Annotated in this window: 50 protein-coding genes and 1 pseudogene (2 of these 51 only partly in view); 27 read left to right on the forward strand and 24 right to left on the reverse strand. The window is 71.8% G+C overall.

Annotated elements, in window-relative coordinates:
• Window positions 1–645 carry the 3' portion of a beta-ketoacyl-[acyl-carrier-protein] synthase family protein gene (locus H293_RS0113360; protein WP_028807818.1) on the forward strand. The gene continues 540 nt to the left of window position 1, outside the view, so the window shows 645 of its 1185 coding nt (coding positions 541–1185); the start codon falls outside the window, past its left edge; its stop codon occupies window positions 643–645.
• Window positions 646–808: 163 nt separating this feature from the next.
• Here the strand turns inward: H293_RS0113360 and H293_RS0113365 are convergent, their stop codons facing one another.
• Window positions 809–2971 (reverse strand): ATP-binding SpoIIE family protein phosphatase, encoded by a 2163-nt coding sequence (locus tag H293_RS0113365; protein WP_028807819.1) that lies wholly within the window; start codon window positions 2969–2971, stop codon window positions 809–811.
• 577 nt (window positions 2972–3548) lie between these two features.
• Here H293_RS0113365 and H293_RS0113370 point away from each other — a divergent pair.
• Window positions 3549–3893, forward strand: coding sequence for a hypothetical protein (locus H293_RS0113370; protein WP_028807820.1), 345 nt, complete (start codon window positions 3549–3551; stop codon window positions 3891–3893).
• A 399-nt stretch (window positions 3894–4292) separates the two neighbouring features.
• Here H293_RS0113370 and H293_RS0113380 read toward each other — a convergent pair whose 3' ends face one another.
• Window positions 4293–4721: a secondary thiamine-phosphate synthase enzyme YjbQ gene (locus H293_RS0113380; protein WP_020118397.1), complete on the reverse strand. Its 429-nt coding sequence runs from the start codon at window positions 4719–4721 to the stop codon at window positions 4293–4295.
• Between the two features lie 122 nt (window positions 4722–4843).
• Between H293_RS0113380 and H293_RS61635 the strand changes: the two genes are divergently transcribed.
• The 5 genes from H293_RS61635 (at window position 4844) to H293_RS0113400 (ending at window position 8876) form a co-directional block, all read left to right on the forward strand.
• The gene (locus H293_RS61635) at window positions 4844–4927 is read left to right on the forward strand and encodes a putative leader peptide (RefSeq protein WP_352340592.1); all 84 of its coding nucleotides are present in this window, start codon (window positions 4844–4846) and stop codon (window positions 4925–4927) included.
• Between the two features lie 118 nt (window positions 4928–5045).
• A complete protein-coding gene (locus H293_RS0113385) occupies window positions 5046–5945 on the forward strand; it encodes an ABC transporter permease (RefSeq protein ID WP_020118398.1) in 900 nt (299 codons plus the stop codon).
• Window positions 5918–6697: an ABC transporter ATP-binding protein gene (locus H293_RS0113390; RefSeq protein WP_020118399.1), complete on the forward strand. Its 780-nt coding sequence runs from the start codon at window positions 5918–5920 to the stop codon at window positions 6695–6697. Before H293_RS0113385 ends, H293_RS0113390 begins: the two co-directional genes overlap by 28 nt.
• A gap of 46 nt (window positions 6698–6743) precedes the next feature.
• A complete protein-coding gene (locus H293_RS0113395) occupies window positions 6744–7760 on the forward strand; it encodes an ABC transporter substrate-binding protein (protein WP_020118400.1) in 1017 nt (338 codons plus the stop codon).
• 39 nt (window positions 7761–7799) lie between these two features.
• Entirely contained in the window at window positions 7800–8876 is a 1077-nt protein-coding gene (locus H293_RS0113400) for an NAD(P)-binding domain-containing protein (RefSeq protein ID WP_020118401.1), read from the forward strand.
• Window positions 8877–8885: 9 nt separating this feature from the next.
• Here the strand turns inward: H293_RS0113400 and mltG are convergent, their stop codons facing one another.
• Both mltG and H293_RS0113410 read right to left on the reverse strand, forming a co-directional pair.
• Window positions 8886–9734 (reverse strand): endolytic transglycosylase MltG, encoded by an 849-nt coding sequence (gene mltG / locus H293_RS0113405; protein ID WP_020118402.1) that lies wholly within the window; start codon window positions 9732–9734, stop codon window positions 8886–8888.
• Between the two features lie 75 nt (window positions 9735–9809).
• Window positions 9810–11648, reverse strand: a complete 1839-nt coding sequence (locus H293_RS0113410) for an ABC transporter ATP-binding protein (protein WP_020118403.1) — start codon at window positions 11646–11648, stop codon at window positions 9810–9812.
• Window positions 11649–11742: 94 nt separating this feature from the next.
• On the opposite strand from H293_RS0113410, the gene H293_RS0113415 reads away from it, so the two are divergent.
• Entirely contained in the window at window positions 11743–12180 is a 438-nt protein-coding gene (locus H293_RS0113415) for a MarR family winged helix-turn-helix transcriptional regulator (RefSeq protein ID WP_020118404.1), read from the forward strand.
• 58 nt (window positions 12181–12238) lie between these two features.
• Here H293_RS0113415 and H293_RS0113420 read toward each other — a convergent pair whose 3' ends face one another.
• The 3 genes from H293_RS0113420 to H293_RS0113430 all read right to left on the reverse strand — a co-directional run bounded on the left by H293_RS0113420 (window position 12239) and on the right by H293_RS0113430 (window position 16225).
• Window positions 12239–13597, reverse strand: coding sequence for a C4-dicarboxylate transporter DctA (locus tag H293_RS0113420; RefSeq protein ID WP_020118405.1), 1359 nt, complete (start codon window positions 13595–13597; stop codon window positions 12239–12241).
• 169 nt (window positions 13598–13766) lie between these two features.
• Window positions 13767–15431: a peptide-N4-asparagine amidase gene (locus H293_RS0113425; RefSeq protein WP_063746916.1), complete on the reverse strand. Its 1665-nt coding sequence runs from the start codon at window positions 15429–15431 to the stop codon at window positions 13767–13769.
• 56 nt (window positions 15432–15487) lie between these two features.
• Complete coding sequence (locus tag H293_RS0113430) at window positions 15488–16225, reverse strand: L,D-transpeptidase family protein (RefSeq protein WP_051138090.1); 738 nt, start codon at window positions 16223–16225, stop codon at window positions 15488–15490.
• A gap of 182 nt (window positions 16226–16407) precedes the next feature.
• Between H293_RS0113430 and H293_RS0113435 the strand changes: the two genes are divergently transcribed.
• The 4 genes from H293_RS0113435 to H293_RS0113450 all read left to right on the forward strand — a co-directional run bounded on the left by H293_RS0113435 (window position 16408) and on the right by H293_RS0113450 (window position 21205).
• Window positions 16408–18258: an ABC transporter transmembrane domain-containing protein gene (locus tag H293_RS0113435; RefSeq protein WP_020118408.1), complete on the forward strand. Its 1851-nt coding sequence runs from the start codon at window positions 16408–16410 to the stop codon at window positions 18256–18258.
• The gene (locus H293_RS0113440) at window positions 18255–20036 is read left to right on the forward strand and encodes an ABC transporter ATP-binding protein (protein ID WP_020118409.1); all 1782 of its coding nucleotides are present in this window, start codon (window positions 18255–18257) and stop codon (window positions 20034–20036) included. The genes H293_RS0113435 and H293_RS0113440 overlap by 4 nt, the downstream gene beginning before the upstream one ends.
• Before the next feature lie 332 nt (window positions 20037–20368).
• Complete coding sequence (locus H293_RS0113445) at window positions 20369–20839, forward strand: DUF5709 domain-containing protein (protein WP_020118410.1); 471 nt, start codon at window positions 20369–20371, stop codon at window positions 20837–20839.
• 105 nt (window positions 20840–20944) lie between these two features.
• Complete coding sequence (locus H293_RS0113450) at window positions 20945–21205, forward strand: type B 50S ribosomal protein L31 (protein ID WP_020118411.1); 261 nt, start codon at window positions 20945–20947, stop codon at window positions 21203–21205.
• Between the two features lie 23 nt (window positions 21206–21228).
• Here H293_RS0113450 and H293_RS0113455 read toward each other — a convergent pair whose 3' ends face one another.
• Entirely contained in the window at window positions 21229–22023 is a 795-nt protein-coding gene (locus tag H293_RS0113455) for a metal-dependent hydrolase (RefSeq protein ID WP_028807821.1), read from the reverse strand.
• 145 nt (window positions 22024–22168) lie between these two features.
• Here H293_RS0113455 and H293_RS0113460 point away from each other — a divergent pair, with 145 nt between their 5' ends.
• Together H293_RS0113460 and H293_RS0113465 are read left to right on the forward strand one after the other, a co-directional pair.
• Window positions 22169–24682 carry a DEAD/DEAH box helicase gene (locus H293_RS0113460; RefSeq protein WP_020118413.1) on the forward strand — a complete coding sequence of 838 codons (2514 nt, stop codon included), beginning with the start codon at window positions 22169–22171 and terminating at the stop codon, window positions 24680–24682.
• Between the two features lie 91 nt (window positions 24683–24773).
• Window positions 24774–25640, forward strand: coding sequence for an acyl-CoA thioesterase (locus H293_RS0113465; protein ID WP_020118414.1), 867 nt, complete (start codon window positions 24774–24776; stop codon window positions 25638–25640).
• Window position 25641: 1 nt separating this feature from the next.
• Here the strand turns inward: H293_RS0113465 and H293_RS0113470 are convergent, their stop codons facing one another.
• Window positions 25642–26523, reverse strand: coding sequence for a DUF6397 family protein (locus H293_RS0113470; protein ID WP_020118415.1), 882 nt, complete (start codon window positions 26521–26523; stop codon window positions 25642–25644).
• Window positions 26524–26646: 123 nt separating this feature from the next.
• A complete protein-coding gene (locus H293_RS0113475; protein ID WP_020118416.1) occupies window positions 26647–27060 on the reverse strand; it encodes a roadblock/LC7 domain-containing protein in 414 nt (137 codons plus the stop codon).
• 93 nt (window positions 27061–27153) lie between these two features.
• On the opposite strand from H293_RS0113475, the gene H293_RS0113480 reads away from it, so the two are divergent.
• Window positions 27154–27582, forward strand: coding sequence for a PPOX class F420-dependent oxidoreductase (locus H293_RS0113480; protein ID WP_020118417.1), 429 nt, complete (start codon window positions 27154–27156; stop codon window positions 27580–27582).
• Between the two features lie 30 nt (window positions 27583–27612).
• Here the strand turns inward: H293_RS0113480 and H293_RS0113485 are convergent, their stop codons facing one another.
• The 5 genes from H293_RS0113485 to H293_RS0113505 all read right to left on the reverse strand — a co-directional run bounded on the left by H293_RS0113485 (window position 27613) and on the right by H293_RS0113505 (window position 32646).
• Complete coding sequence (locus tag H293_RS0113485) at window positions 27613–28218, reverse strand: GTP-binding protein (RefSeq protein ID WP_020118418.1); 606 nt, start codon at window positions 28216–28218, stop codon at window positions 27613–27615.
• 132 nt (window positions 28219–28350) lie between these two features.
• On the reverse strand, window positions 28351–28767 hold the full coding sequence (locus tag H293_RS0113490; protein WP_020118419.1) for a DUF742 domain-containing protein: 417 nt from the start codon (window positions 28765–28767) through the stop codon (window positions 28351–28353).
• A gap of 22 nt (window positions 28768–28789) precedes the next feature.
• On the reverse strand, window positions 28790–29263 hold the full coding sequence (locus tag H293_RS0113495) for a roadblock/LC7 domain-containing protein (protein ID WP_020118420.1): 474 nt from the start codon (window positions 29261–29263) through the stop codon (window positions 28790–28792).
• Window positions 29260–31809, reverse strand: coding sequence for a sensor histidine kinase (locus H293_RS0113500; protein WP_028807822.1), 2550 nt, complete (start codon window positions 31807–31809; stop codon window positions 29260–29262). The genes H293_RS0113495 and H293_RS0113500 overlap by 4 nt, the downstream gene beginning before the upstream one ends.
• Before the next feature lie 63 nt (window positions 31810–31872).
• The gene (locus H293_RS0113505; protein WP_020118422.1) at window positions 31873–32646 is read right to left on the reverse strand and encodes an MHYT domain-containing protein; all 774 of its coding nucleotides are present in this window, start codon (window positions 32644–32646) and stop codon (window positions 31873–31875) included.
• Window positions 32647–32798: 152 nt separating this feature from the next.
• Between H293_RS0113505 and H293_RS0113510 the strand changes: the two genes are divergently transcribed.
• Window positions 32799–33398 (forward strand): class I SAM-dependent methyltransferase, encoded by a 600-nt coding sequence (locus tag H293_RS0113510; RefSeq protein ID WP_028807823.1) that lies wholly within the window; start codon window positions 32799–32801, stop codon window positions 33396–33398.
• Between the two features lie 6 nt (window positions 33399–33404).
• On the opposite strand, the gene H293_RS0113515 is transcribed toward H293_RS0113510, so the two are convergent.
• Window positions 33405–34160 carry an alpha/beta fold hydrolase gene (locus H293_RS0113515; protein ID WP_020118424.1) on the reverse strand — a complete coding sequence of 252 codons (756 nt, stop codon included), beginning with the start codon at window positions 34158–34160 and terminating at the stop codon, window positions 33405–33407.
• A 106-nt stretch (window positions 34161–34266) separates the two neighbouring features.
• Here H293_RS0113515 and H293_RS0113520 point away from each other — a divergent pair, with 106 nt between their 5' ends.
• A complete protein-coding gene (locus H293_RS0113520; protein ID WP_020118425.1) occupies window positions 34267–34800 on the forward strand; it encodes a PadR family transcriptional regulator in 534 nt (177 codons plus the stop codon).
• 54 nt (window positions 34801–34854) lie between these two features.
• Here H293_RS0113520 and H293_RS0113525 read toward each other — a convergent pair whose 3' ends face one another.
• The gene (locus H293_RS0113525; RefSeq protein WP_020118426.1) at window positions 34855–36216 is read right to left on the reverse strand and encodes an FAD-dependent oxidoreductase; all 1362 of its coding nucleotides are present in this window, start codon (window positions 36214–36216) and stop codon (window positions 34855–34857) included.
• A gap of 330 nt (window positions 36217–36546) precedes the next feature.
• On the opposite strand from H293_RS0113525, the gene H293_RS0113530 reads away from it, so the two are divergent.
• Together H293_RS0113530 and H293_RS0113535 are read left to right on the forward strand one after the other, a co-directional pair.
• The gene (locus tag H293_RS0113530; RefSeq protein WP_020118427.1) at window positions 36547–36843 is read left to right on the forward strand and encodes a hypothetical protein; all 297 of its coding nucleotides are present in this window, start codon (window positions 36547–36549) and stop codon (window positions 36841–36843) included.
• Between the two features lie 135 nt (window positions 36844–36978).
• Window positions 36979–38007: a hypothetical protein gene (locus tag H293_RS0113535; protein WP_020118428.1), complete on the forward strand. Its 1029-nt coding sequence runs from the start codon at window positions 36979–36981 to the stop codon at window positions 38005–38007.
• A 54-nt stretch (window positions 38008–38061) separates the two neighbouring features.
• Here H293_RS0113535 and H293_RS0113540 read toward each other — a convergent pair whose 3' ends face one another.
• Complete coding sequence (locus H293_RS0113540) at window positions 38062–38244, reverse strand: hypothetical protein (RefSeq protein ID WP_020118429.1); 183 nt, start codon at window positions 38242–38244, stop codon at window positions 38062–38064.
• A gap of 129 nt (window positions 38245–38373) precedes the next feature.
• Entirely contained in the window at window positions 38374–39432 is a 1059-nt protein-coding gene (locus H293_RS0113545; protein ID WP_020118430.1) for an acyl-CoA desaturase, read from the reverse strand.
• 240 nt (window positions 39433–39672) lie between these two features.
• On the opposite strand from H293_RS0113545, the gene H293_RS0113550 reads away from it, so the two are divergent.
• Both H293_RS0113550 and H293_RS0113555 read left to right on the forward strand, forming a co-directional pair.
• Window positions 39673–42504: a DEAD/DEAH box helicase gene (locus H293_RS0113550; RefSeq protein ID WP_020118431.1), complete on the forward strand. Its 2832-nt coding sequence runs from the start codon at window positions 39673–39675 to the stop codon at window positions 42502–42504.
• Window positions 42501–43814 carry an SWF or SNF family helicase gene (locus H293_RS0113555; RefSeq protein ID WP_020118432.1) on the forward strand — a complete coding sequence of 438 codons (1314 nt, stop codon included), beginning with the start codon at window positions 42501–42503 and terminating at the stop codon, window positions 43812–43814. Before H293_RS0113550 ends, H293_RS0113555 begins: the two co-directional genes overlap by 4 nt.
• Here the strand turns inward: H293_RS0113555 and H293_RS61640 are convergent.
• Together H293_RS61640 and H293_RS0113565 are read right to left on the reverse strand one after the other, a co-directional pair.
• Window positions 43794–44927, reverse strand: a pseudogene (locus H293_RS61640) (cytochrome P450 family protein). The gene H293_RS0113555 and the pseudogene H293_RS61640 sit on opposite strands and share 21 nt — an antisense overlap.
• 52 nt (window positions 44928–44979) lie before the next feature.
• Window positions 44980–45825, reverse strand: a complete 846-nt coding sequence (locus tag H293_RS0113565; protein WP_020118434.1) for a patatin-like phospholipase family protein — start codon at window positions 45823–45825, stop codon at window positions 44980–44982.
• A 101-nt stretch (window positions 45826–45926) separates the two neighbouring features.
• Between H293_RS0113565 and H293_RS0113570 the strand changes: the two genes are divergently transcribed.
• The gene (locus H293_RS0113570) at window positions 45927–46607 is read left to right on the forward strand and encodes a TetR/AcrR family transcriptional regulator (protein ID WP_020118435.1); all 681 of its coding nucleotides are present in this window, start codon (window positions 45927–45929) and stop codon (window positions 46605–46607) included.
• Window positions 46608–46668: 61 nt separating this feature from the next.
• Here the strand turns inward: H293_RS0113570 and H293_RS60080 are convergent, their stop codons facing one another.
• Together H293_RS60080 and xylA are read right to left on the reverse strand one after the other, a co-directional pair.
• Complete coding sequence (locus H293_RS60080; protein ID WP_259294465.1) at window positions 46669–47127, reverse strand: hypothetical protein; 459 nt, start codon at window positions 47125–47127, stop codon at window positions 46669–46671.
• Between the two features lie 180 nt (window positions 47128–47307).
• A complete protein-coding gene (gene xylA / locus H293_RS0113580) occupies window positions 47308–48474 on the reverse strand; it encodes a xylose isomerase (RefSeq protein ID WP_020118437.1) in 1167 nt (388 codons plus the stop codon).
• A 146-nt stretch (window positions 48475–48620) separates the two neighbouring features.
• On the opposite strand from xylA, the gene xylB reads away from it, so the two are divergent.
• The 5 genes from xylB to adh all read left to right on the forward strand — a co-directional run bounded on the left by xylB (window position 48621) and on the right by adh (window position 55150).
• Window positions 48621–50066 (forward strand): xylulokinase, encoded by a 1446-nt coding sequence (gene xylB / locus H293_RS0113585; RefSeq protein WP_020118438.1) that lies wholly within the window; start codon window positions 48621–48623, stop codon window positions 50064–50066.
• 7 nt (window positions 50067–50073) lie between these two features.
• Entirely contained in the window at window positions 50074–51282 is a 1209-nt protein-coding gene (locus H293_RS0113590) for an ROK family transcriptional regulator (RefSeq protein WP_020118439.1), read from the forward strand.
• Between the two features lie 309 nt (window positions 51283–51591).
• Window positions 51592–52191, forward strand: a complete 600-nt coding sequence (locus tag H293_RS0113595) for an N-acetylmuramoyl-L-alanine amidase (protein WP_028807825.1) — start codon at window positions 51592–51594, stop codon at window positions 52189–52191.
• Window positions 52192–52289: 98 nt separating this feature from the next.
• Window positions 52290–53570, forward strand: a complete 1281-nt coding sequence (locus tag H293_RS0113600) for a GAF domain-containing protein (protein WP_020118441.1) — start codon at window positions 52290–52292, stop codon at window positions 53568–53570.
• A gap of 56 nt (window positions 53571–53626) precedes the next feature.
• Window positions 53627–55150 (forward strand): aldehyde dehydrogenase, encoded by a 1524-nt coding sequence (gene adh / locus H293_RS0113605; RefSeq protein ID WP_020118442.1) that lies wholly within the window; start codon window positions 53627–53629, stop codon window positions 55148–55150.
• Between the two features lie 226 nt (window positions 55151–55376).
• Here the strand turns inward: adh and H293_RS0113610 are convergent, their stop codons facing one another.
• Window positions 55377–56176, reverse strand: partial view of a GNAT family N-acetyltransferase gene (locus tag H293_RS0113610; protein ID WP_020118443.1) — the 3' portion only. 136 nt of this gene lie beyond the right edge of the window; 800 of the gene's 936 nt are visible here — the last part of the coding sequence; its start codon lies beyond the right edge, outside the window; it ends in the stop codon at window positions 55377–55379.

A 56176-nucleotide genomic window follows, 5' to 3' on the forward strand; every position in this document is an offset into this window, starting at 1 on the left:
ATAGCCGGGACCCGCTCCCTGGCGCTGGCGGCGGACCTCGTGGCCGCGGACCCCGACCGGGTGGTCCTGGTCGTGATAGCGGAGGCACTGAGCACGACCTACCAGCCCGCGGACGACACTCTGGAATCCCTGATCGTCCGGTTGCTGTTCGCGGACACCGCGGTCGCCGCGGTGGTCACGGGCCGCCCGAGGCCCGAGTCGACGCTACGGCTGGACACCGCCTGGCACCACACTCTGCCCGGCACCCAGGACCTGCACCGCCTGGAGACACGGGAGGACGGCACACACTTCGTGATGGACCGGCGCGGGCCGCGCGCCGTGCAGGAGACGGTCACCGCGATGTGGGAGTGGTTGCGCCTCCGATACCAGGACGCCCCCGGCTCCTGGCACCCCGACGTTCTGCTCGCCCACCCCGGCGGGACGCGTGTGCTGGAGTACATGGAGCAGACCATGCCCGACGGGTGGCCGTCGGGGCTCCTGCGCTACAGCCGGGACAGCTACACCAGCGGCAACCGCGGAGGCGCCGCCGTGTTCGACATCATGCGCAGGGCATACGACGCCGGGCAGAAGGCGGGCAGCCGTGCCGTCCTGTACGCGGCTGCCCCTGGCCTCACCGCCACCGCCCTGGAAGGGGAGTGGCTGTAGTGCGGACTCGCGCCCCTCGTAACGCCGGTGCCGCCGCCCGACGAACAGCTCCCGCGCCGCCCGGCCAGTGCGCCGTCACCACCCGGCCGAAGCCACGCCACCACCCGGCCGGAGCCTCGCCACCAGCCCGCTGACGCCTCATCACCGCCGAGCCGACACCCCGTCACCGCTCGACCGAAGCCCACACCACCTTCCCGGTGTCCGTCCACCGCACCCCCCACCGGGTGGTGAGCCCATGCACTACGTGCAGGCCACGGCCGGCGTCGTCGAGGAGCCCGCCCGGGCCCAGTCGCGGCCTGCCGTTGCCGGTGTCGCCCACCTCGCACAGCAGCCCGTGACCGGTCCTGATCAGCCGTACCGTGATGGGTCCGCCGGCGAAACGGACCGCGTTGGCGACCAGTTCGTCGACCACCAGCAGCACGCTGTCCCTGGTGTGCTCTCTGGTGCCCCACTGCCCCAGCAGCTCGGAGACCAGTGTGCGGGCCCGGGCGGCCGCGTCGCCGCGGGCGGGCAGACGCCACGTCGCGGTGTCCCCCTTGCGGTAGCCGATCATGCGGGCGATCAGCAGAGTCACGTCGTCGCGCCGACGCGCCGGCGCCACCGCCGAGACCACGCGCCGCGCGGCCGGCTCCAGGGCGTCCCACGGGTGCACCGAGGACACGGCCTCCGTCAGCCTGTCGATGCCTTCGTCGATCGACAGGGCCGGATCCTCCACCAGGCCGTCGGTGTAGAGGGCGAGCAGCGAGCCCGGGGGCGCACAGAACGCGTGCACGTCGTACGGCTCCCGCAGCGCGAACTCGGCGCCCAGCCCGGGGTGGGGGCGTATCGCCACCGGGCCGGCGGGGCCGTCCGGGGGTACCAGGACCGGGGGAAGGTGGCCGGCGCTGGCCACCGCCACGTGGTGGCTGACCGGGTCGTACACGGCGATGCAGCAGGTCGACCCGAGGGCGCTGTAACCGGCCGCCAGTCCGGACTCCGCGTCGTCCAGCAGCGACACGGTCTCGTCCAGGTGCTCCAGCACCTCGTCGGGCGCAAGCCCCGCTGACAGCAGCGCGCGGGCCTCCATGCTCAGCTGTCCCATGGTCGCCGCGGCGCCCAGCCCGTGCCCGACGACGTCTCCGACCACCAGCGCGGTACGGCCGTCCGGCAGCGGAAAGCTGTTCACCCAGTCGCCGCCGACGCCCGCACTGTCGGGGGTGGCGGGCTGGTAGACGCTGGCCGTCTGGATGGTGTCGCCGCCGGACCGGGGCAGCAGTCGGCGCTGCAAGGCCAGTACCTGTGTGTGCTCGCGCTGGTGCTGACGGGCCAGGTCCACGTGGTGGGAGGTCCTGGCCACCAATTCTTGCAGGTCGAACAGCTCGCTGTCCGCGAAGGGGCGGTCCGCCCGCCGCCAGACCTCCGCGACACCCAGGACGACGGGCGGCGTGCCGTCCAGGACCAGCGGTATGCACACCACGGCCACCGCCTGGTCGCCGGGCACCAGGGCACGTACCAGCCGAGGACTGCCGAGCACCCGTTCGATCGTTGCCCGGTCGGGTACGACGATGGCCTGCGCGGCATCGTCACGCCGTATGGCCTGCGACAGCAGCCGGCTCGCGTCGCCGGGAAGATCGTCGCCCGGGGTCACATAGCCGTCGGGCCACGCCCGGTCCGGCACCAGGGCCGCCCGCCGCAGCCGGAGGCGCCCCTGCGGCTGATCGGTGACCGCCTCACCCGTCCACACGGCGAAGTCGAGGTCAATGGCGGTCACGTCACCCCAGGCCAGCAGGGACTCGGCCAGCGACTGCGCGGTCTCGCCGATGTCCAACGAGGTGCCGATCGCTGTCTCGGCGGCGTACAGGTGCAGCCTCCTGGCCATGGCGATCAGGGAGACGGTCAGCCCCTCCTGAGGCGCCGCGGCGGCCAGGATGCTCATCGAAACCACCAGCTCCGAACCGTCGCCGCGGCGCAGGCGCTGGACCCTGGCGACGTGCGGCTCACGTGTCTCGAGGACCTGCCGCAGCCGCCGGGTGACCGTCGGTACGTCCGAGGGAGGCAGGAGATCGACGAAAGGGCTCCCGGCCACGGCCTCCACCCCCGCGAAGACCGGGGCGCCCAGATTGCAGCGGGTGATTCTCAGGTCCCGGTCCAGATTGACCGCGCCGAGGATTTGCTCCTGACCGGCGGGGGTCGGGTTTTCGGATACGGCTCGGCGGGCGGCATTGTCCCCCTGAGGGTCGGCGGAACCGGCGGCCGCTGCCGCTCCGTCGACTGGCATGTACTGACCCAAAGCGCTGCTGACCATGTCGAACGGTGACGCAGACGAGGGGGGTGGGGTGGAGCCCATACGACTCTCTCAGCTCGCTCGCCGACCCCGGCACCACGTCGGAGCCGTACCAGAACCCGGGCGACAGAGTCCCGGGATTCTTGACCGCAAACCTCATTCAATAACACCCGGGGCCGCTTCGCCTACACCAGCGGGCCCCACGGTGACGCGGTGGCAGCCGACGACCGGTGTTCCTTCGCAGTCGTTCCATGGTCGTCCCATGGTCGTCGCCGCTCTGTACCGGCACGCCGTCGAGGCCGAGTGGCACGGAGTCTGCGCACCCTCGGTGCGGGGCGGGCGGACGTCGAGTGACAGCGCGGCCCCTCGGCGGTGCGGGAGAAGAGCGGAACGCCTCAGGAGGGCGCCTGCGGCTGCCGCCCCGGACGCGAGTGCTGCGGCTTACCGCCCGTCCCGTTCGAGGTGTGCCCGGTGGCGAACCGCGTTGACACGGATGATCGCCGGACGTTGACTGAGAACACGGCGCAGGACCGTGAACAGCAGGGGCGACCGGGCTTCCGGCGGCCCTGAGCAGCCGTCGAGAAGGCGAAGGGCGACCTCGGACGGTGACCCCATCGCGACGGAAACGGTGCAGACGACGATGTACGACCAGACACGCGCTCAGCAGCCCGACGACCGGTCCTCGGGCTTCGGGGCGCACCGCGCCCAGGGTCCCGAACCGCTGATCCCGTCCGACGAGCGGGACAAGATCGTCCGGCACCTCGGGCACGCCGTCAACCACTTCCCGGACACCCCGCGCGAGGCGCTGGAGGAGGCCGAGGTCGCCTTCGACGCAGCGGCCGACGCGCTGGTGAGGGCCCTCGCGGAACGGCGGCGGGGCCTGCGCGAGGGCTGGCAGGATCAGGATGCCGAGGGGCAGTCCACCGAACTCCGGTTCGCGCTGCGGGAGTACCGGGAGATCACCGGGCGGCTGCTCCGCGTGTAAGCGGCCACGGGATCCGCACCCGCGACGGCCGTCACCTGCGCGCCCTCGCCGTGGGCGCGGGCTCGGGGCCGTCGGCGCGCAGCGGGCCGCGCCCGGGCTTCGCCGGGCCGGCGACCGGCCCGGATCCTTTAGATCGTCATAGTCGAGCGCCGTGGCCCGGCGGGAGCGAGGCGGCTGTTCGCGGCGATCTGGGCGAGGCGACGGTCGACGCGGGCACACAGATCGGCGAGTTGGGCCGAAGTGTCGAGAACGTCCATGCGTCCGTTGTCGTTGAGCTGCCAGACCGCCCCCGTTGAACCCACTGGTACCGGTTGGCCAGGCGAGCCGGTGGCGGCCGACGGGCCGGATCCGTCGGTGGCGGTCGCGGACAGTTCGTCCAAGTCCTGAAGGGCAACTGAACTAGGAGCCCGCAACAAAGGTGAAACGCACCTTTCGTTGCGGATTATCCCTATTCGTGTCCACCAGGCACACCGACTGCCAAGTCCCCAGCTCCAGCTGCCCGTTCACCACCGGCAGCGTGGCATGCGGGGGCACGATCGCCGGGAGGACGTGGTCGCGGCCGTGGCCGGGGCTGCCGTGCCGGTGCTGCCAGCGGTCGTCGGCGGGCAGGAGGGTGTGGAGGGCGGCCAGGAGGTCGTCGTCGCTGCCGGCACCCGTCTCGATGATCGCGACGCCCGCGGTGGCGTGCGGGACGAAGATGTTGAGGAGACCGTCGCGGCCCGCGGCGATCTCCCTCAGAAAGGCCTCGCAGTCGCCGGTGAGGTCGACGATCCGCTCCGACGAGCCGGAGGCGACGTTCAGGACTCGGGTGGTGAAAGCGTCTGACATGCCACCATCCTCACCCCTCGCGCCGGATTCACTCGTCATACATGACTCATCCAGCGATACGGCAGGTCCAGTCCGCGAGACACCGTTGACCGTGGACGCGCCGACTGGCTAGCTTCGGCGGCATGTTGCGTTCAGTCCTGCTCACCACGCGCGGTCACATCGACCTGCTGCGGGTGGCCTCCGCCGCGTGTCGCCGCGGCCGCTGACGCCCCTTCCTTCCTCCCCCCCCTCGCTCCGCTGACCGGCGCGCGCACTGATCCGTGCCGTCCCCGGTGGCGCCGAGGCGTGCCCTTCACCGGTCGCTCTCCCCCTCCGTGGAGCATCATGAGCATCAGCCATGCCCCGCCCGGCTCTCCCGCGCCCGACATTCCGGAAACGTCCCCGCAGGGCGCTGTCGAGCCCACCAGCCCCGCCCCCGCTCCCGACCTCGAACCCATCGTCCCCACCTCCTCCCGCCGCACCCGGGTCCCCCGCTGGCTGCGCCGCACCACCGGTCCGGTCCTGCTGCTGGCGTTGTGGCAACTCCTCAGCGGCACAGGGGTGTTGACCGCCGACGTCCTCGCCTCCCCCGGCCGCATCGCCCAGGTCGCGGGCGATCTGGTCGCCGACGGTTCGCTGACCTCGGCGATGACGACCTCGCTCCAGCGGGTCGCGGGCGGGCTGCTCCTCGGCACCCTCATCGGCACCGGGCTCGCCCTCGTCTCGGGCCTGTTCCGGGTGGGCGAGGACGTCGTGGACGCTCCGGTGCAGATGCTGCGGACCGTGCCGTTCGTCGGTCTGATCCCGCTGTTCATCATCTGGTTCGGCATCGGTGAGGCCCCGAAGATCGCCATCATCACACTCGGCGTGACCTTTCCGCTCTACCTCAACGTCTACGCGGGCATCCGCGGCGTGGACGCGCAGTTGATCGAGGCCGGCGAGTCCCTCGGTCTCTCACGGTGGGGTCTGGTGCGGCATGTCATCCTGCCGGGCGCCCTGCCCGGCGCCCTGACCGGTCTGCGCTACTCGCTCGGCATCGCCTGGCTCGCCCTCGTCTTCGCCGAGCAGGTCAACGCGGACTCCGGCATCGGCTTCCTGATGGTGCAGGCACGGGACTTCCTGCGGACCGACGTCATCGTGGTGTGCCTGATCGTCTACGCCTTCCTCGGCCTGCTGGCCGACTTCGTCGTCCGCTCTCTCGAAAGGCTGCTGCTGCAATGGCGACCGACGTTCACCGGCCGGTGAATCCCCAGGCGACCGAGGCATCCGGGGCCGAGGAGCCCCGCCTCACGCAGGCTGTGCGGGTCCAGGGCCTGACGCGCTCCTTCGACGGACGTGCCGTCATCGACGACCTGCAACTCGATGTCCGGCCGGGCGAGTTCGTGGCCCTGCTGGGCCGCAGCGGCTGCGGCAAGTCCACCCTGCTGCGCATTCTCGCCGGACTCGACCGGGACATCGAGGGCACCGTCCTGGTCCCCCGCCGCAAGGCGGTCGCCTTCCAGGCACCCCGGCTGATGCCGTGGAAGAAGGTGTGGCGCAACGTCCTGCTCGGCCTGCCCGGCAAGCCGGACCGCGCCATCGCCGACCGGGCCCTGGAGGAGGTCGGCCTGAGCCACCGTACCGATGCCTGGCCCAAGACCCTCTCCGGCGGCGAGGCCCAACGTGCCTCTCTGGCACGGGCGTTGGTGCGCGAGCCCGATCTCCTGCTGCTGGACGAGCCGTTCGGCGCCCTCGACGCGCTCACCCGGATCAAGGCCCAGCACCTGGTGGGCGAGTTGTGGCAGCGCCGCGGCTGCGCGGTGCTGCTGGTGACCCACGACGTCGAGGAGGCCGTCCTGCTCGCCGACCGGGTCCTCGTGATGGACGAGGGTGTCATCGCGCACGAGCAGGAGATCGACCTCGCCCGGCCGCGCGACATCACCGATCCCCGGTTCGCGGAGATCCGCGGGCAACTCCTGGAACGCCTGGGCGTCGACACCGCCGCCGAAGCCGCCTGAACTCCCCTACCCACACGCCAAGTTGCACAGAACGGATTCATTCCCCATGCGACGTCGCCTCGCCCCCGCCGCACTGCTCCTCCCCCTCGCCCTCCTGCTCACCGCCTGCGGCGGGAACGCTTCCGCCGGCACCGACACCGACGGCAAGGGCTCCCTCACGCTGAACGTCGGTGACCAGAAGGGTGGTTCGGAGGCGATCCTGCGCGCCGCCGGGGAGCTCGACAACCTCGACTACAAGATCAAGTGGTCGACCTTCAGCTCCGGCCCGCCGCTTCTGGAGGCCGTCAACGCCAAGGCCGTCGACATCGGCGGTGTCGGCAACACCCCGCCGGTGTTCGCGGCCGGCGCCGCCTCGAAGATCACGGTGGTGGCCGCCTGGCACGGTACGTCCAAGGGCGACGCCGTCCTCGTACCGAACGACTCCAAGCTGACCGATCCCGCGCAGCTCAAGGGCAAGTCCATCGCCGTGGCGCAGGGTTCCTCCGCCAACTACCAACTGGTCGCCTCCTTGAAGAAGGCCGGGCTGGGCCTCGCCGACGTGAAGGTCAAGTACCTCCAGCCGGCCGACGCGCTGGCCGCGTTCACCTCAGGCAAGGTCGACGCGTGGGCGGTGTGGGACCCGTACACCTCGCAGATCCTCCAGGCGAAGCAGGGCCGTGTGCTGCCGACCGGGGACGGTGTCACCAACGGTCTGACCTTCCAGGTGGCGGCACCGGGCGCATTGAAGGACAAGAAGAAGGCCGAGGCGATCAAGGACTACCTGGAGCGCCTCCGGCGCGCCTACAAGTGGGTCTACTCCCATGAGCCGGAGTGGGCGAAGGTCTGGGCCAAGGAGACGGGGCTGCCCGAGGACGTGGCGCTGGCCGCGGTGAAGCGGACGTACACCACCCGGGTCGCGGTGGCGGTGGACCGGCAGCTCATCGCGTCGGAGCAGGAGATCGCCGACACGTTCACCTCGCTGAAGCTGATCCCGAGGAAGGTGGACTTCGGGAACTTCGTGGACACGCGGTTCAACGGCGAGCTGCCCGCGTCGACCTCCGCATCCCGCCCCTCCGAGGACTGACACGGGAAGATCCACGGCCTCGCCACGGTTAGTAGAAACGTGAACGACATGCGCGAGGTCGAGGTCGTCGTCGTAGGCGCTGGTCAGGCAGGACTGTCCAGCGCCTACCACCTGCGCCGCACCGGATTCGAACCGGAACGTGACTTCGTGGTCCTTGACCACTCCCCCGCCCCCGGCGGCGCCTGGCAGTTCCGGTGGCCGTCGCTGACGTACGGCAAGGTCCACGGCATGCATGCGCTGCCGGGGATGGAGCTCAAGGGCGCCGACCCGCAGCGGCCGTCCTCGGAGGTGATCGCGGAGTACTTCACGGCGTACGAGCGGGCCTTCGACCTGCGCGTACGCCGTCCCGTCGAGGTCCGCGCGGTGCGCGAGGGCAGTGCCGGGAGGCTGCTCGTGGAGACCTCGGACGGGGACTGGTCGACACGGGCTCTGATCAACGCGACGGGCACCTGGGACCGGCCGTTCTGGCCGCGCTATCCCGGCCAGGAGACCTTCCGGGGGCGGCAGTTGCACACCGCACGGTACCCAGGGCCCGAGGCGTTCGCCGGGCTGCGGGTGGTCGTGGTGGGCGGGGGCGCCTCCGGCACCCAGCACCTCATGGAGCTCGCCCCGTACGCTGCCGCCACCACCTGGGTGACCCGGCGCGAACCCGTGTTCCGGGAGGGCCCCTTCACCGAGGACGTCGGCCGGGAGGCCGTGGCGCTCGTCGAGGAGCGGGTACGGCAGGGGCTGCCGCCGAAGAGCGTGGTGTCGGTGACCGGACTGCCGCTGAGCGACGCGGTCCGGCAGGCGATCGCGGACGGGGTCCTGGACCGGCGGCCCATGTTCGACCGGATCACGCCCGAGGGCGTGGAGTGGAACGACGGGCGGCACGTCGACGCCGACGTGATCCTGTGGGCGACCGGGTTCCGGGCCGCCATCGACCACCTGGCCCCGCTGAGGCTGCGCGAGCCGGGTGGCGGGATCCGGGTCGAGGGCACGCGCGCGGTCGCCGACCCCCGGGTCCATCTCGTCGGCTACGGCCCGTCGGCGAGCACCATCGGCGCCAACCGCGCGGGCCGTGCGGCCGTACGGGACATCAGACGGCTCCTGACGGCGGAACCCGTCGCCGCCTGACGCTCCGGCTCACCCCGTCCCGGATGGGTTCCGCTGGTTCTTGTTGAACTCGGCCACGTTGCGCCGGTGTTCCTCGAAGCTGTTCGTGAAGCGGGTGTCCCCCGGCTTCACCGTCACGAAGTACAGCCAGTCCCCGGCGGGCGGGTTGATCGCCGCGCGCATCGCGGCCTCACCCGGGTTGTCGATCGGGGTCGGCGGCAGGCCCATGCGCTGGTACGAGTTGTAGGGGCTGTCGATCTTGAGGTCGGCGCCGGTCGTCCGCAGGGTGGAGCGGTTCAGCGCGTAGTTGATGGTGGAGTCCATCTGCAACGGCATTCCGCGCTCCAGACGGTTGAAGACCACCCGGGCCACCTTCCCCATGTCGGCCTCGGTCGCCGCCTCGGCCTGGACGATGCTCGCGATGGTGACGGCCTGGTAGACGTTCATCGCGTTGCGCTGGGCGCCTGCCGCGACGGGGGCGCCGTTGAACTTCTTGTTCGCGGTGTCGACCATGAACGAGAGCAGCGCCTCGGGCGTCGTCCTCCTCCCGTGCCGCTCCAGCGGGTACGTCGCCGGGAAGAGGTAGCCCTCCGGGTTGCCCTCCGCGTCGGTGGGCAGCTTGAGGTGCGCCTTGGCCAGGGACTTCTTGGCGGTGCCCGGCGGCTGGGCGAGGGCCTTGTCGACGGCGTCGTAGATCTGCCCGGCCCGCCAGCCCTCCGGGATCACCAGGGTGGTCGGCTTCCGCTCCCCCTCGCCCCGCAGGCTGAGCAGCGGCACCGCCACGGCGGTGCCGGCCACGACGGCCCCGGTCGCGATGAGGACGAGTCGGCCCCGGCGCGTCAGTCGAATCGTGCTCCGTGGCGGAGTGTTCCTGTACATGCGGGCACGGTAACCCGCATATCGTCATAAACCAGTCATATCTTCGGCTTGTCGGTTTCGGTTCAGCCGGCCGGTTCAGCCGGTCGGTTCCAGTTGCGCGTCACCCTGGGCGGAGTCCAGTCGGGCGTCCCGTCGTACGAGCTCCGCGTACCGTCCCTCCTGCTCCAGCAGCTCCTCGTGCGTACCGCGCTCGGCCACCCGGCCCGAGTCGAGGACCACGATCTGGTCGGCGTTGCGGATGGTGGACAGGCGGTGGGCGATGGTGAGCGTGGTGCGGTTGGCCGAGAGCGCGTCGATGGCCTCCTGCACGGCGTGCTCGGTGCGGGTGTCCAGCGCGCTCGTCGCCTCGTCCAGGATGAGGACGGGCGGGTCTCGCAGGATGGTCCGCGCGATGGCCAGGCGCTGCTTCTCCCCACCGGAGAACCGGTGCCCTCGTTCACCTACGACCGTGTCGTACCCGTCGGGCAGCGAGGCGATGTGGTCGTGGATCTGGGCCGCCCGCGCCGCCTGTTCGATCTCCTCGTCGGACGCGTCCGGCTTGGCGAAGCGCAGGTTGTCGCCGACCGAGGCGTGGAAGAGGTACGTCTCCTGCGAGACGACCCCGATGCCCCGCGCGAGCGTGTCGAAGTCGAGGTCGCGAACGTCGACCCCGTCCAGGGTGACCCGGCCGCCCGTCACGTCGTAGAGCCGCGGCACGAGATAGCCCAGCGTGGACTTGCCGGCGCCGGTCGGTCCGACGACCGCGAGGCTGCTGCCCGCGGGGACGTCGATGTCGACGCCATCGAGGACGGGGCCCCGCTGGTCGCCGTCGCTGTCGTACCGGAACTCCACCTTCTCCAGACGCACCTCGCCCTTGACGCGGTCGAGGTGGACGGGGTTCTCCCGCTCGGTGATGTCGATCGGCAGGTCGAGGTACTCGAAGATGCGCTGGAAGAGCGCGAGGGAGGTCTGGATCTGCACGCCGGTCGACAGCAGGCTCACGGCCGGGCGGAACAGGCCCTGCTGGAGCGAGACGAAAGCGACGATGGTGCCGATGGAGATGTCCGGGCCGCCGGTCCGCAGGGCGAGACCCGCGGTCCAGTAGATGACGGCCGGCATCGCGGACATGACGATCCCGATGACGGCCATGCGCCAGCGGCCTGCCATGTTCGACCGCACTTCGAGGTCGACCAGGCCCTCGGACTCCTCGGCGAAGGACCGGGTCAGCGAGTCGGAGCGGCCCATGGTGCGGCCGAGCAGGATGCCGCTGACGGAGAGCGACTCGGTGACGGTCGCGGCCATGGCGGCCATCTGCTTCTGGCGCTGGGTGGTGATCTTCTTGCGTTCGTTGCCGACGCGGCGGCTGATCCACACGAACACCGGGAGCAGCAGCAGCGAGACGACGGTCAGCCGCCAGTCGAGGGCGATCATCGCGACGATCGTGGCGATGACGCTGGTCAGGTTGGAGACCAGGGAGGTGGCCGTCGAGGTGACGGTGGCCTGCATGCCGCCGATGTCGTTGGCGATGCGGGACTGCACCTCGCCGGTGCGGGTGCGGGTGAAGAAGGCGAGCGACATGCGCTGGAGGCGGCCGTAGACCGCGGTGCGCAGGTCGTGCATGACGCGCTGGCCGACCGTCGTGGAGATCAGGGTCTGCAGGACGCCGAAGATGCCGGTCAGGACGGCGCTGAGGATCATGCCCAGCGCGAGCAGGCTGAGCAGTCCGGTGCGGCCCTGGGGGATGGCCACGTCCAGCGTTTCCTTCAGCAGGAAGGGGGTGGCCACGGTGACGAGGGAGGCGGCGCCGACCAGCAGGCCGACTACGGCGAGCTTGGCGCGGTAGGGCTTGAAGAGACGGAGGATGCGGCGCACCTGACGGGGCTGGTCGGTCGAGGTGCCGGGCGCGGGGGTCCAGTCGATGTGATCGCGGGGCATGGTCTCCTACGGAAGGTGAGGTGAAGAGGACTGACGGAGCCTAGCTCATTGTTACCTATGCTCACAATGAATTAGTTCCTGATATTGTTCCCGCATGACCACGCCAGATTCCGACAGCCTGCTCGCCGAGCAGTTGCTCAGGCTCACGCGCCGGGTGCACCGCATCCAGAAGCGCCAGCTCCATGAGCGCGGTCTCGGCGTGACTCCGGCCCAGTCCCGGCTGCTGCGCACCCTCGCACACTGGGAGACACCGCCCCGCATGGCCGATCTGGCGGAGCGTCTCGAGGTGGTGCCGCGTGCGGTGACGAGCCTGGTCGACGGCCTGGAGGCCGGCGGCAAGGTCCGGCGCGTGCCCGATCCGGCCAACCGGCGGGTGATCCGCATCGAGCTCACCGAGGACGGCGTGAAGACGCTTCAGGAGCTGCGGGACGTGCGCAGGGCCGCCGCGAAGGAGATCCTCGCCCCCCTGTCGGGCGAACAGCGTGAGGTGCTCGGCCAGTTGCTGGACACCTTGGCGGACGGGCCGTGCTGAACGGGGTGTGGCCACCACTTCGGCGAAGTGGTGGCCACACCCCGTTCAGGGACCCGCGTCAGTGGACCTCGGAAACCGGCTCCCTGGGGGACTGTGCCGGTACGGGTTCGTCCTCCACGGTGGGCACGCTCTCGCCGCCCAGCACCTTCTTCGCCCGGTCGATGTCCAGCGCCCCTTCCCAGCGGGAGACCGCGAAGACCGCGACACAGTTGCCGAGCAGGTTCGTCACGACGCGCATCGAGTCCATGATGCGGTCCACGCCGAGGAGCAGGGCGACAGCGCCGGCCGGGATCGCACCCAGCGAGGAGGCCGTGGCGGACAGGGCGAGGAAGGCGGAGCCGGGGATGCCCGCCATGCCCTTGCTGGTCAGCATGAGCACCAGGACCACGGTGATCTGCTGGCCGAGGCTCAGGTCGACACCCACCGCCTGGGCGATGAACAGCGTGCCGATGGAGAGGTAGAGCGAGGCTCCGTCGAGGTTGAAGGAGTAGCCGGTGGGCAGCACCAGGCCCACGGCGTCGTCGCGGGCGCCGGCCTTGCGCAGCTTCTGCATCACGCGCGGCATGACGGACTCGGTGGACGCGGTGCCGAGCGCGAGCAGCATCTCCTCGCGGATGTAGCGCAGGAACTTCCAGAGACTGAGGCCGGTGACCGCCTTGAGCGCGACGGCGAGCAGTGCGATGAAGAGCGCGGCGGCCGCGTAGCACAGGATGATCAGCTTGGCGTAGGTCTCGATGACGCCGAGGCCGTACTGGCCGATCAGGACGGCCATCGCGCCGAACACCGCGATCGGCGCGAGGCGCATCACGAAGCCGACGACCGCGAAGATGATCTCCTGCGCCTGCTCGATGGCGGGCAGCACCTGCGGCACCTTGGTGTGACCGAGGTGGAGCAGCGCGGCGCCCACCAGGCAGGCCAGGATCAGCACCTGCAGCAGGGAGTTCTCGGCGAAGGCGCCGACGAAACTGGTGGGCAGCGCGTTGACGACGAACTCGGTCGTCGAGGGCAGGTGCCCGCCGCCCGTCTTGGCGTCGACCGCCGAGCTGTTGAGCGTGGCCGGGTCGATGTGCATGCCCGAGCCGGGCTGGACAAGGTTGGCGGCGAGCAGCCCGATGATCAGCGCGAGGGTGCTCGCCACCTCGAACCAGATCAGCGCCTTGAGCCCGATCCGGCCGAACGCCTTCAGGTCACCGGCCTTGGCGATGCCGACGACGACGACACAGAACACGAGCGGCGAGATGATCGTCTTGATGAGCCGGGTGAAGCCGTCGCCGAGCGGCTGGAGGTCCGAGGCGAAGCCCGGCCACAGCTTTCCGACGAGGATGCCGAGCACGAGCGCGACGGCGACCTGCGTGAAGAGAGAGGTACGCAGTATGTGTGCGACACGTCGCGGCAGGGACGGGACGGACGGTGGCACGGGCACTCCTTGAGCGGTGGGGGGAACGCAGAAGCCCGGGGAATACTTCTGCGATACGGAAACCCGCTTCCGTGGCGATCACTCTGGAGGGACCGTTGATCACGCGAGAAACCGTCGCGTTTCGGCCGCGTAAATCAGTCGCCGTGTGACGCATCGCACACAACTTCCGTCAGCAGCCGTCGCGTTCCCGGATCAGCACCCCCTGGGCGGTGCCTACGGACCGGTCGTAGCAGCCGCCCGAGCCGATGATCCGGTAGCGCTCGCTCGTCGTACCGACCGCGTGCCGCTGGTCGCGCGGGACGTTGATCGTGTACGTGGCGTCGCCCGCGTAGGTGTCGTCGAGCCGGTACCACCCCGCGCGACGCCCCGCCCGGACCATCGTGACGTCGGCGCGGTCACCGAGGGTCAGCACGGTGCGCAGCCGGTCGCCCGCGCCGATGGTGGTCGTGCCGTCCATCGTGTACGTGCGGTGGGTGCGGGTGGTCCGGGCCGGGCCGCGGCCGTCGACGGTGACCGACTCGTCATCCGTCCAGGTCGCCTTGAGCGTGTCGGGGTTCTCGCCATCGGCCCAGCGGTGCGTGGAGGTGTTCGCCAGCGAGCGTCGGACGGTGGTGGTGACGCGGCCGTGCGAGGTGTCGACGTATCCGGCGACGGTGAGCCGGTGGTCACCCTCGGTGTCCACGCGGTGTTCCGAACCGGGCGTGTACGTCGAGGAGTCGGCGAGGTCACCGCTCGTCTGTGTGGTGAGCTTCCCGGTGACGTGCGCACGCTTGGCGTCCTGCCAGACGAGGACGTTCACGGGGGTGCTCCAGCCGGGCTGCCCCTCGGGGACGCCGACGACCGCGACCTCCACGCGGTGCGCCCGGCCGTCGTTGAGAAGGCCGGCGAAGGGGGTCAGGTCGTATTCGATCGGCTTGATGTCGAGGGCGCGGGGGCCCGGGACGACGTACCAGAGAAAGGGATTGGACCAGCCACCGGTCCACACGGTCGGGAACGGCGCGGCGATGCCGGCGAGTTGGCCGTCGACCTTGATCTGCACCTCGCGGTAGGGGCCGTTGTCGGCCTGGCAGGAGTACGGCGCGTTCGACGGCACCGTCAGGTACCAGTACTCCTCGCAACCGCCGCCCGAGCCGGTGGCGTACACCTCGGCGACGACGCGTTCGCTGTTGCGCGGGGTGGTGAGGGCGTTGTCGTGGAGCGTCAGCACACGGTCCGGCACCGGGGCGCCGCGCCCCTCGTAGAACGTGAGCGTGACCTTCACGTCGATGATCCCGGTGTACGTGTCGTCGACGACGTTTCCGATGAGCATCTCGACGTCATGGCGGGCGCGGAAGGTGTCACTGTAGCGCGTGACGTCCTTCTCGACGGACCACTCGATGCCGTCGGGCGAGGGCTCGGGTGTGGAGGTCCGGAAGATCTCGACCCCGCCGAGGTGCAGATATCCGAGCCGGTCGAACTGCCGGCCCTTGACCTTGCCGTCCATGCGCAGCACGACCTTGCTCCAGCGGTCGCCGCAGCCCTCGGGCGGAGTATAGGTGCCGGTGTACGGGGTGAAGTCGCGGAACCGCGCTTCGGCGAGCGTGACCTGGCACCACTTGCCCGAGGGTCTGGTGACGGGCGGGGCCGCGGTGACGGGGTCGTGCCAGTCGCTGCCGAACTCGGCGGGGACCTCGGCCGATGGGGCCGGCGCGGACTGCGCCTGGGCGGACTGCGCCTGGGCGGGCTGGGCCTGAGCGGGCTGGGCCTGAGCGGGCTGGGCGGGTGCGGCTCCGAGCAGGGTGCCCGCCAGGAGGGTCGCTCCTGCGAGCATGGACATGACAATCCGTCTCTTCATGGCCGTGTTCTACGGCGAGTTGGCCGTCTCCCGCAATGACGCCTCCCCCATAAGCCTCAGGCCTTCAGGTCCGCCCTGTCCCCCATCACCACCACGGGATGCCGGTCCGGATCGAGCGTGCGCAGCAGATACCGCATCGCCGGCCTGGACACGCTGACACAGGCCGACGTACCGCTGCCGTGGTCCATGTGCAGCCAGATGCCACCGCCCTCGGAGTAACCCCGGGGTCGGGTCTGGTTGTTCGGCGAGGTGCCCTCGATCCGGTTGTAGTCGATCGCGATGACGTAGTCGAAGTCGTGCCAATAGGACCTGGGCCACCAGCGCGGGGCCGCCATGGCGGCGGACCTCGTGTACGGCAGCCGGGCTCCGGGGTCCGGGAGCACACCGCCCGCGTCGCTCAGCGTGAACACGCCGACGGGGCTGCGCCGGTCGCCCTCGCGGTGATCGGTGGTCCAGCCCTTCTTGCCGTTGTGCGCGGGCCAGTCGCGGACCCGTTCCCAGCCGGAACCGTGCTGGGTGTAGAGCACGACGGTGGCGTCCGGGGAGTCCTTGCCGTCGCCGTAGACCGCGAGGACCTGGCGGGAGGCCGCGGGGATACGGCGCTGGAGGCGGTCGCCCACATCGGGGATACGGGTCGGTCGGTCCGCCGGTTTGTCGGCGGACCGGCCCTCGGCCCCGGTGTGGAGGCCGCCCGGGTGGGCCGGTCCCGGCCCGCCACAGCCCCCCAGGGGGATCAGCAGTGCTCCCAGGACCGTCGTCGTGACCACGGCACGCCGTGCTCCTGCGCCTCGCATCGCTCCATGGTCGCACCGCGGTCCGGCGAAGGCAGACGCGGAAAGCGCGGCCGGTCCCGTACCGGGCGGCGGAAAACCGGTTGCCTCCGACCACGCTCTGCCGCGAACCTTTCACGGTTTGCAGCCGCCGTGTGCGGCTCCCTCCCATCCCCCTGACACGAGCCACCGGGACGTCACACGTCATGCAGATCCAAGACCTTCCGTATCCCGACCCGGGAGTGCCCGACGCGCGCTCGGGTCCCCGGTTCCTGTGGTGGCTCTTCAGGAACCAACTGGGCGGACAGCTCAAGTCACTGGCCTGGGGACTGCTGCACTTCCTCTCCGTCTCCGCGCTGCCCTTCTGCGTCGGCGTGGCCATCCAGGCGGTCGTCGACCACTCCGGCCACCGGCTCGCCCTCGCGGGCGGCCTGCTGGCGCTGTGCTGCGCCGCCAGCGCGCTCGGCGACACCTTCCTGCACCGCACCGCCGTCACCAACTGGATCACGGCCGCCGCACGCGTCCAGCAGTTGCTGGCCCACAAGGCCGCGAACCTGGGCTCTGCGCTGACCCGGCGGGTCGCGGCGGGCGAGGTCGTGGCCGTCTCCACCGGCGACGTCGAGAAGATCGGCTGGTTCGTGGAGGCCTGGTCACGGTTCACCGCGGCGGCGGTCACCGTCGTCGTGGTCTGCGCCGGGCTGGTGATCTACCAGCCGGCACTCGGCGGGGTGGTCGCCGTGGGCCTGCCGGTCCTGGCCCTCGCGGCACTGCCGCTGCTGCCCCGCGCGACCCGACGCGCCGACTTCCAGCGCGAGAAGGCCGGCCGCGCCACCGAACTGGCCTCCGACACCGTCGCCGGTCTGCGGGTGCTGCGCGGCATCGGCGGCGAGGAACTCTTCCTCGACCGCTACCGCAGGGCCTCCCAGGAGGTCCGCCACGCGGCCGTGCGCAGCGCCCGGATGTGGTCCCTGATCGCCGCGATCCAGGTACTGCTGCCGGGACTGCTGCTGATCGCGGTCGTCTGGTACGGCGTCCATCTGGCCCGGCAGGGCCGCGTCGAGATCGGCGAACTGGTCGCCGTCTACAGCTCGGTCATGATCATGACTTATCCGCTGCGGCACTTCGAGGAGATCGCCATGGCGTACTCCTTCTCCCGCCCCTCGGCCACCCGGGCCGCCCGGGTGCTGTCCCTGGAGCGGGCCACCTCCGCCGAGGGCTCGCGGGACAGGGCAGGGGACGACCTGCCGGCCGGGGATCTGTACGACCCGGCCACCGGTCTGCTCGCCCCCTCCGGCCGACTCACCGCGGTGGTGTGCGGGGACCCGGACGCGGCGGGCCTGCTGGCCGAACGCCTCGGCGGGCACCCTTCGGAAGAAGGCACGTCGGTGCTGCTGGACGGGGTCCCGCTGGACGAACTGCCGCTCGGCGCGGCGCGCACGGTGGTCCTGGTCCAGGACAAGGACCCGGTCCTGCTCTCCGGAACCCTGCGCGAACTGTTCGACGTGCCCGCCTCCGGAGACGTCGGTGCCGAGGAGGCGCTCGCGGCCGCCCAGTGCGCGGACGTGCTGGCGGCCCTGGTCCAGGGATCCTTGGACGCCGGGGACCCGATGGACGCCCGCATCACCGAACGCGGGCGGTCCCTGTCGGGCGGCCAGCGCCAGCGGCTCGCCCTGGCCCGGTCCCTGTTCACCGACCCGGATGTGCTCGTCCTGGACGAACCGACCTCCGCCGTCGACTCGCACACCGAGGCGCGGATCGCGCAAGGCGTACGGGATCTGCGAGCCGGCCGCACCACCGTGGTGTTCACCTCCTCGCCGTTGCTCCTGGACCACGCCGACCGCGTGGTGCTGGTGCACGAGGGCGAGGTCGCGGCGGTCGGCGTGCACCGCGAACTGGTGCGCAAGGAGCCGCGGTACCGGGCGGTCGTCACCCGCGAGACGGACGAAGAGGCCGCGTCGCACGACGTACTGAACGAGCAGGACGTACACAACGACCGAGACGTACTGAACGACCAAGACGTACTGCACGAACTGGAAGAGATCGAGGAGAGCGCATGATCGGCGTGGCGCCACCGGCGTACGACCCGGCGGCACCGACGACGGCGAACACCCTGCCCGTCGGGGCCACCGCGACCGTACGCGCCTACGTGGCCGAACTGTTCCGTCGGCACCGCCGCGCCTTCGCGCTCCTCGTCGGTGTCAACACGGTCGCGGTGCTGGCCTCCATGGTGGGCCCCTGGCTCCTCGGCGACCTCGTCGAGCGGGTCTCGGACGGGGCCCGGGAACTGCACCTGGAGCTGACGGCCGGGCTGTTCGTGAGCGCACTGGTCGTCCAGGCCGTGTTCGTACGGCAGGTGCGGCTGCGCGGTGCGATGCTCGGCGAGCGCATGCTGGCCGATCTGCGCGAGGACTTCCTCGTACGGTCGGTCGGCCTGCCGCCGGGTGTCCTGGAGCGGGCCGGGACCGGTGACCTGCTGTCCCGGATCACGACGGACATCGACCGGCTCGGCAACGCCATGCGCGAGGCCGTGCCCCAGCTGGCGATCGGCGTGGTGTGGGCCGCCCTGCTCCTCGGCGGGCTCGTGATCACCGCGCCGCCGCTGGCCGCCGCCGTACTGCTCGCCGTACCGGTGCTGGTCGTCGGCTGCCGCTGGTACTTCAAGCGGGCGCCCTCGGCCTACCGCTCGGAGGCCGCGGGGTACGCCGCCGTGGCCGCCGCGCTCGCCGAGACCGTGGACGCCGGACGCACCGTGGAGGCGCACCGGCTGAGCGCGCGTCGCATCGAGCTGTCGGAGCGGCGGATCAAGGAGTGGACGGCCTGGGAGCGGTACACGCTGTGGCTGCGGTCGGTGCTCTTCCCCTGCATCAACGTCAGCCACGTGATGATCCTTTCCTCGGTGCTGATGATCGGCGGGGTGTTCGTCCTCCACGGCTGGATCGGAGTCGGCCAGCTGACGACGGGCGCGCTGATCGCGCAGATGCTGGTCGATCCGGTCGGGCTGATCCTGCGCTGGTACGACGAGCTTCAGGTGGCCCAGGTGTCGCTGGCCCGGCTGGTCGGGGTCCGGGACATCGAGTCGGCCGTCGGAGACGCCGGGCTCGCCCCCGACGGTCGGCACGTGCACGCGGACCAGGTGCGCTTCGGGTACCTGGAAGGCGTGGACGTCCTGCGCGAGGTGTCCCTGAAGGTCGCGCCCGGCACCAGGGTGGCGCTGGTCGGCCCCTCGGGCGCCGGCAAGTCCACCCTGGGCAGGCTGCTGGCCGGCATCTACGCGCCCCGGGACGGCCGGATCACCCTCGGCGGAGCCGAGCTGTCCCGGATGTCCGCCGAACGGGTCCGTGAGCACGTGGCCCTCGTCAACCAGGAGCACCACGTGTTCGTGGGCTCCCTGCGCGACAACCTCCTGCTCGCCCGGACGGACGCCACGGACGCCGAGCTCTGGGCGGCCCTCGGCGCGGTGGACGCGGACGGATGGGCGCGGGCGCTCGACGACGGCCTCGACACCGAGGTCGGCTCGGGCGGCCTGACCGTCACCCCGGCCCAGGCCCAGCAGGTCGCACTGGCCCGGCTGGTGCTGGCCGACCCGCACACGCTGGTCCTGGACGAGGCGACGTCGCTGCTGGATCCCAGGGCGGCCCGTCACCTGGAACGCTCCCTGGCCCGCGTCCTCGACGGCCGCACCGTGGTCGCCATCGCCCACCGCCTGCACACCGCCCACGACGCGGACGTCATCGCCGTCGTCGAGAGCGGCCGCATCAGCGAACTGGGCAGCCACGACGAGCTGGTCGCGGCGGACGGGGCGTATGCGGCGTTGTGGAGGTCTTGGCACGGGTGACGGGGGGCGGGGGCGCCGGGGGCTGGGGATGTTCGGTGCCGGCTCGGGGTGCCGGGTGCCGGCTCGGGCCGCCGGAACTGTTCCCACGCCCCCGGCCTCCGACCTCCGACAACGCACCCCGACCTCCAGCCCCACCCCCGCTCCAGCCGGCGCAGCGACCCCGTGGCGTTGCGCAGTCCCGAAAGGGGGTGGAAGGCTGGACAACAGCACCGGCTCAGGGAGCGCACGCGGGCGGCACGGTTCGTCGGCGGGCGCGGCAGGTGCCCCGTCAGTCCGCGGCCCGCCCCGGGTCGCGAAAGGAACGGGTCCGTCCCCTTCACCTGGAGGTACCCGTGGACAGCTCCGACGGATGGGGAGACGACGTCTACCAGCCCGACGGCTCCGAGATCCAGGACGACGCGGGTCTGCTCGACGCGGAGGACACCCTGGAGGACGACGGAGTCGGCGATCCCCTCGACCGCGGCTGGTCCCCGCCGGACCGGCCGTGGGCGGTGGAGCACAGCGGTGTGACGGCCGCGGAGCGCCGACAGGGCGAGACGCTGGACCAACGGCTCGCGGAGGAGATGCCCGACCTCGCTCCGTCCGAAGGCGACGGCATCGGTGACAGCGACGGTACCGACGGCGAGCTCTTGGACAACGAGGTCGGCGCGATGCGTTCCGGCCGTCTCGTGGCCCCCGACGAAGGGGCTCACGAGGACGAGGAGAGCGCGCTGGTCGCCATGGACGTGGGCGTCGACGGTGCCGCGGCGTCCGCGGAGGAGGCCGCGATGCACATCGTCGACGAGGATTCCCTGCCCGGCTGACCGTCGCGGCCGAGACCGTCGCGGCCTCAACCCGGCCGTCATCACACCGCCCACCGACGCCGACGCACTGCCCGTGCCGTATCCCGCGCCTCCCGAGGAGCAGCCATGCAGCAGGACAAGCACCCCGACTACCACGAGGTCGTCTTCCGCGACCGCTCCGCCGGCTACGCCTTCCTGACCCGGTCCACCGCCACCAGCGACCAGACCATCGAGTGGGACGACGGCGAGACCTACCCGGTGGTGGATGTGGAGATCTCCTCCGAGAGCCACCCCTTCTACACCGGCAAGGCGCGGACGGTGGACTCGGAGGGCCGGGTGGCCGCCTTCGAACGGCGCTACGGAGGCGGGACCGGTCAAGGCAGCTGACGGGGAACGCCGGCGCCCCGGACTCAGATGAAGTTGAGGGCCGCCGCGCAGCCCACGCCCCCGAGCAGCATGAAGGCCGGCATCAGCACCTTCAACTCGACCCAGCTGCCCGCCCGGAAGCGCATGATCTTCGGCGGCCCGATCGGGTACCAGCGCTTGCGGCCCACCGGGATCGGCCACAGGATCGGGCAGCCGGAGACCGTCAGCGCGTCCCCGATGTCGTGCACGAGCGCACCCAGCACGACCGGCAGTCCCAGCCACAGGTACTCCTGGCCCGGCTGCGTGAACAGCCAGTCCGAGCCGTTGCCCGGCTTGTCCAGGACGCCCGCGATGATCCACGCGCTGGTCGCGGCCAGCAGCCAGACCAGGACGTCGGCGCTGGAGCCCCGGGTCGCCCGCCACAGCAGGCCCTCGATGGCCAGCACCATGTGCACGAACAGGATCGCCAGCACCGCCCAGCGGCCACCGGTGATCGCCGCCACCGAGCAGCCCGCACCGATCAGTACGGCCCACAGCCAGGTGTGGGTCAGCGTGCGGTGTCCGCCGGAGCGACGGGGGTCGCCCTGCTTCCTGGTGGCCTTGTAGACGGCGTACGAGAGTTTGTCGACGATCTCGCACAAGCCCCGCGAGACCGGTCCGAAGGCCCGCGAGATCGTGGCGGCCTTGTGGTCGAGGTCGGGTGCGAGCGCGGCGCCCGCACAGATCAGGGCTCCGGCCAGCAGTACGGGCCACGGCATGGTGTGCCCCATGGCGGCGGCCGCCGCTCCTACGCCCAGCCAGGCCGCGGCGCCCGACAGTGAGTGTGCTGGTCCCATCATCGGCGTTGCCCGCCCCATTCCTCGTGTGCCACTGTCCAGTTGACCGGCTGCGCTGACGCTGCGTCGGCGACACAGCGTACTGGTCGTGATCATCGGACTCGCATCCGATTCCCCCATCGGGCATCCGGGCAGGCAAGATGGGTGGGTGACCCTCATCGATCAGCTGCCGCCGACCGCCGACCCCGACGCCCTCTACGAAGCCTTCGAGTCGTGGGCCGAGGAACGCGGTCTCACGCTCTACTCCCATCAGGAGGAGGCGCTGATCGAGGTGGTCTCGGGGGCGAACGTGATCGTGTCGACGCCCACCGGCTCCGGCAAGAGCATGATCGCGGCGGGTGCGCACTTCGCCGCGCTCGCCCGTGACGAGGTCACCTTCTACACCGCGCCCATCAAGGCACTCGTGTCGGAGAAGTTCTTCGAGCTGTGCAAGATGTTCGGCACGGAGAACGTCGGCATGCTGACCGGCGACGCCTCCGTCAACGCCGACGCCCCCGTGATCTGCTGCACCGCCGAGGTGCTGGCGTCGATCGCGCTGCGCGACGGCAAGGGCGCGGACGTCGGCCAGGTCGTCATGGACGAATTCCACTTCTACGCCGAGGCGGACCGCGGCTGGGCCTGGCAGATCCCGATCCTGGAGCTGCCCCAGGCGCAGTTCATCCTGATGTCGGCCACGCTCGGCGATGTCTCGATGTTCGAGAAGGACCTGACCCGGCGCACCGGCCGGCCGACGTCGGTGGTCCGCTCGGCGACCCGTCCCGTCCCGCTCTCCTACGAGTACAAGTTCACCCCGCTCACCGAGACCCTGACGGAACTGCTGGAGACCAGGCAGGCGCCGGTGTACATCGTGCACTTCACGCAGGCGCAGGCCGTGGAGCGGGCGCAGGCGCTGATGAGCATCAACATGTGCACGCGCGAGGAGAAGGACCGGATCGCCGACCTGATCGGCAATTTCCGCTTCACCACGAAGTTCGGCCGCAACCTCTCCCGTTACGTCCGGCACGGTATCGGCGTCCATCACGCCGGCATGCTGCCCAAGTACCGGCGGCTGGTGGAGAAGCTGGCGCAGGCCGGTCTGCTGAAGGTCATCTGCGGCACGGACACCCTGGGCGTCGGCGTCAACGTGCCCATTCGCACGGTGCTGTTCACGGCGCTGACCAAATACGACGGCAGCCGTGTCCGTACTCTGCGCGCCCGTGAGTTCCACCAGATCGCGGGCCGCGCGGGCCGGGCCGGGTACGACACGGCGGGCTTCGTCGTCGCCCAGGCTCCCGAGCACGTCATCGAGAACGAGAAGGCGCTCGCCAAGGCGGGCGACGACCCGAAGAAGCGCCGCAAGGTGGTGCGCAAGAAGGCGCCCGAGGGATTCGTCGGCTGGACCGAGAACACCTTCGAGAAGCTGATCTCCTCCGAGCCGGAGCCGCTGACGTCCCGCTTCCGGGTCACCCACACGATGCTGCTGTCGGTGATCGCCCGCCCCGGTAACGCCTTTGCGGCGATGCGGCACCTCCTGGAGGACAACCACGAGCCGCGCAAGCAGCAGCTGAAGCACATCCGGCGGGCGATCGCCATCTACCGCTCGCTGCTGGACGGCGGCATCGTCGAGAAGCTCGACGAGCCCGACGCCTCCGGCCGCATCGTCCGCCTCACCGTGGACCTCCAGCAGGACTTCGCACTCAACCAGCCGCTGTCCACGTTCGCGCTCGCCGCGTTCGAGCTGCTCGACCCCGAATCGCCGTCCTACGCCCTGGACATGGTGTCCGTCGTGGAGTCGACGCTGGACGACCCCCGGCAGATCCTGGTCGCCCAGCTGAACAAGGCGAAGGGCGAGGCCGTGGCCGCGATGAAGGCGGACGGCGTCGAGTACGAGGAGCGCATGGAGCGCCTCCAGGACATCTCGTACCCGAAGCCCCTGGAGGAGCTGCTCTTCCACGCGTACGACACCTACCGCAAGAGCCACCCCTGGGTCGGCGACCATCCGCTCTCCCCGAAGTCCGTCATCCGTGACATGTACGAACGGGCGCTGACCTTCACGGAGTTGGTCTCCTTCTACGACCTCGCCCGCACTGAGGGCATCGTCCTGCGCTACCTCGCCAGTGCCTACAAGGCGCTCGACCACAACATCCCCGACGACCTGAAGTCCGAGGATCTGCAGGACCTGATCGAGTGGCTCGGCGAGACGGTCCGCCAGGTCGACTCCAGCCTGCTGGACGAGTGGGAGCAGCTCGCCAACCCGGAGGAGATGACGGCCGAGGAGGCCCAGGAGCGGGCCGACGAGGTCAAGCCCGTCACCGCCAACGCGCGCGCCTTCCGTGTCCTGGTCCGCAACGCCCTGTTCCGCCGCGTCGAACTCGCCGCCCTCGACCAGGTCGAGGAGCTCGGCGCGATGGACGGCGAGGCCGGCTGGGACGCCGACGCGTGGGGCGAGGCGATGGACAAGTACTGGGACGAGTACGACGACCTCGGCACCGGCCCCGACGCCCGTGGGCCCAAGCTGCTGCGGATCGAGGAGGAGCCGCAGAACCGGCTGTGGCGCGTCCGGCAGACTTTCGCCGACCCGAACGGCGACCACGACTGGGGCATCAGCGCGGAGATCGACCTCGTCGCCTCCGACGCGGAGGGCCGCGCGGTCGTCCGGGTCACCGATGTCGGCCAGCTGTGAGCCCCAGGCCCGTTGTGAGCCCGAGGCCGGATATGAGTCCCGGGCCGGGTATGAGTCCCAGGCCGGATGTGAGCCAAGGAGAGTCCCACCCATGACCAACCCGGCCGAGAGGCTCGTCGACCTGCTCGACCTGGAGCAGATCGAGGTCAACATCTTCCGTGGCCGAAGCCCGCACGAGTCCCTCCAGCGGGTCTTCGGCGGCCAGGTGGCGGGCCAGGCGCTGGTGGCCGCCGCCCGCACCACGGACGGCGAGCGCCCGGTGCACTCGCTGCACGCGTACTTCCTGCGCCCGGGCCGCCCCGGGGTGCCGATCGTGTACCAGGTCGAGCGGGTGCGGGACGGACGGTCCTTCACGACGCGCCGGGTCACCGCCGTGCAGCAGGGCCGCACGATCTTCAATCTCACCGCCTCCTTTCACAAGCCTGAGGAAGGTCCCTTCGAGCACCAGCTGCCTCCCGCCCGCAAGGTCCCGGACCCGGAGTCCCTGCCGAATGTCGGCGACGAGATCCGGGAGCATCTGGGCCAACTGCCCGAGCAGTTGGAGCGGATGGCGCGCCGCCAGCCCTTCGACATCCGGTATGTGGACCGGCTGCGCTGGAGCGCCGACGAGGTCAAGGACGCCGAGCCGCGCAGCGCGGTGTGGATGCGCGCGGTCGGGCCGCTCGGGGACGACCCGGTCGTGCACACCTGCGCGCTGACCTACGCGAGCGACATGACCCTCCTGGACGCCGTTCGCCTCCCTGTCCAGCCCTTGTGGGGTCCGCGGAGCTTCGACATCGCGTCGTTGGATCACGCCATGTGGTTCCACCGTCCCTTCCGCACGGACGAGTGGTTCCTGTACGACCAGGAGTCGCCGATCGCGACGGGTGGGCGCGGTCTGGCCCGCGGCCGGATCTACGACCGGGAGGGACGTCTGCTGGTGTCCGTCGTCCAGGAGGGCCTGTTCCGGCCGCTGTAGCTCAGGCGCTTCTGCGGCGGAACCAGCCCAGCAGCCCGCGGGACGGTTCCCGGGCTGCCGGCTCCCCCGGTGGCGGGCCGGAGGGTGCCTGCCGGACCGCGGGGCGTGGCGCGGGCCGGAACCGTCGCGCGTCCTGGAGGACACCGGTCAGTTCGGTCCTCAGCCAGGCGATCTCGGCCGGGTCGTCCGCCGTCATGATCTTCTCGATGAGGTGCGCGGCGGGTGAGCCCTGCGCTCCGTGCGCGGGTGGTCCCGGCCGAAAGCGATGGAGGTGGGACCGCTCGTAGGGATCCGGGACGAGCTCCGCGATCTGGACCGGGTCGAGGAAGGCGGCGAGGGCTCCGGCGCTCTCCCACGGGTCCTCGGCCAGACGCAGGAGGAATCCGCGGTGGCGTCCGCGCCAGTTGCGGGCGCGCAGGTCCACGCCCTCGTCCAGCATGTCGCGCAGGTCCTCGGGCATGCGCCGGGCGGTCAGCAGCGGGGTGTTGTCCTCGACCGTCGTGAACTCCTCTAGTTCATCGGCCAGATACAGCCACACGACGGCCCGGTACCGGTTGAGATAAAAGCGCACCGGCGAGAACAGGCCGAGGCGCGCCAGGCGGGTGAACCTGCCGACGGGGATGCCCATGGCCTCCGCCCCCTCGGTGGTGCCCACGAGCCGTACGCGTTGACGCAGTGTGTCGGGAAAACCGCTCGTGGCCCGGAGCCGGTCGACCTCGGAACGCGTGACGCGTCGGCCCCCGCCCCCCTCGTCGGGCACTGTCCGGATCTGGCCCAGGTGAACGGCGAGGTCGAACTCGCTACGCCTGAGGCCCAGTTCGCGCGCCGCGCGGCTGGGCGTGCAGGCATTGCGCTGGAGTTGGGTGACGGTGCTGCTCGTCATGGTCGCTCCCCCGTGGAGTCGCTGCTCACGCTGTGTGCGTTCGCCGTGACAGAAACCGTAGCCGGTGGGGCGCGAGGCGTGGTGAGCCTGTGGATAACTCCAGCGAGCCGGGGAACACGCAGGTCAGAGGTCTGTTGCCGGGCTCCGCTCGGGTCTGCGGGCGTCCACGTCGAGGTGCTCGCCGACCCGGTTGACGAGCAGGGTCATCTCGTAGGCGATCCGGCCGAAGTCGGCGTCGGAGCCGCTGAGCACGCACAGACAGCTGCCGGTACCCGCCGCGGTGACGAACAGCACCGCGTCGTCGAACTCGATCATCGTCTGCCGTACGTTGCCCGCGCCGAAGTGGCGCCCCGAGCCCTTGGCCAGGCTGTTCAGTCCGGACGAGACGGCGGCGAGATGGTCCGCGTCCTCGCGGCGCAGTCCCGTGCTGGCGCCCGTCACCAGCCCGTCGTTGGACAGCACCAGCGCGTGCCGCACATGGTCGACGCGCTCGGTCAGATCGTCCAGCAGCCAGCCGAGCCCCTGCTTCTCCGGCATGTGTCCCGTCTCCCCGTGTGACGTCTCCTCCTGCCCGGAGGATCCCCAGCAAGCCTTCCCCACGACCGTCAACGGGGCAAGGAGAATGGGGACATGGCACAGAAGATGACCGATGAGGAATGGCGGGAGTTCGTCTCGCACGGCACCCGTACCGGCAAGTTGTCGACCGTCCGGGCCGACGGGAGTCCACATGTGGCACCGATCTGGTTCGTGCTCGACGGAGACGACCTGGTGTTCAACACCGGGAAGGCGACCGTGAAGGGGCGCAACCTGGCGCGGGACGGGCGGGTCGCCCTGTGCGTGGACGACGACCGGCCGCCCTTCGACTACGTGGTGCTGCAGGGCCGGGCCCGGATTTCGGAGGACCCTGCCGAGCTCCGGCACTGGGCCGGGCGGATCGGGGCGCGGTACATGGGCGAGGAACGGGCCGAGGAGTTCGGCGCCCGCAACGGCGTGCCTGGAGAACTCCTCGTCCGCGTGAAGATCGACAGGGTACTGGCGGAGAAGGCCGTCGCGGAGTGACGTGCCGGTGAGCCGGCCGCGCCCCCGCGGTCAGCCCACCGAGTCGAGCAGCCGGGCGGTGTGCATCCGCCCGGCGTACTCGACCAGCCGGATCAGCACCTCCTTGCCCGAGTCGCGGTCCCGTGCGTCGCACAGCACCACGGGTGTGCCCTGGTCGAGGTCGAGGGCGCGCGAGACGTCCTCGGCGCCGAAGGCCCGGGCACCGGCGAAGCAGTTGACGGCCACCACGAACGGGATGTGCCGGTGCTCGAAGTAGTCCACGGCCGGGAAGCAGTCCTCGAGGCGCCGGGTGTCCGCGAGGACGACGGCTCCCAGAGCCCCCTGCGACAACTCGTCCCACAGGAACCAGAAGCGGTCCTGGCCCGGGGTCCCGAAGAGGTAGAGCGACAGGCCGGAACGGATGGTGATCCGTCCGAAGTCCATGGCGACCGTGGTGGTGACCTTCTGGTCCACACCGTCGGTGTCGTCCACCGACTGCCCTGCCTCGCTGAGCAGTTCCTCGGTGCGCAGTGGCCTGATCTCGCTGACGGCGCCCACCAGGGTGGTCTTGCCCACGCCGAACCCGCCGGCGACCAGTATCTTCAGCGCGAGGGCGGTCGTCTCGCCGCCCTGTGCGTCGGAGTTCTCGGAGACCATCGATCACTTCTCTCGGGAGGGCCGGCAACGGGCGGCGACGTCGGCGGTACGGGGTCTCGAAGGCAGCATCATGACAACTGGAGCTCCCCTTCGAGGGGTTGGACCACTTATTGCCCGGTTCTGAACGTTCATCTACAGCGCCCGGAGCCCTTCGATCACCTCGCGCAGAATCCGTTCGTCGGGGAGCTGCGCGGGGGGCACCGGACGGCTGACGGTGACGCAGCCGAGTTCCAGGAGGTCCCCAAGGAGCACCCTGACCACGCCCACGGGCAGGTCGGCGCCCGCGGAGAGTTCCGCCACCGACTGCGTCTCCGTGCGGCACAGGTCGATCAGGGCCCGGTGTTCCGGACCGAGCGCCGTGTCGTCGCCGGCCCCGGGCGCGCCGAGGTCGAGGGTGACGAGGGCTATCAGATCGAAACGCACGCCGGTGGGGCCGCCGGGTCTGGTGCGCCCGCCCGTCATCGCGTAGGGGCGGACGAGGGGTCCGGCCTCGCCGTCGTACCACTGGCTGCCCTGGTCGTACGGGACGCCCGCCATGTCCTCGGTCATCTGAGCCGACCGCCCTTCCCTCTCATCCGCCGGCAGGCGGCCGCGCGCCCACGCGCGGCGGCGTGTAGAGGTGCTCCCCGACCCGCTTGACCAGCCGTGCCATCTCGTAGGCGACCAGACCTATGTCCGCGGTCACCGCGGTGAGGACGGCGAGACAGGAGCCGTCCCCCGCGGCGGCCACGAACAGGAAGCCGTCGTCCATCTCGACCATGGTCTGGCGCACTCCCCCGGCGCCGAAGTGCCGACCTGTGCCCTTGGCCAGACTGTGGAATCCGGAGGAGACCGCGGCGAGATGCTCCGCGTCCTCGCGGCGCAGGTCCGTGGAGGCGCCCACGGCGAGGCCGTCGTTGGAGAGCACCACGGCGTGCCGTACCTCGCTCACGCGCAGCACCAGGTCGTCCAGCAGCCAGTCGAGTTCGCCGGACCTCCCCCACTCGCGGTTCCGTTCGAGCGGGGGGACCCCCATGTCGGCCCTCGTACTCGGGTCCTGGATCATCCTCGGTCTCCTTCGCTGCTGTCTCTGCCCGCTGGGGCATCTGGGGTGGCACCGCGGCCGGGCTGCCTGCCGCCGCCGCGGGCCCAGCCCTCGCGGTACGCCGCCATCCGGTCCCGCACGACCTCGGGTGTACGGTCGTCGTCGTCCCGGCGGGCGGCTGCCGGGGCCGCTTCCGCGGAGCGCTGCTCGCGCAGCTGGGGAGCGAGGCTCGCCTGCCGGACCCGGCGGGGAAGGTCCTCGGACTCCGCCGGCTCGTCCGGCGGCCGGTGCAGACGCAGGGCGGTGACCCCGGAGGGCGGAGTGTCGGCCGCTCCCCGGTCGGGCGCTGCCGTGGCCGTTCCCCGGTCCGCCGCGGCCGTCAGCGGAGCCACCAGGGCGGGCCGCTCTGCCGGGGCGGGGACGGACTCCTGGTCCCGTTCGGTGGCCGCCACGCGCGCGTACTCGCGTTCTGTGCGCCGTTCCCGGTCCGCGGCCTGGGCGGGGGAACGTTCCGCCGCCTTGATGTGCAGCAGTGCCGTGGGCAGCAGGACGACGGCGGTGGTGCCGCCGTAGGGGGAGGTGCGCAGGTGCACCTTGATGCCGTGCCGGGCCGCGAGCCTGCTGACCACGAACAGGCCCAGCCGGTCGCTGTCGAACAGGTCGAGCGTCTCGGACTGCTCGATGCGGCGGTTGGCCTCCGCGAGGGTCTCCTTGCCCATGCCAAGACCGCGGTCCTCGACCTCGACGGCGTACCCGTTGCCGACGGGCTCCCCGGTGACACGCACGCGCGTGTGGGGTGGTGAGAACTGGGCGGCGTTCTCGATGATCTCGGCCAGCAGGTGGGTGAGGTCGGCGACCGCCGCGCCGACGACGGAGGCGTCGGGCAGCTGACGCACCTCCACGCGCGCGTAGTCCTCGACCTCGGAGACGGCCGCGCGGACCACATTGGTCAGCGAGACCGGCATCCGCCAGGCGCGGCCGGGTGCCGCTCCGGAGAGGATGATCAGGCTCTCCGCGTGGCGGCGCATGCGAGTGGTGAGGTGGTCGAGCCGGAAGAGGTCGCTCAGTTCGTTCGGGTCGTCGGAGCGGCGTTCCATGCTGTCGAGCAGGCTCAGCTGGCGGTGCACGAGGACCTGGCTGCGGCGGGCGAGATTGACGAAGACCCCGGAGATGCCGCTGGCGAGTTCGGCGCGCTCCACGGCGGCCCGCAGCGCGGCGCGGTGGACCGTGGTCAGGGCCTCGGCGACCTGACCGGCCTCGTCCTCCGCGGCCGGTCCCGGCGGGGCCTCGGACCGGATGTCGATCTCGTCGCCGGCGCGCAGCCGCTCCATGGCCTCGGGGAGTTTGCGGCGGGCGATCTCCAGGGCGCTGTTGCGCAGGCTCACGAGCTCGATGACGAGCCCGCGTCCGATGCGCACGGAGATGACGAGCGAGGCGGCGACGGCGATCAGGCCGAGCAGGACCGCGGCCCCGGCCGGGGTGAGCAGACCCCGGGTGAACGGGTCGGCGCGGTAGGCGACGCCGCTGCCCGCCGCCTCTTCGACGGTGCGCATGCCCTCCTGCACGCGCGCGTGTGCCGACCGCCAGGTGGCCTCCGGCGTCGACTCGACCGCGCGGACACCGGGGGCGGCGGCGAGGGTCCGGTCCTCGGCGGCGGTCACGGTGGCGTAGGCGCCGCTGCCGGCGACCTTCCGCCAGGCGGCGCGGTCGGAGCCGCGCAGGTCGGCCGCGGCGCCCTCGACGAGGGCTCGGCGGGTGTCGACGGCCCCGGTGAACAGCCGCAGCCGCTCTCCGGCGAGGACGCCCGACAGCCGCGCGCTGGACAGCACGGCGTCCTCCTGGGCCAGCGACTCGCCCGCGCGGGAGAACTCCAGCAGCACGCGCGCGTCGGAGCCGAGGTCTGCGTCCTGGATGCCGGTGAGGGCGCCGCCCACCGCGAAGGCGCCGGCGATGGTCCGGGTGTAGCGGCCGTACGTCTCGTCCCATCCGGCGCTGCGGTCGAGCACGGCGGCGCGCACGGGGCGCAGTTGTTCGGCGCCGGTCACGAAGGCTTCGAGCCGCTGGGCGACACCGGGGGGCAGTTCCTCGCTGTCGGCGACGGTGTTGTCGTCGCCGAGCCGCAGTCGTGCCACGGCCCGGTCGGTGCGCACGGCGAGCTTGCGCAGGTCATCGCTCTGCGCGGCGGACGGGTCGGTGGCGTAACGGACGGCGGCGGCACGTTCCGCCTGGAGGGCGGTCACGGCGTCGGCGACGGGCGAGCGGACGGCGCCGTCCACGCGCTGCAACTGCCGCAGCCGGGACACGTCCTGGGCGGTGCTGACCGTGGCGTACGCCCACAGGGCGAGCAGCGAGACCACGGGCACCATGAGCAGGCAGACGATCTTGGCGCGGACCGTGCGGGGGCGTATCCGCCAGTGCCCCGCGCGCGCGGGTATGTCGTCCGGGAGACCCACGGGGTCGTCCGGGCTTTCGTCGGCCGGTGGTCCGGCATGTGCGCGGCGCCCGCGCGCGGGTGTCTGGTGCGGCGTCTCGGCGCCGGCTGTGGGGGTCCTACGCGGTGTACGCATGGCCTCCTCGCTCGGGAGTGGTCGGGGGCGTGTGGTCGGGCCGTCCGGGGCCCGGATCCGCCGCTAGGAGGCGACGTGCTCGACCGTGCGCTGGGCCGAAGCGGATGCCTCGCGCTCTCCTGTCGTGGGCGACAGCGCGACGAAGGCCGAGGTAAGGAACAGGTAGGAGCCGAGTCCGACGGCGAGCGGGAAGATGAACTGCATCGCCGTCGCCCCGGCCAGGACGTCGCCGGAGGGCGAGACCCGCACGCTCACCGCGAACATCCCGGTGTAGTGCATGCTGCTGACCGCGGCGCCCATGATGAGGGAGGCGAGGGTGACGGCGACGGGCGACTTGATGTTGAGCGCCGCCCACAGGGCCGCCGTCGCCGCGACGACCGCGATGAGGACGGAGAGTCCGACGAGCACCGGGTCGTAGTGGACGGCGCCGTGCAGCCGTACGGCTGCCATGCCCAGGTAGTGCATGCTCGCCACGCCCAGGCCGGTGGTGAGTCCGCCCAGGAAGAGCGCGCGGACCCGGTCACGGCTGTAGCCGACCGCGAAGACGCCGGCGGAGACGACGACCATCGCGACCAGGAGGCTGGCGATGGTCAGTGGTACGTCGTAGCGGATGTCGGTACCGCTGACGCTGAAGCCGAGCATGGCCACGAAGTGCATGGTCCAGATGCCGGTCCCGATGGCCGAGGCCGCGGTGATGAGCCAGTTGCGGCGCGAACGTCCGCCGGAGCCGAGCGCGCGCATGGTGCAGCGCAGGCCGAGCGCGGCGCCGATACAGGCCATGACGTAAGAGAGTGTGGGCGTCAGCCAGCCCAGGGCTGCGTGGTCCAGGTGTCCCATGGCCAAGGGACGCTAGTCGGGGCAGGGGCGCACAAAGAGGGCGCATTTCGAAAGGTGTTGCAATATGGCGCAAGGGTGCGCCTGAACGATCGCGGCACGCTCGAACATGCGCGCCGGGGCTTCATCCGTGTCGGTGAGGGATCATGCGGAACATGAGCGACGACCACACACACGTTCAGGAGTTCTTCTCGGCTCGCGCCGCCGGCTGGGACAGCCGGTTCCCTGACGACGGTCCGGCCTACGCCGCCGCGGTCGCGGAGCTCGGGCTGCGCGAGGGCGACCGCGTCCTCGACGCGGGCTGCGGCACCGGACGGGCCCTGCCGCCCCTGCGGGCGGCCGTGGGGCCCTCGGGAGTGGTCCTCGGAGCCGATCTGACCCCGGCCATGGTGCACGAAGCCGTACGCGCCGGACGGGACCGGGACGGACGGCTGCTGCTCGCCGACGTGGCCGCGCTGCCGCTGCGCTCCCGGTCGCTCGACGCCGTCTTCGGAGCGGGCCTGATCTCCCATCTGCCCAGACCGGCCGAGAATCTGCGCGAGTTGGCCCGAGTGGTGCGGCCCGGCGGTGTCCTGGCCCTGTTCCATCCGATCGGCAGGGCGGCGCTCGCGGCGCGCCAGGGACGGCAGATCACCCCCGAGGACCTGCGCGCCGAGCCCAACCTCCGTCCTCTGCTGGCCGGTTCGGGATGGCGCATGACGACCTACGTCGACGAGGACGCGCGCTTCCTGGCCCTGGCCGTCCGCGAGGACTGAACGCGCTCACAGCCTGCCGGCGACCACCGCGGCGAAGGCGTCGGGTTGGTCGAACATGACGTTGTGCCCGGCGCCGGGGACGGTCACCACGTGCACGCCTGCCGCCTCCAGCGTCTCGCGCCCCTCCAGTGCGCCGCTGAGCTCCCCCTGGAGGTACACGCGGTCGATCGGCAGGCCTTCGAGAACGGCGCGCATCATGGGCGTCGATCCGCGCCTGAGCCCGGCCGCGCTGCGGTGCAGGGCGCGCGGGTCGGCCAGCCGCATGGTCGCTGCCCACAGCGGGCCGACCTTCTCGAGCACGCGCGCGTGGCCGCCCGCGACGAAGTCGTCCTCGTCGTAGGCGCCGATCCGGGTGCTGCCCGCGGTGGCCGGGGGCGCCGCGTCGAGGTTGGCCTCGGTGAGGACCAGCCGGGACACGAGCTCCGGCCTGCGGTGCGCGAGCACGAGCGCGACCGACCCGCCCATGCTGTGCGCGATCAGCTCGACGCAGGTCAGCCGCGCGGCGTCCAACGCGGCGGCCAGGGCGTCCGCGTGGTCCTCCAGCGTGTATCCGAAGTCCTCGGGACGGTCGCTGACGCCGTGTCCGGGCAGATCGACGAACAGGCTGCGCCGGCCCGCGAGTTCCGGCCGGGCCGCGATGTGTGCGTGATAGACGGCCGAGACCGCTCCCAGGCCGTGCACGTGCACGCGTGCCGGTTCCTCGCCGGGGGTCTCGGTCCAGCGGATGCAGCTTCCCTTGCCGTCGAACTCGGCCTGCCTCATGCGCCCTCCCTCTGTGCGTCACTCAGACAATACATCGTCGGCGATGTATTACGAGATCGAGGTAAGGCGACAGGGATGTACAGCGTCGGTACGGCAGAATGCGTGCATGCTGGAGCTCGCCATCCTCGGATTCCTCTACGACACCCCGCTGCACGGCTACGAACTGCGCAAACGCCTCACGGCACTGGCGGGTCACGTACGCCCCGTGGCCGAGAGCACGCTGTACCCGGCCATCAAGCGGCTGGAGAAGGCGGGATTGCTGGCGCGTACGACGGAACCCGGCGCCGTGGCCGCGCCTCGCCATGTCCTGACACTCACGGACGAAGGCCGTCAGGAGTTGCGCGGCCGGCTCGCCGAACCGGCCGCGCGCGACGTCACCGACGAGAACCGGTGGTTCACGGTCCTCGCCTTCCTCCGGCACCTCGACGACGCCGGCGCTCAGGCGGCCGTACTGCGGCGCCGGCTCGCCTTCCTGGAGGAGCCCGCGAGCTTCTTCTACGAGGGTGACCGCCCGCTGAGCGCCGAGGAGGTGGACGATCCCTTCCGGCGCGGGGTGCTGACCATCGCCCGCGCCACGTCCCGGGCCGAACTCAGCTGGCTGCGGGAGACGATCGCGTCCCTCGACGGGGCTTCCAAGTAGAGCCCGGCCCAGCGTCGAGGAGCGCCGCGCGAGCGCACGGTCCGAGTGAGCCGATCACCGGGTCCGGGATCCGGGCTCCTCCGGTGCCGCGGGCGGCTCGGTCGGTGTCGGCGCGGGTGGGCCGAAGAGGACGGCCCTGGCCACGGTCGGGGCGAACAGGGCGGTGACGGGCTCGGAGAGGGTCAGGACCGCGCGGAAGGCCCGCCCCACCACGGGGTCGCCGGGGGCGCGCTCCTGGACGCGGCTCAGGTACCACCCCGCGACCTGGTCCGCGAGCCCACCGTCGACCGCGGTGCCGACGGCGCCCGGCATCTTGCGGTCCGCTCCGGCGGAGATGTCCCACGCGAGCCGGGACGCCGCGAGGAGCGCCTGCTGCACGCGCCGTGTCGTCGGCGTCCGGCGCCGGTCGGCCAGCGTGTCCCGCAGGGCGACCGCGCTCATCGCGGCAACGGCCATGCCCTGCCCGTAGATCGGGTTGAAGGTGCACAGCGCGTCGCCGGTGGCGAGGAATCCTGCCGGGCGGCCGGGGAGGTCATAGCGTCGGCGGATGTTCGCGGTCCTTCGGTGGCCGAACGCCGGGGAGAGCGGTTCGGCCTCGGCCAGCCACCGATGCAGGAGCGGGTGCGGCAGCCTCTTGGCGTACGTCACGAACTCGTCGTCGCCCGTGGGCGGTTCGTCGCCGCGCAGGCCCGAGACGATCACCAGATGGCTGCCGTCCTCCAGGGGCAGCGCGCCTCCGGCGTGCACCTGTTCGGGGTCGGGATAGGCGTAGTAGCCGCGGGTCTGGCCGTCGAGGGCGCCGTTCCTGCCGCGGTAGACGCGGGAGGCGTAGGCGAGTCCGGTGTCGATGGTCTCCTCGTCCGGGCGCTCGGCGCCGATCGCCGTGAGCCACTGCGGGGCCTTCGTGCCGCTGCCGGAGGCGTCGACGACCAGATCGGCCTCCAGGGGGCGGGACTCCGCGCGGGCGTCGCCGGAGCGGTCGCGCACCAGCACTCCCCGCACGCGCGTGGCGTCACCGAGGAACCCGATGACGTCGGTCCCCTCCAGCACGCTGATCACCGGGTTGGCGAGGACCCGCCGGCGCACCAGCTCCTCGAGCTGCGCGCGGGAGCCGGTGTAGATGTGCGTCGACGCCGGCACCCGCCGGAACCAGCGGCCGCTCTGCCACAGCACCATGTCGGCAGGCATGCCCACGCGAGGCGCACCCGCCGCCTGCAGCTCCGCCAGGAATCCCGGCAGCAGTGACTCCAGGGCCGTCTGGCCGCCTTGGAGCAGGACGTGCGGGTGGCGGCCCTGCGGCACCCCCGGCCGTGGCTTCGCGCCCTCGGGGAACCGGTCGCGCTCGACGACGGTCACCCGGTCGGCGTGCCCGGCCAGGACGTGCGCCGCGAGCAGCCCCGCGAGGCTCCCGCCCACGACGACGGCATGCCGTTCGTCCCCGCCGCCTTCTCCCCGATGGCCTGTCCCTCCGGCAGAGTTCACCGAATCCCTCCCCCTGGTCGTCACGTCGAGAGACGGCACAAGTATCCCGTCCCGCACAGGAGGTTGACCGTTTTCCGGCCCATCTGAGCGACACTGGACGCCCGCCCCAGGCCCGGCGCGGGGAGTGGACCGCGGTCCGCGCACCGGCGATGACGGCACCGCCCCACTCCGGCCCTCTTCTGCCGCCGGGGCTCCGACTTTAGGTTGAGAAGCAGAAGACGAACGTTCGCCAGGATCACGTCATGCAGGGGGAAGGTGATCGGCATGTGGGCCAGGTTCCGAAGGTCCAGCGCCAGAGTCGTCGATGCGCTGCGCACCGAGACACCCACCGGCCGGGAAGGCCGCGCGCACAATCTTTTCGAGGCCGCGGCCGCGTACGTCTCGGCCTGCGCGGAGGACGACCAGGACCGGATCGACGAGGCGTCGGGCTGGGTGTCGCCGGAGGCATTGTCGTTCGGGGTCAACGAGCTGGCGTGCCGGGCCGTCATCGCCCTCGCGCGGGAGCGCGACGAGTCCCCGCGTACGGTGGCACGTGCACTCCTCGGACTGCCGGCGGCCTGAACGGCCGGCAATGGTGGTCGATTCGCCCCCGTCCAGCCGGAAAACTGCAGCTCCGGGTGTTCTTGGGAGTCGTGACAAGCGCCTTCCGCGCACACTAAGGTGCGCGCCGTTGGACCAACCGATGGGGAGGCTGTGATGGCCGGGACGGACGAGGACACCGTCGCCGCCGCGGACGACGCGCTCTATGTGCTGACGGCGGTGCTGCTGACGCCGGCGAAGTTCCCGAGCGTGCTGGGCGACGACTATCCGGAGGCCTGCGCAGCGCTCGGTCTGGCACCGCTGGCGGACGGCTACGGCCTGGTGATCGGCCAGGACGGCAGCGGCGCCCGGTGGACGGTCGTCATCGACGACGTCTCGCTGGTCGCCGTCGCCATCGCGTCCTGGGACTGCGGCATGGAGTACGACCTGTCGCCCGACGAGCGCACGGTCGTGGCCGCCCTGCCGGGCTGGCCGCTCGCGGTCGCCGTCGCCGCGCCCGGGGTGCCGGCGCCGCACGATCCCGATCCGGACGCCGCCGACGGCCCGCCGCTGACGCCGCCGGACACGTCCACGTGGGGTTCCGCCCAGCGGCGTCTGGGCGCCGACGAGATCGCGCTCCGGTGGGCGATGTGGCGGGAACAGATCAATGACACGGACTTCCTGAGACCGAACGGCGGGGCTGCGGGGGGCGACAGGGGTGACAAGGCCGTGGACGGCAGGACCGCGGACGGCGTGACCACCGACGGCCTGACCACGGACGGCGCGCCCAGGGACGCGGACGCCTCCGCCCGCGATGCTTCGCCGGACAAGGCTCTGGACAAGGCCCCGGGCGGTGGGGAGGCGGCAGACAGCTCAGCCGGCGACACGGCTGCGGGACCCACCGCCTCAGGTGGGCCGGGGAAGGGAGGCCCCAAGGGCCACAGCGGCGTCCGGCGTGTCCTCGCGGAGGCCCGCGCCTACGTGGATTCGCCGCCGCCCCTGGGGCGCGTCCGGTCGTCCTTCGCGTCGGGCGACGCACGGACGCTGCGCGCCGACGGTCCCGGCTGGTCACTGGTCGCCAGGACCGACGACATCGCGTTCGTGCTGCTCGACGACGAGCCCGGGGAGGTCCTGCCGGTGGGCCGGGGCCCCGAGCTGCCAGGACTGCTGGAAGCGCTCGACAAGCTGGCCGTACGTCCCAGCTGAGCCGCCGCGCCGCACCGTCCGGGTCTTGTCGTGCTCCCGGCCGGTGCGGGTGTGTCAGCGGCCGATCTCCTTGCGGGTGACGCGGCGCAGCCGACGCCGCTGTGCGGGGTCCAGGGTGAGGTACGCGGCGGCCGGGACTCCCACGATGATCAGGAACGAGGCCCACCACGGCAGCCAGAACAGCAGGAGCAGCCCGACCGCCACTCCCCCTGCGGCGATCTTCGCGTTCTTCGACATGTACGTCGCCTCCTTCGCGGCGGTTGCCGCTCTCTGTCCAGGAAACGGGTCCGCGCTTCCCGCAGTTCCGCACCGCGCCCCTGAGACATCCCTGAGACCTTGCCCTGAGACGCCCCGGATGCGCGTCGCCTAGCGGTCCGCCCGCAGCGGCTCGCCCACCTCGTGCATGTGACTCAGGGCCTGTCGGTAGGAGTCGACGAGTCCTGTCTCCGTGTAGGGGATACCCAGATCCCGGCAGTGCGCGCGCACCAGGGGCTGCGCGAGGCGCAGATGGGGCCGGGGCATGCTGGGGAAGAGGTGGTGCTCGATCTGGTAGTTGAGCCCGCCGAGGAACCAGTCGGTGAGGGTGCCGCCGCGGATGTTGCGGGAGGTGAGCACCTGCCGACGCAGGTGGCCCCAGGACTCGCCGTCCGGGTCCGGCATCTCCATGCCCTTGTGGTTGGGGGCGAAGGCCATCCCGAGGTGCAGGCCGAACAGCGCCTGGTGGACGGCCGCGAAGGCGAGTGCCTTACCGGGGGACATGGTGGTCAGCAGCAGCGTGGCGTAGGCGGCGACGTGGCTCACCAGGAGGGCGCCCTCGACGGCACGCTCCCCGGGTGTCTGTCGGCGCAGGTCCCGGAAGCCCTGGATCTTCAGGGCGATGCCTTCGAGGAGGGTGAGCGGGAAGAACAGCCAGGCCTGGTGGCGGGTGAGCCAGCGCCTGAAGCCGGTGCGTCCGGCCGCCTGCTCGCCGGTGAAGACGAGGACGTCGGCGGCGACGTCGGGGTCCTTGTCGATGTGGTTGGGGTTGGCGTGGTGACGGTTGTGCTTCTGGTTCCACCAGGAGTAGCTCATCCCGAGCAGCAGGTTGCCGTGGACGAGGCCTACGACGCGGCCGGTCGCTTTGTCGCCGGTGATCTGCGCATGGCCCGCGTCGTGCCCTATGAAGGCGCTGCGGGCGCAGAACACGGCCAGGAGCGGGGCCAGCAGCAGGGTGCGCCAGGAGTCGCCGGACAGGGCGACGGCCGTGACGATCCCGGCGAGGGCGAGCGCGTTGACGGCGACGGTGCGGGCGTACCAGCTGTGACGGCGGTCCAGGAGGCCCCGGGCCTTCACCGCGCGCAGTAGGGGGGCGAACTCGCTGCCACCGGGCGAGGGACCGGACGTACCGCGCGGGCGGGGTGCGACGGTGACGGTGCTCTGGGACATGTCCGGGCTCCGGCTCTCTCAGGAAACGTGCTGACCTGAGGAAACGTACGGAGCGACGACCTGTCGCGACCATGTGGCGGCCCCCCGTGTGCGTGCGGGGGTCAGCACCGGGCGGACAGGGGGGTTGCCAACACCCCCCGCGCGACATGCGTTTCGGGCCACTGCCACGAAGGCCCGAGTGGTGATGTACCCTCGACCACCCCGACGACGTAGTCAAGTTTGAGGAGTCCCGCGATCTCTGTGCAGAGGGTACCCGCGGCATCACCGTCCGAGATCTCCGAACTGGCCTCGTGCCGCGCCGTGTTCGTGCCCGGCGACCCCGCCCGCACCGGCCGTGTCGCCTTCTGGCAGCCCGACGGCGCTCCTCCTCCCGCCGTCGCGGCGGGAACGGTCGAGGACCTCGCGCTCGTGACGCCCGGCGACGACGCTGTGGAACTGGTCAGGCTGCCTGTGGTGTTGCTCCCGGTCCGCGTCGCCCTGCCGGTCCTCACGCGTGCGCGTACCTCCACGCACGGGCACCGGGCCACCGTCTTCTGGGGCGCCGCGGCCGTGCTGGCACTGCAGTGCGTGGCGCGCGGGCTGCTGCTGCCCGGTCTGTCCGCCACCGACCAGGACGCCTGGCGGGTGGGACCCCTGGGCCCCGCGGACGTCGAGCGGGTCCGCAGGCTGGCCGCCGCCATGCCGCCCGAGGCGCACGCCGTACCGCTGAGTACCGCCGAGCCGCTGCGGCTGCCCGAGCCCGAACAGCTGCTGCGCGCCTTCCTGGACGCGGTCGCCGACGCCCTGCCCCGTTCTCCCGCGGCGCCCCTCGTGACGGGCGGACCCGTCTACGCCGCCCAGGAACCGCGGCACGTGCCCGAGCAGCGGGCGTGGGCGGCGGATGTCGCCGCGGGCCACGACGCGGGCGTACGGATCTCGTTGCGGATCGAGGTGAGCGGCCTGACCGGTGGTGAGGCGCCCGCCTTCCGGGCCGTCCTCCAGGTGCACAGCGTGAGCGATCCGACGATCGTGGCGGACGCCGCCGACGTATGGGGCGGCGCCAGTGCCTTCGGCGCCCACGCGCGGATGGACTGCCTGCTCGCGCTCCGCAGGGCCGCGCGCGCGTGGCCCCCGCTCGCCCCGCTGCTCTCGGCGGCCGTCCCGGACGCGGTCGAACTCGCCGACGAGGAGATCACCGATCTGCTCGGCACGGGCGCACACGCCCTGTCGGACGTGGGCGTCGAGGTGCACTGGCCGAAGGACATGGCCAGAAAGCTCACCACGCGCGCGACGGTCGGTCCGCCGGACGACCACGGCGGGGCGTCGGCGGACACTCCGTCGTTCCTGTCCGCCGACGCCCTGCTCGCGTTCGACTGGTGGTTCGCACTGGGCGACCAGCAGCTGACGCGCGAGGAGCTGGACCGGCTCGCCGAGGCCAACCGGCCTGTGGTGCGGCTGCGCGACCAGTGGGTGCTGGTCGACCCGCGCGAGGTGCGCCGGGCCCGCGCCCGGCAGGACCACAAGGTGACGCCCGTCGACGCCCTGAGGGCCGCTCTGACGGGCTCCGCCGAGGTCGAGGGGCATCCGGTCGATGTGCAGCCCACCGGGTGGCTGGCGGCCCTGCGGGACCGGCTGGCGGACCCGGAGGGCCAGGAGCCGGTCCCGCAGCCCGCCGCGCTCGCCGCGCCCCTGCGGGACTACCAGCGCCGGGGCCTGAACTGGCTGGCCCGCATGACGTCCTCGGGCCTCGGCTGCTGCCTGGCCGACGACATGGGACTCGGCAAGACGATCACGTTGATCGCGCTGCATCTGCACCGGCAGACCGACCCGGCGAGCGCCGGCCCCACCCTCGTGGTGTGCCCGACATCCCTGATGGGCAACTGGCAGCGCGAGATCGAGAAGTTCGCACCGGGTACGCCCGTGCGCCGCTTCCACGGTCCGCAACGCGAGCTCGACGGCCTGGCCGACGGGGAGTTCGTGCTCACCACCTACGGCACCATGCGCCTGGACGCGCCCCGGCTCGCCGAAGCCGGGTGGGGCATGGTCGTGGCCGACGAGGCGCAGCACGTGAAGAACCCGTACTCGGCGACCGCCCGGGAGCTGCGCTCCATCGGGGCACGCGCACGCGTGGCGCTCACCGGAACCCCGGTGGAGAACAACCTGTCGGAGCTGTGGGCGATCCTCGACTGGACGACTCCCGGGCTGCTGGGCCGGCTCGGCACCTTCCGGGCCCGTTACGCCCAGGCCGTCGAGAGCGGTCAGGACCCGGCCGCCGCGGAGCGTCTGGCCCGGCTGGTGCGCCCCTTCCTGCTGCGGCGCCGCAAGTCGGATCCCGGGATCGCCCCCGAGCTGCCACCGAAGACCGAGACCGACCGTGCCGTGTCGCTGACCCCGGAACAGACCGGCCTGTACGAGGCCGTGGTGCGCGAGACCCTGGCGGAGATCTCCGGCGCGGACAGCATGGCGCGGCGCGGGCTGATCGTGAAGCTGCTGACCGGGCTGAAGCAGATCTGCAACCACCCGGCGCAGTTCCTCAAGGAGGAGGAACCGGTCGTCGTCGGCCGTTCCGGCAAGCTGGAACTGCTGGACGAGCTCCTCGACACCATCGTCGCCGAAGGGGCGAGCGTCCTGGTGTTCACGCAGTACGTGCGCATGGCCCGTCTGCTCGAGCGGCATCTCGCGGCGCGCGGGCTGCCGTCGCAGTTCCTGCACGGCGGGACGCCGGTCGTCCGGCGTGAGGCGATGGTGCGCAGCTTCCAGGAGGGTGAGGTGCCCGTGTTCCTGCTGTCGTTGAAGGCGGCGGGCACCGGCCTGAACCTCACCCGGGCCGAGCACGTCGTGCACTACGACCGCTGGTGGAACCCGGCCGTGGAGGCGCAGGCCACCGACCGCGCGTACCGCATCGGACAGACGCGCCCCGTGCAGGTGCACCGGCTGATCGCCGAGGGGACGGTCGAGGACCGTATCGCCGACATGCTGCGCCGCAAGCGGGAGTTGGCCGACGCGGTGCTCGGTGCCGGCGAGGTGGCGCTGACGGAGCTGACGGACGCGGAGCTGGCCGATCTGGTGGAACTGCGAGGGGGCGCACGATGACCGGGCATGAGGATGACAGGGAGCGCACGTTCGCGGCGCTGCCTCCCGCGCAGGGGCGGGGTTTCGCGCAGACGTGGTGGGGCCGGGCCTGGTTGCGGGCGCTGGAGGACGCCGCGCTGGACACGGGGCAGGTGAAGACGGGCCGCGGACTCGCCCGCGCGGGTGCGGTGGGCGCGGTCTCGGTACGTCCCGGGCGCATCACGGCCGTCGTGCAGGACCGTGACCGCACCACGCACCGCGCCGACGTCCTGCTGGCCGAACTGCCGGCCGAGCAGTGGGACCGCCTTCTCGACATGGCCGTCGAACGCGCTGGGCATCTCGCGGCGCTGCTGGACCGCGAGATGCCACCGCATCTGGTGGAGGACGCGGCGTCCGCCGGGATCGAACTCCTGCCGGGGCTGGGCGACCTGGAACCGGAGTGCGACTGCGGCGCCTGGGACCACTGCGGGCACACGGCGGCCCTCTGCTATCAGGTGGCCCGCCTGCTGGACCAGGACCCCTTCGTGCTGCTGCTGATGCGCGGCCGGGGCGAACACGCCCTCCTGGAAGACATACAGGCGCGCGGTGCATCGCCCGCGGAGGAAGCTCCGGAACCGGAGGGTGTGGATGCCGGCGAGGCGTACGCGGCCGGCGACATCCTGCCGCCCCTGCCCGCGCCGCCGGAACTGCCCGAGGAGCCCGGCCTGCCGCCCTCGTTGGACACCGAGGCCCCGCCGGGTCCGGGAGTCGACCCGGTCGCCGTTCGTCATCTGGCCGCCCGGACCACTGTGGAGGCACATCGGCTGCTCGCGTCGGCACTGCGCGAACCGTTCTCCGAACCGCCTCCTCCCGTATCAGAATTGACGACCGCCCAGGACGCCGTACGACTCGCCGTCGCCGCGCCCGACCAGGCACTGACGGAACGGCTCGCCGACGGCTCGGGACGTGACCCGCGGTCGCTGGCGGACGCCACGCGCGCGTGGGAGCTCGGTGGCGCGGACGCGCTGTCCGTACTGGAGGAAAAATGGGAGCCTTCGGGCGGCGCACTCGCACGCGCGCGTGCCGCTCTGGACTCGGCCTGGGACGAGGACGAACGGCCGTCGCTCACGGCGGACGGCAACCGGTGGACGGTCGTCGGTGCGCCGACCCAGGTGCGCCTGGGCCGGGACGGGCGGTGGTGGCCGTACCGGGAGGAAGGGGGGCGCTGGACGCTTGCGGGCCCCGCGGCCCTGGATCCGGCGACGGCTCTGGCTCCGGCTCCGGCTCCGGCTCCGGCTCCGGCTCCGGCTCCGGCTCCGGCGGAGTTCGTCTCAGCCGAACCGCAGCGGTAGTTCGGCCAGGCCCCTCAGGAGGGTGCTGCTGCGCCAGGCCAAGCTGCCCGGGTCGGACGCGAAGGCGAGCGCGGGCCGATGGCGCAGCAGCAGACTCACGGCGACGGTCGCCTCCGCACGGGCCAGCGGGGTGCCCAGGCAATGGTGCGGGCCGTGCCCGACGCCTCCCGCGATCCGCTGCCCGACCCCGACCGCTCCCACGGCGTTCCGCTTCGCGGCCGAGCCGCTCGACATCGACGGCACCCGGATCGAGGCGGGGGACTCCGTGCTGATCTCGCTCGCGGCGCGTGGACGGGTGAGTTGCAGCGCAGGGACTCCGACGGCCGGTCCGGTCAGACCCGGTTCGGCGCGGAGCAGGGCGAGTTGGTCCGGGTAGGTCAACAGCGCGTGGACGGTTCCGGAGATCAGGTCGACGGTCGTCTCGTGACCCGCGACAAGGATCAGGAAGGCCATGCCGAGGATCTCCTCGGAGTGAGGTCGGAGGCTGCCGCGAAGTCACCGAGCAGACCTGACGCCCGCCCTTCGCGTCCCCGGGCGATCAGATCGGTGAGGTACACGGTCAGTGCGGCTCCGGCGGTGGTTGCCGCATCGGGCGATGTCGACCTGACCAGTTCGTCGGACCAGGCGTGGAACACCGCGTGGTCGGCCGCGGGCACGCCCAGCAGGCCGCAGATCACCGCGACGGGCCGACCGATCCTCCGCAGCACACCCGGCTGCGCCGCTTGGTGGCGGCCCACTTCACGGCCGGGAGCGTCGCCGCGCTGCGCCCGAGGATCGAAGCCATCGCGCTCGAACTCCTCGCCGCGCTGCCGGAGCGGGGAACGGCCGATCTGGTCGCCCGGTACGCGCTGCCGCTGGAGCATGTTGCGGCCGACCGCGTGTCCGCCGTCGCTCCGCCAGGACGAGGAATGCCGGATGTCGTTGCGCAGACGGGGATCGGTCAGCGCCGCTCGCGCCGCGTCATGGGCGACGACGAGCCAGCTCTCACCGCTTCCGGGGACGAGGACGCGGTGCACGGGGTCCCTTGGCCCGCGGCGCGGCGTAGAGCGGGTACGGGTCCGAGGCCGGTGCATGGCCGTCCGGGGCCGGCTCCTCAGGCGTGGGCGCGGGCATGGTGCTCCCTTGCGGTCGCGGTCATCAGGTTCGGCGCTTTCCGGGCGGGCCTCTATCGCTCGGCGCGCCAGACCGCGTCCACCGAGGCCGCGAGTGCCGTGGCCTGGGCGTGGCCGGCCCGGGCGGCCGCGGGAAGGCGTGCGACGGAGGTCATGTCGCGGCCCATGGCGCGGCGTGCGGTGCGGTCCGGGGTCACGAGAGTGACGTGGGCGCCGTCGGCGGCAAGGGCCGCCGCTTGTTGTCCGGCGCTGGGATGGGGCCCCACGGCGGCGGGGATCGGGGCGACGGCCAGGACGTGGTGATGGCCGCGCGCGAGGTGGATGTTGGCTGTGGCACGGCTGCCTCCGTCCATCCAGCGGCGCCCGGCCACAGTGACGGGAGGCCAGATCACGGGAACCGCGCTGCTTGCGGCGACCGCTTCGAGGAGGGTCACGCCCGAGTCGGCGTCGAAGGCCGCCAGGCGTCCGGACAGGGCGTCGACAGCCGCGATCCGCAGCGCGGGGCCGGGCCAGTCCGCCACGTCGTGCAGCAGGGGGCGCAGCGCGTCGAACACCTCGGACTCGGGGCCCGTACGTGCCTTCAACGCCGTTCGTCCCAGGCGCTGTACGGAGCGCTGGGGGTCGCGGGAGCCCAGCGCGGCCCACAGGAAGCGGAGTGTCTGGCGGAGGGTGACGCGAAGGTTCACCCCGTCGGCGCCGGCCAGTTGCCGTTCGTACAGCTCGCGAGCGGGCTCGCCGGCGAGGAGACGCGAACCGAAGATCGCGCCGGCCGAGGTGCCGATGACTACGTCCGCGCGGGTCAGGTCGACGCCGGCCTCGGACAGGCCCGCGAGCACTCCTGTCATCCAGGCTCCGCCGACGGGGCCGCCCCCGCCGAGGACGAGTGCCGTACTGCCCATGTCTCATCCCCTCCCATCGAAATGGGGAGTAGTCCCCATTTACTCCGCCGACGATAGCATCACTACCGGGGAGCACTCCCCGGTAGTGCGAAGGGGCGATCATGACGGACGACGTGACGGTGCCGGTACGGCGCCGCGATGCGCGACGCAACCGGGAGTTGTTGGTCGAGGCCGCTCACGAGGTGTTCACGGAGCAGGGGTTGGAGGCGCCTCTGGACGTGATCGCGCGGCGGGCGGGGGTCGGGAACGCCACGCTCTACCGGCACTTCCCGAGTCGCGCCGCACTCGTCGACGCCGTCTTCCGGGACCCGCTGACAGGCACCATGACCGCCGGCGAGCGGGCCCGGGCCGCCACGGACGCCTGGGAGGGCCTCGTCGGCTACCTGCAGGCCGTGTTCGCCGTACTGGCCACCGATCGCGGCACGAACGACCTGATGACCACCCACCTCGAGGGCATCGAGTCCTTGCAGGCCGTGCACGCCCACAACCGGGCGACGATGGACCTGCTGCTGCGCCGGGGCCGCGAAGAGGGAACCATCCGCGCGGACGCCACGACCGAGGACGTCCTGTTCGCGCTGGCCGCGCTCGGCCGGGCCGTGCCCTCCCTCGCCACGGCCGCCGGTCCCGAAGCCTGGCGCCGCCCCCTCGCCCTGCTCCTCGACGGCCTGCGCGCCTCGCCGGCCGTCGCGCCCCTGCCCTCCCCGGCGCTCACCGCGGACGAACTCGGCGAGGTCCTTCAGGGCTTGGGGCCACACCGGGCGCCGCGCAGCTCCCCGGCCTGAACGGGGGCGGGGCGGGGCGGGACGACGGTGACGTACGTCCGGCTGCCGCGCCGCCTCCGACTCACCCGAACACGGACGGCAGCAGCGATTCCAGGTCGCTCGGGAACTCGCTGGGGATGTCGCTCGGAAACTGCGACGGGAGCTTGCTCGGCAACTCGGTGGGCAGCTGCGTGGGCAGGCTGAACGACGGCTTGGGCGAACCGCTTTCACCGGTCCGCGTGGACGCCGGGCTCGTGTCCGGCGAGTCGTCGTTCCCCGAGGCCATGAAGACCACGACGAGGGCGACGGCCACGGCGGCCGCGATCACGGCGAGCAGGGCGAACAGCGGGCTGCGGCGCCTTCTCGGACCGCTCGGGCCGGGGCCGCCGACGGGAGCCATCGGCTGGGTCGACGGCATACCGCCGTACTGGTTCGGGCCGTTGCGCCCGAAGTCGTCAGGAGGTGGTCCGAAGCCACCGCCCGGAGGCGGTGTGTCACCCGGCGGTCCGGGCGGCTGGGGCGGTACCGGCGGCATGGCCATACCGTCCAGAGTCGCCTCGAACCGGTCATGGGGCGACCCCCGCGCGGAGGTTGATACCGGCTCATGCCGTGGATCGAATGATTCCGGAACATTCCACGCGGGGGTCGGGGCGCGTCCGCACGCGCGCGTGCCGTCGGCGAAGGCCACTCACGGCCGACGGCACACGCGCGTGGGTTTCGTTCAGCCGCGCGCACCCAGCAGGTGGTCCATGGCGAGCTGGTCGAGCTGCTCGAAGGCCATGCCGCGGGCCGCGGCCGCCTCCACGTCGAAGTCCTCGAAGGCACTGCGGTCCGCGAGGAGCGACTTGAGGCCGTCCCCGGCCGTCTGCTGCGCCAGCTCGTCCAGACGCGAGGCGCGCAACGCCTCCTGGACCTGCGGGTCGCCGCGGAAGGCGGCCGCACGCTCCTTGAGGATGAGGTAGTTGCGCATGCAGCCCGCGGCCGACGCCCACACACCGTCGAGGTCCTCGGTCCGCGGCGGCTTGAAGTCGAAGTGCTTGGGACCGGCGTAACCGGCGCTCTCCAGGAGATCGACGAGCCAGAAGGCGGCACGCAGGTCACCCGCGCCGAAGCGGAGGTCCTGGTCGTACTTGATGCCGGACTGGCCGTTGAGGTCGATGTGGAAGAGCTTGCCCGCCCACAGGGCCTGCGCGATGCCGTGCGGGAAGTTCAGCCCGGCCATCTGCTCGTGGCCGACCTCGGGGTTCACGCCGTACAGCTCGGGGCGCTCCAGACGCTCGATGAACGCGAGCGCGTGGCCGACGGTGGGCAGGAGGATGTCGCCGCGCGGCTCGTTCGGCTTGGGCTCGATGGCGAAGCGCAGGTCGTAGCCCTGCTCGGTGACGTACTCGCCGAGGAGGTCGAAGGCCTCCTTCATGCGGTCCAGGGCGACGCGCACGTCCTTGGCCCCGCCGGATTCGGCGCCCTCGCGGCCACCCCAGGCGACGTAGGTCTCGGCGCCGAGCTCGACCGCCAGGTCGATGTTGCGGATCGTCTTGCGCAGCGCGTAACGGCGCACGTCCCGGTCGTTGGCGGTGAACGCGCCGTCCTTGAAGACGGGGTGCGTGAAGAGGTTGGTGGTCGCCATCGGCACCTTCATGCCGGTCGCGTCCAGGGCCTCACGGAAGCGCTTGATGTGGCTCTCGCGCTCGCTGTCCGAGGACCCGAAGGGGATCAGGTCGTCGTCGTGGAAGGTCACGCCGTGGGCGCCGAGCTCGGCCAGGCGCTGCACCGTCTCGACCGGGTCGAGGGCACGGCGGGTGGCGTCGCCGAACGGGTCCCTTCCCTGCCAGCCGACGGTCCAAAGGCCGAAGGTGAACCTGTCCTCGGGGGTGGGCTGGTAGTTCATGACGCGGCTCCTTGCTGCTCCGGACTATTTCGTCATGGCGGTTTACAAATTAGTATGCACACACGTCTCCGGGAAGAGACAAGGTGTCTTCAGGGAGAGACACCAGCCGCATCAAGATCATGAGCCGCGCAAAAAGGGAGAGCCCGATGTCAGCAGCCGAGGGTCCGCTCGTCGTCGGCGTGGACACGTCCACCCAGTCCACCAAGGCCCTGGTGGTCGACGCGGCCACCGGCCAGGTCGTCGCGCGCGGCCAGGCACCGCACACCGTGTCCTCCGGAGCCGGCCGGGAGAGCGACCCGCGCCAGTGGTGGGACGCCCTGTCCGAAGCCCTGCGCCAGTGCGGAGACGCCGCGCGCGAGGCCGCCGCGGTGTCGATCGGCGGCCAGCAGCACGGACTGGTCACGCTGGACGCGCGAGGCGAGCCGGCGCGTCCGGCCCTGCTCTGGAACGACGTCCGCTCGGCGCCGCAGGCCAGGCGCCTGATCGAGGAGCTGGGCGGCCCGAAGGCGTGGGCGGAGCGGACCGGAAGCGTGCCGGGGGCCTCCTTCACGGTCACGAAGTGGGCCTGGCTCGCCGAGCACGAGCCCGAGGCCCTGCGCGCCACTAAGGCCGTCCGCCTGCCCCACGACTACCTCACCGAGCGGCTCACCGGGGAGGGCACGACCGACCGCGGCGACGTCTCCGGCACCGGCTGGTGGGCGTCCGCCACGGAGTCGTACGACAGCGAGATCCTGGCGCACGTGGGCCTCGACCCCGCCCTGCTCCCCCGCGTGGTCCGGCCCGGCGAGGTGGCCGGAACCGTCCGCGACGGCCACGACCTGCCGTTCTCCAAGGGCACCCTGGTCGCCCCCGGCACCGGTGACAACGCGGCCGCCGCGCTGGGCCTCGGCCTGCGCCCCGGGACGCCGGTGATGAGCCTCGGCACGTCCGGCACGGTGTACGCGGTGTCGAAGCGGCGCCCCACCGACCCGACCGGCACCGTGGCGGGCTTCGCCGACGCCCACGGCGACTGGCTGCCGCTGGCCTGCACCCTGAACTGCACGCTGGCCGTCGACCGCGTCGCCGCCCTGCTGGGCCTGGACCGCGAGGCCGTGGAGCCGGTCTCGGGGGTCACCCTGCTGCCGTACCTCGACGGCGAGCGCACCCCGAACCTGCCGAACGCCTCAGGGCTGCTGCACGGCCTGCGCCACGACACCACCGGCGGCCAGCTCCTCCAGGCGGCCTACGACGGCGCCGTACAGGCACTGCTCGGGGCGCTGGACCTGGTGCTCGACGAGGACGCGGACCGTTCGACACCGCTGCTGCTGATCGGCGGCGGCGCCCAGGGCACCGCCTGGCAGCAGACCGTACGACGGCTCTCCGGACGGCCTGTCCAGGTTCCCGAGGCCAAGGAACTGGTCGCCCTCGGCGCCGCCGCGCAGGCCGCGGGACTGCTGACCGGCGAGGACCCGGGCGCGGTCGCCCGGCGCTGGAACACGGCCGCCGGGCCGGTGCTGGAGGCCGTCGAGCGGGACGACGAGACGCTGGCCAGGATCGCCGGGGTACTCTCCGACGCGGCGCCGCTGCTGGAGCGGGGGACCTCTGAGAAGTGAGGGAGGCATGACCGCACCGCTGCGCGACGCCCACCCGGCGGGCCCCGGGCGCGGCCTGCCCGACACCCAGCAGGGCATGCGCCGCCGCAACCTGGCCCGTGTGATGCACACCGTGAGTGCCGAGGGACCGCTGTCGCGTGCCGCGGTCGCCTCGCGCATCGGCCTGACCCGGGCCGCGGTGTCGACCCTCGTCGACGAACTCATCCGCTCGGGGCTCCTGGAGGAGCTCGGCCCCGAGCGTCCCGGCCGGGTGGGCAGGCCGGGTTCCGCGCTCGCCGTGAGCGGGCGCGGGCCCGCCGGAATAGGCGCCGAGGTCGGCGTGGACCACCTCGCGGTCTGTGCGGTGGATCTGCGGGGGCAGGTGCGCACGCGCTCGGTGCGGCACGGCGCGAACCGGGGCCGCGCCCCCGAGCCGGTGATCGCCGAACTCACCTCGCTGGTGCGCCGAGTGGTGGCGGAGGCGGAGAGCGAGGGCCTGTGGCCCGCCGGTCTCGCGGTGGCGGTGCCCGGTCTGGTGGCGCGTGACGCCCGGACCGTCGTCCGCGCCCCGAACCTCGACTGGCACGACACGGACCTGGGCACCCTGCTGCCCGAAGACCTCCCGCTGACCGTGGGCAACGAGGCCAACTTCGGCGCGCTGGCCGAACTCTGGCTCGGCGACGGCACCCCCCATGACTTCCTGCACGTCTCGGCGGAGATCGGCATCGGCGCGGCACTGGTCGTGGACGGGCAACTGCTGCGCGGCACCCGAGGTTTCGCGGGTGAGCTCGGCCATGTGCCGGTCCGCCCCGACGGGCCCCGGTGCCCCTGCGGCGGGCGCGGCTGCCTGGAGCAGTACGCCGGGGAGGAGGCGGTGCTGCGGGCGGCCGGCCTGGAGCCGGGCGAGGACCGGGTCGGACTGCTCGCGCAGCACGCGGCGGACGGCGACGAGGCCGTACGGGGCGCCCTGCGCGAGGCCGGACAGGCACTCGGCATCGCGCTGACCGGGGCGGTCAATCTGCTGGACCCCGAAGCCGTGGTGCTCGGCGGTGCGCTGGCCGGGCTCGCGCCCTGGCTGCTGCCCTCCCTGCGGGACGAGCTGGCCCGGCGCACGGCGGGTCCGGCCTGCCCGGTGTCCGTGTCCGGCCTGGGTTCGCAGGGACCGCTGCTGGGGGCGGCCCACTCGGTGGTGCGGGCCGTACTGGACGACCCGGCGGTTGTGGGCGAACGGGCCTGAGTGCCCGTCAGCTCACCCGATCGAGTGAGCCGGTTGTCCACATTTCCCACGTTGTCCACCGGAACACCGAGCGTCCCTCTTCCCAACCGGCCGCCGCCGTACCGTCATTCACGCGAGGCACGCAGATGCCGTGAACGATCGGACTTCGCGAGGTCCTGGTCGTCCGCGACACCAGCCACACCTGCGTGGCAAAGATCCGTGAGGAACGGCTGTCGGCGCGCGAGACTCACCGCGGAGCGCACGACCGGCGCCGTGAGACCGCGGTGGTCCCGCGTGGCTGACACCGCTGAGACGAAGGGCACTTGATCCATGGAACGCACCATGCCGCTGCTCGACAGACGGCGGCTGCTGAAGGGGGCCGTACTGGCCGCCGTACCGTACGCACTGCTTCCCGAGACCCGCGCCGGGGCGGCCCCGCAGCCCGTCGACCACCCGCTCGCCGAATGGCAGCCGGCCACGCCGTCCAACTTCACGGCATCGGACCGCCCCTGGTCCTACCGGGTGGACCGGGTGGTCGTCCACGTCACCCAGACCACCTACACCGACGCCCTGGACATCTTCCGCAACCCGGCGAAGGCGGTGTCCGCCCATTACGTCGTGCGATCGGCCGACGGTCACATCGCGCAGTGCGTGCGGGAGGCGGACGTCGCCTGGCATGCCGGGAACTGGGACTACAACACCCGCAGCGTCGGCATCGAGCACGAGGGCTGGGTGGACAAGCCGGCCTACTTCACCGAAGCCCTCTACCAGGAGTCCGCGAAGCTGGCGGCGGGGATCTGCGGGAGATACGGCATCCCCAGGGACCGCGCGCACATCATCGGGCACTACGAGGTGCCGGGCGCGGACCACACGGACCCGGGCCCCTACTGGGACTGGGACCGCTACCTGCGCTTGGTCCAGGCCGTGTGAGCCGCGCATCGTTCTGGTGACGCCGGTCGAAGAGGTTGTTTGCGCGCGCACCGGGAGTGACGATGTTCCCAGCCGCATCGCGTTCCGGGGAGGCCGAGTTGACCGATCCATGGGTGGCCCTGGAGCCGGGGGCCGACCTTGCCGAGCAGGTCAGGCTGCTGCGGCGGGCGCATGAGACGTTCACCGAGGCGGGCACGGTGCAGCGGGCGGTGCGCCCGGTGGTGGCCGACTCGTGGCGGCGTTCCGCGCGGGCCGGTGTCGGGCCCGACGGGACGGCGGACGTCGAACTCAGCGACGGTGACCTCGGCGCGTATCGGGCCGAGCATCCGCTGGCGCGGGTCATGCCGCTGTTCCGCGAGCTGATGGGCACCTTCGCCTCCGACGGGGAGCATCTGCTCGCGGTGTGCGACGAACACGGCAGGCTGCTGTGGGTCGAGGGCCACGCGAGGACCCGACGGCAGGCCGAGTGGATGAACTTCGTGCCGGGTGCGCGGTGGGCGGAGGCCGCCGTCGGGACGAACGCCCCGGGTACGGCGGTCGCGGTGGACCGTCCGGTGCAGGTCTTCGCGGCCGAGCACTTCATCCGCCGGGTGCAGCCGTGGACCTGCGCGGCGGCACCGGTGCACGATCCGCGGACCGGGCGGGTGCTGGGCGCCGTGGACATCACCGGCGGGGACGGGCTCGCGCATCCGCACAGCCTGGGCTTCGTCCAGGCGGTCGCGCGGGCCGCCGAGTCCCAGCTGGCGCTGCTTCTCCCCCACCAGCCGGCCACCGACAGACCTGAGCTGAGCGCACTGGGCCGGGACGAGGCACTGCTGGTCGCCGGCGGCCGCAGGGTCAGGCTCAGCCGCCGGCACAGCGAGATCCTGGTGCTGCTGTCCCGGCATCCGGAGGGTCTGACCGGGGACGAGCTGTCGTGCGCGCTGTACGAGGACGAGTCGGTGACGCCGGTGACGCTGCGGGCCGAACTGGCGCGGCTGCGCCGGGTTCTGGGACCGGGGCTGCTGGCGTCGCGGCCGTACCGGCTGACCGTGCCGGTCGAGTCGGACGTGGCGGTCGTCGAGCGGCGGCTGGAGAGCGGGGCGGTCGCGGCGGCGGCCACGGGGTACGCCGGCCCGCTGCTGCCGGCCTCGCAGGCTCCAGCGGTGGCGCGGCTCAGACGCCGGGTCGCGGACGGGCTGCGGACGGCGTTGATCGCCCGCCGGGATCCCGACCTGCTGGCGGACTGGGCACACGCTCCGTGGGGCGAGGACGACGTCGAGGTGTGGCGGGCGCTCGCGGCCGTACGGCCCACGGCGAGCGTCCGGGCAAGGCTGGCCGCGCTGGAGTCGGAGCTGACCGCGCCGACGGCAACGTGGTTGCAACGTCCGCGCTCCTAGCCTCACGCGCAGAGCCGCCCAACGGCGGGCGGCGCTGCTGAAGGAGGCTGGCCAGCATGACCCGTTACGCGGCACCCGGCACCGAGGGCGCGATCGTCTCCTACCAGGCGCGCTACGACCACTTCATCGGCGGCGAGTACGTGCCGCCGGCGCGCGGCCAGTACTTCGAGAACCCGTCCCCGGTGAACGGGCAGCCCTTCACCGAGGTCGCACGGGGCACCGCGGAGGACGTGGAGCGGGCGCTGGACGCCGCGCACGCCGCCGCCCCGGGCTGGGGCCGGACCTCCGTGACCGAGCGGTCCGACATCCTGCTGAAGATCGCCGACCGCATGGAGGCGAACCTGGAGCAGCTGGCCGTCGCGGAGAGCTGGGAGAACGGCAAACCGGTGCGCGAGACGCTGGCGGCCGACATCCCCCTGGCCATCGACCACTTCCGGTACTTCGCGGGGGCGATCCGCGCGCAGGAGGGTTCGCTCGGCGAGCTCGACGACGACACGGTGGCGTACCACTTCCACGAGCCGCTCGGTGTCGTCGCGCAGATCATCCCGTGGAACTTCCCGATCCTGATGGCGGTGTGGAAGCTGGCCCCGGCCCTCGCGGCGGGCAACGCGGTCGTCATCAAGCCCGCCGAGCAGACCCCGGCCTCCCTCCACTACTGGATGAGCCTGATCGCGGATCTGCTGCCGCCGGGCGTGGTGAACATCGTCAACGGCTTCGGGGTGGAGGCCGGAAAGCCGCTCGCGTCCAGCCCGCGGGTGGCCAAGGTGGCGTTCACCGGCGAGACCACCACGGGGCGGCTGATCATGCAGTACGCCTCGGAGAACATCAAGCCGGTCACCCTCGAACTGGGCGGCAAGTCGCCGAACATCTTCTTCGACGATGTCTGGGCGCGGGACGACGACTTCCGCGACAAGGCGCTCGAAGGGTTCACGATGTTCGCCCTCAACCAGGGCGAGGTCTGCACCTGCCCGTCCCGGGCCCTGATCCAGCGCGGCAACTACGCCGAGTTCCTCCAGGCGGCCGTCGCCCGCACCGAGCTCATCAAGCCGGGCCATCCCCTGGACACCGACACGATGATCGGCGCCCAGGCCTCCAACGACCAGCTGGAGAAGATCCTCTCCTACCTGGACGTCGGCCGTCAGGAGGGCGCGAAGGTCTTGACCGGCGGCGAACGCATCGATTGCGACGGCGAGTTGAAGGGCGGCTACTACGTCCAGCCGACGATCTTCGAGGGCGACAACCGTATGCGGATCTTCCAGGAGGAGATCTTCGGGCCCGTCGTCTCGGTGACGTCCTTCGACGACTTCGACGACGCCCTGAAGATCGCCAACGACACGCTGTACGGCCTCGGCGCGGGCGTGTGGACCCGGGACATGAACACGGCGTACCGGGCGGGCCGGGCGATCCAGGCGGGCCGCGTCTGGACCAACTGCTACCACGCGTACCCGGCGCACGCCGCGTTCGGCGGGTACAAGCAGTCGGGGATCGGGAGGGAGACGCACAAGATGATGCTTGAGCACTACCAGCAGACGAAGAACCTTCTTGTTTCGTACAGCCCGAAGAAACTCGGCTTCTTCTAGAGCCTGAAGTCGGTTGCCTGGAGCCTTCGTTACGCTCCAGGCGTGCACGAAGCCTGGGCGTCGGGGCGCTCAGCGCTCCGACGCCCCCGGCCGCCTGCGGACCCGAGGAGCTGAACGTGACCGGCCTCGACGCCTCACCGACGTGCTCGACTATCCGCACGGAGTCGGCGCCCACCTGCCAAGTCTCCGGAGGCCGTTGGGGGGTCCGGAGACTTGGCAGATGGGTTCAGTCCCAGACCAGATTGAGGGAGCTCTCGAAGTTGACGTATCCGGCGCGGGCGAAGGACTTCGCCATGGGGACGTTGCCGAGGTCCGTCGATGCCCTGATCCGGTCGACGCCCTCGGCGGCCAGGATGCGGGTGCCCTCGGCGAGGATCTCGTCGATGTAGCCGTTGCCGCGGTGTGCGGGCAGGACACCGATGTACGCGATGATCGGGTGGTAGCTGTTGCGGGCCGGGACCACGAAGCCCACCGGAGCGCCTCCGCCAGGGAGTTCGGCGATGCGCCACCACTCGTGCGGGCTCTTGAACCCGGCGAACTCTCCGTCGTAGTGCCGTTCCGCCGCTTCGCGCGGGCTCAGTCCGGATGCCAGGTCCGCCTGGCTGTTGGCGTCGAGAGTCCCCTCCATGACCGGGGTCATCAGGGCGAGGAGGTCCTCACGGTGGGCCACCGGGCGGAAGACGAGACGCCCCCTGGGCTCCGGGAGCAGGGAGGACGGGGTCCACTGCAGCCGCAGCCGCTCGGCCAGCAACCGTGCTCCGGTGCTCTCCAGTACGCGCGTGCGGGATTCGACCACCTCGCGCGCCGCGGGGTCCTCGTGCCAGTCGGGCGGGACGAAGCGGCCGTATTCAGGCAGCTTCGCGCCCGCCGGGAAGACGGTCGCCGTCGCCGTCTCGAACAGCCGCAGGCCGATCTCGTCGCGGTCTGCCCTGGGCAGCGTGTCGTCGATGTCGAAGAAGTCGAACTTCAGCGGGACGTCACCGCCCGGGGCCGTCCACCAGGCGAGCCGGGCGAGGAGAAGGTCGC

It is taken from the genome of Streptomyces canus 299MFChir4.1, assembly GCF_000383615.1.
Classification (GTDB): domain Bacteria; phylum Actinomycetota; class Actinomycetes; order Streptomycetales; family Streptomycetaceae; genus Streptomyces; species Streptomyces canus_C.

Excerpts from the sequence above, each read along its gene's own strand:
- H293_RS0113365 (WP_028807819.1), bottom strand. The coding sequence starts at position 2,971 with ATGGGCTCCACCCCACCCCCCTCGTCTGCGTCACCGTTCGACATGGTC.
- H293_RS0113370 (WP_028807820.1), top strand. The coding sequence starts at position 3,549 with ATGTACGACCAGACACGCGCTCAGCAGCCCGACGACCGGTCCTCGGGC.
- H293_RS0113380 (WP_020118397.1), bottom strand. The coding sequence starts at position 4,721 with ATGTCAGACGCTTTCACCACCCGAGTCCTGAACGTCGCCTCCGGCTCG.
- H293_RS61635 (WP_352340592.1), top strand. The coding sequence starts at position 4,844 with ATGTTGCGTTCAGTCCTGCTCACCACGCGCGGTCACATCGACCTGCTG.
- H293_RS0113385 (WP_020118398.1), top strand. The coding sequence starts at position 5,046 with ATGAGCATCAGCCATGCCCCGCCCGGCTCTCCCGCGCCCGACATTCCG.
- H293_RS0113390 (WP_020118399.1), top strand. The coding sequence starts at position 5,918 with ATGGCGACCGACGTTCACCGGCCGGTGAATCCCCAGGCGACCGAGGCA.
- H293_RS0113395 (WP_020118400.1), top strand. The coding sequence starts at position 6,744 with ATGCGACGTCGCCTCGCCCCCGCCGCACTGCTCCTCCCCCTCGCCCTC.
- mltG (WP_020118402.1), bottom strand. The coding sequence starts at position 9,734 with ATGTACAGGAACACTCCGCCACGGAGCACGATTCGACTGACGCGCCGG.
- H293_RS0113410 (WP_020118403.1), bottom strand. The coding sequence starts at position 11,648 with ATGCCCCGCGATCACATCGACTGGACCCCCGCGCCCGGCACCTCGACC.
- H293_RS0113415 (WP_020118404.1), top strand. The coding sequence starts at position 11,743 with ATGACCACGCCAGATTCCGACAGCCTGCTCGCCGAGCAGTTGCTCAGG.
- H293_RS0113425 (WP_063746916.1), bottom strand. The coding sequence starts at position 15,431 with ATGAAGAGACGGATTGTCATGTCCATGCTCGCAGGAGCGACCCTCCTG.
- H293_RS0113430 (WP_051138090.1), bottom strand. The coding sequence starts at position 16,225 with ATGCGAGGCGCAGGAGCACGGCGTGCCGTGGTCACGACGACGGTCCTG.
- H293_RS0113435 (WP_020118408.1), top strand. The coding sequence starts at position 16,408 with ATGCAGATCCAAGACCTTCCGTATCCCGACCCGGGAGTGCCCGACGCG.
- H293_RS0113440 (WP_020118409.1), top strand. The coding sequence starts at position 18,255 with ATGATCGGCGTGGCGCCACCGGCGTACGACCCGGCGGCACCGACGACG.
- H293_RS0113450 (WP_020118411.1), top strand. The coding sequence starts at position 20,945 with ATGCAGCAGGACAAGCACCCCGACTACCACGAGGTCGTCTTCCGCGAC.
- H293_RS0113455 (WP_028807821.1), bottom strand. The coding sequence starts at position 22,023 with ATGATGGGACCAGCACACTCACTGTCGGGCGCCGCGGCCTGGCTGGGC.
- H293_RS0113465 (WP_020118414.1), top strand. The coding sequence starts at position 24,774 with ATGACCAACCCGGCCGAGAGGCTCGTCGACCTGCTCGACCTGGAGCAG.
- H293_RS0113470 (WP_020118415.1), bottom strand. The coding sequence starts at position 26,523 with ATGACGAGCAGCACCGTCACCCAACTCCAGCGCAATGCCTGCACGCCC.
- H293_RS0113475 (WP_020118416.1), bottom strand. The coding sequence starts at position 27,060 with ATGCCGGAGAAGCAGGGGCTCGGCTGGCTGCTGGACGATCTGACCGAG.
- H293_RS0113480 (WP_020118417.1), top strand. The coding sequence starts at position 27,154 with ATGGCACAGAAGATGACCGATGAGGAATGGCGGGAGTTCGTCTCGCAC.
- H293_RS0113485 (WP_020118418.1), bottom strand. The coding sequence starts at position 28,218 with ATGGTCTCCGAGAACTCCGACGCACAGGGCGGCGAGACGACCGCCCTC.
- H293_RS0113490 (WP_020118419.1), bottom strand. The coding sequence starts at position 28,767 with ATGACCGAGGACATGGCGGGCGTCCCGTACGACCAGGGCAGCCAGTGG.
- H293_RS0113495 (WP_020118420.1), bottom strand. The coding sequence starts at position 29,263 with ATGATCCAGGACCCGAGTACGAGGGCCGACATGGGGGTCCCCCCGCTC.
- H293_RS0113500 (WP_028807822.1), bottom strand. The coding sequence starts at position 31,809 with ATGCGTACACCGCGTAGGACCCCCACAGCCGGCGCCGAGACGCCGCAC.
- H293_RS0113505 (WP_020118422.1), bottom strand. The coding sequence starts at position 32,646 with ATGGGACACCTGGACCACGCAGCCCTGGGCTGGCTGACGCCCACACTC.
- H293_RS0113510 (WP_028807823.1), top strand. The coding sequence starts at position 32,799 with ATGAGCGACGACCACACACACGTTCAGGAGTTCTTCTCGGCTCGCGCC.
- H293_RS0113515 (WP_020118424.1), bottom strand. The coding sequence starts at position 34,160 with ATGAGGCAGGCCGAGTTCGACGGCAAGGGAAGCTGCATCCGCTGGACC.
- H293_RS0113520 (WP_020118425.1), top strand. The coding sequence starts at position 34,267 with ATGCTGGAGCTCGCCATCCTCGGATTCCTCTACGACACCCCGCTGCAC.
- H293_RS0113530 (WP_020118427.1), top strand. The coding sequence starts at position 36,547 with ATGTGGGCCAGGTTCCGAAGGTCCAGCGCCAGAGTCGTCGATGCGCTG.
- H293_RS0113535 (WP_020118428.1), top strand. The coding sequence starts at position 36,979 with ATGGCCGGGACGGACGAGGACACCGTCGCCGCCGCGGACGACGCGCTC.
- H293_RS0113540 (WP_020118429.1), bottom strand. The coding sequence starts at position 38,244 with ATGTCGAAGAACGCGAAGATCGCCGCAGGGGGAGTGGCGGTCGGGCTG.
- H293_RS0113545 (WP_020118430.1), bottom strand. The coding sequence starts at position 39,432 with ATGTCCCAGAGCACCGTCACCGTCGCACCCCGCCCGCGCGGTACGTCC.
- H293_RS0113555 (WP_020118432.1), top strand. The coding sequence starts at position 42,501 with ATGACCGGGCATGAGGATGACAGGGAGCGCACGTTCGCGGCGCTGCCT.
- H293_RS0113565 (WP_020118434.1), bottom strand. The coding sequence starts at position 45,825 with ATGGGCAGTACGGCACTCGTCCTCGGCGGGGGCGGCCCCGTCGGCGGA.
- H293_RS0113570 (WP_020118435.1), top strand. The coding sequence starts at position 45,927 with ATGACGGACGACGTGACGGTGCCGGTACGGCGCCGCGATGCGCGACGC.
- H293_RS60080 (WP_259294465.1), bottom strand. The coding sequence starts at position 47,127 with ATGGCCATGCCGCCGGTACCGCCCCAGCCGCCCGGACCGCCGGGTGAC.
- xylA (WP_020118437.1), bottom strand. The coding sequence starts at position 48,474 with ATGAACTACCAGCCCACCCCCGAGGACAGGTTCACCTTCGGCCTTTGG.
- xylB (WP_020118438.1), top strand. The coding sequence starts at position 48,621 with ATGTCAGCAGCCGAGGGTCCGCTCGTCGTCGGCGTGGACACGTCCACC.
- H293_RS0113590 (WP_020118439.1), top strand. The coding sequence starts at position 50,074 with ATGACCGCACCGCTGCGCGACGCCCACCCGGCGGGCCCCGGGCGCGGC.
- H293_RS0113595 (WP_028807825.1), top strand. The coding sequence starts at position 51,592 with ATGGAACGCACCATGCCGCTGCTCGACAGACGGCGGCTGCTGAAGGGG.
- adh (WP_020118442.1), top strand. The coding sequence starts at position 53,627 with ATGACCCGTTACGCGGCACCCGGCACCGAGGGCGCGATCGTCTCCTAC.